This is a genomic window from Sphingomonas panacisoli (assembly GCF_007859635.1).
GTDB classification, from domain to species: domain Bacteria; phylum Pseudomonadota; class Alphaproteobacteria; order Sphingomonadales; family Sphingomonadaceae; genus Sphingomonas; species Sphingomonas panacisoli.
Genome location: NZ_CP042306.1, coordinates 3,297,813 through 3,353,062, shown reverse-complemented (window position 1 = coordinate 3,353,062; position 55,250 = coordinate 3,297,813). Strand labels below are relative to the sequence as shown.

The following is a 55,250-nucleotide window of genomic DNA, read 5'->3' as shown; positions in this document are numbered from 1 at the left end:
GCAGCGCGCCCGACTTGGGCGACCATGCCGCAGTCGCGCTGGCGGCGTGGCGCGGGCTTTGCGCCGGGGCGAGGCCGTCGAGCGCGGTGCCGGGTGCGCGGACCTGACTATGGCTATAGGCGTAGGAGGCGGTCAGCGAAAACGGCCCGCGCCGCCACGCGAGACTCGCCTCGATCCCCGTCGCGACGATCGCCCGGACGTTGGCGCGACGGCGGAGCGTCGGGGTGAGCGTGACGTTGGCGATCGCATCGTCGAGCCGGTTGTAGAAGCCGGTCAGGCTCAACTGGACGCCCGTCGCGGGCCGCAGGTCGACCCCGCCCTCGATCCCACGCAGCCGTTCGGGCGACAAAGCGGCGTTGGCCTGAGTCGTGATCGGAAAGACGACGAACGGGCGGTACAGTTCGTTGAGCGTCGGCAGGCGGAAGCCCGTATAGGCCGCCGCGCGCAGATCGGCCCAGCGCGTGGCGTGAAGCAACAATCCGCCCCGCCCGGTCGCTTCGGTGCCGCTGCGGTCGGCGAAGGCGTTGGCCACGGTCGGCGCGCCGTTGGCGTCGCGCTCGCGGAAAAACCCGTCGGTGATCGACCAACGATCGATCCGCGCCCCGCCGGTCAGCACCAGCCGCCCGATCGTCCAGTCATCCTCGACGAACAGACCCGCCACGGTCGAGCGTCCCCCGGCATTGCGCCGCGCGGTGACGAGACCGGCAGCGCTATAGGCATCCTCGAACAATTCGCCGTCCGCCAGCCGCGCGTCGCCACCGACGCGCAGCACATGCCCGCCGCCGATTGGCGGGCGGAGTTCGATCTTGCCGCCGATCCCGGTCGAGGGCGTGTTGCGCTGGTCGAGCGTCACGCGAAACGTCGTCGCGCTGATCACCTTGTTGGTGAAGTTGCGCGCCTGGAGATAGACGAGCGCATCGACCTGCCACCCCCCGCGCGACACTAGGCGGATGCTGGCATCCTCCCCCTCCGAACTCGAATCGGCGCCGCGAAACCGGAGCGTGCGATTGTCGCCGAACGCCAGCCCGCGGACCTGCAGTTCGGCCTCGCCGCCGATCGGGATCGCCGCGCGCGCATTCGCCGACCAATCGCGATACCGCGCCGGCACGCTCGCCGCGACACGCTGGTCGGCCGGCGTTGTCATGAATCCGTCGCCGCGCTCGAACCGGCCCGACAGACTGGCGAACCCGCGGCCGAGCGTCGGTGAGACGCTGGCCGATACGGTTTGCGCATCGCGGCTGCCGTAGAACGCTTCGCCGGCGATCGGCGGCAAGTCGCTGCGGTCGGCGCTCACCAGCTCGATCGTCCCGGCCACCGCGCCAGCGCCGAACGGCCCCGATCCGCCGCCACGCGTCACGCGGATCGCCGCCAGCCGGTCAGGGACGATCGCATTGAAGGGGATATAGCCGAAGAACGGATCGGCGATCGGCACGCCGTCCAGCAAGACCAATGTCCGGCTCGACGCATTGCCGCCGAGTGCGCGTAACGTCGCCCCCTGCGCCGAAGGATTGGCGGATCGGCTGTCGGCGCGGCGAAATTGCTGGAACCCGGCGACGTCGCTCAACACATCCTCGACTCGCCCCGACGCATCGTTGGTCAACCGATCGCGATCGATCACGGTGGTGCCGTAGGCCGGGGTGCCGGGCGGCAGATCGAGTCCGCGGCCGAGGATCACGATGTCGTCCGCCGGCGCGGTTTGCGCGTACGCCGCGCCGCTCCCCATCATCCCGACCAGAAACAAGGCACGCCGCATCGTCACCGCCTTACCACCGCTCGACAGCAAGACCACGGACTCTATAGCGGGCGCGATGAAGGCAATGGCCGATCCCGACAATGCGCTGGGCCGCGGGCTGGCGGCGATCCGTGTGCAGTTCAAAGTGCCCGACGCGTTTCCGGCCGCCGTGCTCGCCGCGGCGAACGCGGCCGCGGGGCGTGCGCCGACCGCGCATGCCGATCGCACCGCGATGCGCTTCGTCACCCTCGACCCGGCAGGCGCGACCGACCTCGACCAGGCGTTCGCGATCGAGGCGGCGGGCGGCGACCTTTTGCTCCACTACGCCATCGCCGATGTCGTCTGGTTCGTCGATGATGGCGGGCCGCTCGACACCGAAGCCTGGACGCGCGGCGAAACGCTGTACCTGCCGGACGGCAAGGCGCCACTCTATCCACCGGTGCTGAGCCAAGGCGCGGCAAGCCTGTTGCCGGATGGGCCGCGCCCGGCGGTGATCTTCACCGTCCGCATCGCCCCCGACGGCGCGGTCAAGCTGGACGGCACCGAGCGCGCGGTGATCCGCAGCCAGGCCAAGCTCGCCTACGAGACCGCGACGGCAGACCAATTGCCCGACGGGTTCGACGAACTGTCACGGCGCATCGCCGCCGCCGAGGACGCGCGCGGCGCGGCGCGGGTCGATCCGCCGCAGCAGGAAGTCGATCCGGTCGATGGTGGCGGGTACAGCCTGGCGTTCCGGCCCTATTCGCCCGCCGAGCAAGCCAACGCCGCGCTGTCGCTCGCCGCGAACATGGCGATCGCCGACGCGCTGCTGGCGCACCATACCGGCCTGTTCAGGGTCATGGCGGAACCCGACGCCGGCGCGATCCGGCGGCTGCGGCACACGGCGGCGGCGTTCGGGCTGAACTGGGCGTCGTCGGTGGCGCTCGAACAGTTCGAACGGACGCTCGACCCCGCCGATCCCAAGCAAGCCGCCTTCATGCTCGCGATCCGCCGCGCCGGGCGGGGCGCGTCGTACGTTCCTTACCAAGAGGGCGTCGTGCCGTGGCATTCAGCGATGGCGGCGACCTACGCGCACGCCACCGCGCCGCTCCGGCGGCTGGCCGACCGCTATGTCGTGATGGCGACGCTGGCGATCGCCAACGGCCAGCCGGTACCGCCCGCCGTCACCGACGCCTTCGTCAAATTGCCCCAGGTCATGGCCAAGGCCGACGCGCTGGCCGGGCGCGTCGAACGCGCGGTGGTCGATCTGGCGGAGACGGTGCTGCTCCGCGAACAGGTCGGCGACATCTTCCCCGCGGTCGTTACGGACCTCGACGAGCGCGGCGCGCGGATGCAGCTCACCGATCTGCCGGTGGTGGCGCGAGTCGATGCCAAGAACGTCACGCCTGGCGACAAACTGCGCGTGCGATTGACCTCGGTCGATCCGGTGCAATGGATGCTGCACTTCGACCGCGTGAACTAGATCGGAACGCGAGCGGCACAATTCTGCGACAAATTGGTTCTAGGGCATCGTGTCCCCGGACCAGTTTGCGGAAAATAGTACAGAAATGCGCCGATCGTTCAGCCTTGCCTTGTTGCTCAGCGGCGTCGCGCCGACCGCCCTGCACGCGCAGACCACCCCGCCCGCAGCGGCGCCCGCCGCGCCGGCGCCGGTCGCCGCGCCTGCTGCCAAACCACAGGCCGCACCAACCCCGACACCCACCCCGCCGCCCGCCGACGACGGCGCGATCAGCGACGAGCCGGACATCATCGTCACCGGATCGCGCAACCTGCCCGGGTCGGTGATCGGCGACATTCCGCCCGAACAACAGCTCGGCCCCGCCGATATCCGGTCGTACGGGGTCAGCAGCGTGTCCGACCTGCTGACCGAACTCGCACCACAGACCACCAGCGGGCGCGGCGGCATGCCGGTCGTGCTGCTCAACGGCCGCCGCATATCGAGCTTCGCCGAAATCCGCGACTTGCCGACCGAGGCGATCGCGCGAGTCGATATCCTGCCCGAGGAAGTCGCGCTCAAATACGGCTATCGCGCCGACCAGAAGGTCGTGAATTTCGTGCTGCGCCGCCGCTTCCGTGCGCTGACGCTCGAAGCGGGCGACCGGATCGCGACCGAGGGCGGGCGCAACACCCCCAACGGCACGCTCGACATCCTGAACATCAACCGCGACACGCGGCTGAGCATCCATACCGGCTATACGCAGTCGTCGGCCCTGCTCGAAAGCGAGCGCGACATCGCGCCGATCGCGGGCAATACGCTCGATCCGCGGCCGTTCCGCACGCTGCTGCCGTTCACGCGCGCGCTCGATTTCGGGACGGTCTATGCACGGCCGATCGGCAAGGTCTCGACGACGCTCAACGGCACCGTCGCCTATAGCGAATCGAACGGGCTGCAGGGCTTTGCGCCCAACTCGGACTTCGTGATCGGCCAGCGCAACACGTCGATGACCTATCACTTGGGCGGCACCGCCAACGGCGATTTCGGCAGCGCGTGGCGCTGGTCGCTGACGAGCAATTACGACCGCGTCGACAGCCAGACCTTCACCGATGCCGGGACCGTGGGCGTCCCCGCCGCCAATCGCGGTTTTTCGACCTCGAATACGGGCGAAGTGAACGCGCTGGTCAACGGTACCTTGTTCAAGCTGCCCGCGGGCAATGTCTCGACCGCGATTCGCGTCGGCGGGTCGTTGTCGCGGCTCGACAGCCGCTCGTCGCGCTTCGGTATCAATCAAAGCGGCAGCATCACCCGCAACGTCGCCAACGGCCAGATCAATCTCGACGTGCCGATCGCGAGCAAATCCAAGGACGTGCTGGCGTTCATCGGCGACCTGTCGATCAATGGCAATTTCGCGCTCGACAGCGTGTCGGACTTCAGCACGCTCAAGACGATCGGCTATGGCGTCAATTGGTCGCCGATCAATGCGGTGCGCGTGATCGCGTCGATGATCGACCAGGACGAAGCGCCGTCGGCGACACAACTCGGCGCGCCGGTGATCGTCACGCCGAACGTGCGCATCTTCGACTATGTGACCGGCCAGACCGTCACCGTGTCGAGCACATCGGGCGGCAACCCGTTTCTGCTGGCCGATACCAAGCACAGCTTCAGGCTGGGCCTGACGATCAAGCCGCTCGAGAAGACCGACCTGACGCTGACCGCGAGTTATGTGAACACGTCGGTGCGCAACGCCACCGCCAGCTTCCCGGCGGCGACCGCCGCGATCGAGGCGGCCTTCCCCAGCCGTTTCACGCGAGTCAACGGCACGTTGACCGCGATCGACGCGCGGCCGGTCAACTTCGCGCGGACCGAGAGTTCGGAACTGCGCTGGGGCATCAACTTCTCGAAGCCGCTCAAGTCGAAACTGCAGAAGCAGATCGAGGCGTTCCGTGCCGGCACCGGCCCGGATCCGCGGCCGGCGCTGGCGGGACTGCGCAACCTGGGCAACTCGCAGAGCGTGTTCGGCGGGACGCTGAGCCAGGGGTTCCGCGGGCGCGACGGGCAAGGCGGGCAGAACAATCCGCCACCGCCGCCGGCCAACGGACAGCCGCCCGCAGACGGCGCACCGCCGCCCGCCAACGCGACGGGCGGCGGTCAGCGCGGGGGCGGCGGCTTCGGCGGGCGGGGCGGCGGCGGCGGCGGACGCTTTGGCGGCGGCGGCCCTGGCGGGGGCGGCGGGCGGCTGAACTTCGCGCTCTATCACACGTGGCACTTCACCGACCGCGTCGAGATCGCGCCGGGCGTGCCGGTCATCGACCTGCTCAACGGCGGCGCGATCGGATCGGGCGGCCAGCCGCGACACGAACTCGAGGCGCAGGCAGGCTACAGCAACAACGGGCTGGGTCTGCGACTGTCGGTCAACTGGCAGAGCGGCACGCGCGTCGACGGCGGGACGATCGCGGCGCCGACGACGCTCAATTTCTCCAGCCTCGCCACCGCCAATCTGCGGCTGTTCTTCGATCCGACGACGCGGCTCGACCTGATCGCCAAGCACAAATGGCTGATCGGCACGCGCTTCGTCGTCAGCGTCGATAACCTCTTCGACTCGCGACAGCGCGTGCGCGACGCCGCAGGCAATACGCCGATCAGCTACCAGCCCGATTATCTCGACCCGCTGGGACGCACGATCCGGATCGGGATCCGCAAGCTGTTGTTCTAGGGCTTGGCGACGGCGCGATTGGCGTGGGTGAAGATCACGCGCCACTTGCCGTCGCGCTTTGCCCAGACGTCGGTGAAGCGCAGGCGGATCGAATAGGGCTTGCCGTCGGACATGCCCGTCGCGGTCACCGCGCCGCCCAGGATCGCGCCGCCGGCCCAGACCTTGATCACCTGATCGTCGATCGCGAACGGGTTCATCGTGAAGCCGGTGGCGGTGTAGTCGGCGATGAACTGCGCCTTGGTCTCGCGCTGATCCTGGCTGTTGATCAGCAGATAATCGTCGGCGAGCAGGTCCTTGAGCGCCGCGGCGTCGGCCTTAACCTGCGCGCGGTCGAATGCGATCGCGGCCTTCGCCAGGTCGGCCGGGACGCCGGGATAAGTGGGCATGGGCGCATCCGCCGCGAACGCCGGTACCGCCGTCAAAGCCATTGCCGCCGCGATCATCGCCCTCATGCCCGTCTCCCGTTGTAATTCGGGGCGAAACTAGCCGCGCGACCGGTTGCTGCCAATGCACCGAAACGCGCCCATTTCGCTTCCGTTTCACGCCCTCCATCCCTATATGCTGGGCATGAGCGAAGACCCCAACAAGAACGACTACGGCGCCGATTCGATCAAGGTGCTGAAAGGCCTTGACGCCGTCCGCAAACGTCCCGGCATGTATATCGGCGATACCGACGACGGATCTGGCCTGCACCACATGGTGTTCGAAGTATCCGACAACGCGATCGACGAGGCGCTGGCGGGGCATTGCGACCGCATCGACATCGCGCTCAACCCCGACGGTTCGGTCAGCGTGACCGACAACGGCCGCGGCATTCCGACCGGCATTCATGCCGAGGAAGGCGTGTCGGCGGCCGAGGTCATCATGACCCAGCTCCACGCCGGCGGTAAGTTCGAGAACACCAGCGACGACAATGCGTACAAGGTGTCCGGCGGCCTGCACGGCGTCGGCGTGTCGGTGGTCAACGCGCTCAGCGAATGGCTCGACCTCAACATCTGGCGCGACGGCGAGGAGCATTACATGCGCTTCGCCCATGGCGACGCGGTCGCGCCCCTGAAGGTGATCGGCAAGGCCGCGGAGGGCCAGAAGGGAACGCGCGTCACCTTCCTGCCGAGCCCCGCGACCTTCAAGATTACCGAATTCGACTTCGAAAAGCTCGAGCACCGCTACCGCGAGCTCGCCTTCCTTAACTCCGGCGTGCGGCTGTTCCTGACCGACGCGCGGCACGAGGAGCCGAAGACCGTCGAACTGTTCTACGAAGGCGGGATCGCCGCGTTCGTGAAGTGGCTCGACCGCACCAAGACGCCGCTGTTTCCGGAGCCGATCTCGGTCAACGGCCAGCGCGACGATATCGGCATCGACGTCGCGCTCGAATGGAATGATTCCTACTACGAAAACGTGCTGTGCTTCACCAACAACATCCCGCAGCGGGATGGTGGCACGCACTTGGCGGCGTTCCGCTCGGCGCTGACGCGTACGCTCAACAATTACGCCGAGAAATCGGGGCTTTTGAAGAAGGAGAAGGTGTCGCTGACCGGCGACGACATGCGCGAGGGACTGACCGCGATCGTTTCGGTCAAATTGCCCGACCCCAAGTTCAGTTCGCAGACCAAGGACAAGCTCGTCTCGTCCGAGGTGCGCCAGCCGCTCGAAAGCCTGCTCGCCGATAAGATCGCCGAATGGCTGGAAGAGAACCCGCAGAACGCGCGTGCGATCGTCCAAAAGATCATCGACGCCGCCGCCGCCCGCGAAGCCGCGCGCAAGGCTCGCGATGCGTCGCGCAAGTCGGTGATGGGCGTCAGCGGCCTGCCCGGCAAACTCCACGATTGCCGCGAACGCGATCCGGCCAAGTCCGAACTGTTCATCGTCGAGGGCGATTCCGCCGGTGGCTCCGCCAAATCCGGCCGCGACAGTGAGTTCCAGGCGATCCTGCCGATCCGCGGCAAGATCCTGAACGTCGAACGCGCCCGCACCGACCGCATGCTGTCGTCGAAGGAGATCATTTCGCTGATCCAGGCGATGGGTACCGGGATCGGCCGCGACGAGTTCAACCTGGAAAAGCTGCGCTACCACAAGGTCGTCATCATGACGGACGCCGATGTCGACGGCGCGCATATCCGCACCTTGCTGCTGACGTTCTTCTATCGCCAGATGCCCGAATTGATCGAGGCCGGGCACCTGCTGATCGCGCAGCCGCCGCTGTACAAGGCGACGCGCGGCAAGGCGGTCGAGTATCTGAAGGACGAAAGCGCGCTCGACGACTATCTGGTGCGCAACGGCACGCAGGCGACCTCGCTCGACGGCATCGGTTCGGGCGAGCCGTTGTTCAAGCTGGTCGAACATGCGCGGCGGATGCGCACGCTGATGCGCTATGTTCCACGTCGTTACGATCCCGTAATAATCGAGACGCTCGCGCTGGGCGGCGCGCTCGATCCGGCGATCGCAAGCGGCGAACGTGCCTCGCGGCTGGCCGAAGTCACGCGCCGGCTCGACCAGGGCGATCCCGAGGCGCGCTGGACCGCACGGATGACCGACGATGGCGGGTTCCATTTCGAGCGGCTGTGGCGCGGCGTGACCGACCATCACATCGTCGAAGCGGCGTTCATCGTCTCGACCGAAGCGCGCAAGCTCCACGGCCTCGCCGGTGAGGAAGCCGAGCTCTATGTGGGCGCGCGCAAGCTCGTGTCGATCAAGCGAACCGAAAGCGTCGAAGATACCACGGCCGACACGGACGCCGCCGAGGGTGAGGAGCCCGAGGAAGAAGCGCTGATTATCGGCAAGGGCGAAATGCTCGTCGCGCGACCGTCGCAGCTGCTCGACGCGGTGCTCGCGGCGGGACGCAAGGGGCTGTCGATCCAGCGATACAAGGGGCTGGGCGAAATGAATGCCGAGCAGCTCTGGGAAACCACGCTCGACCCGACCAACCGGTCGATGCTGCGCGTGGCGATCGACCAGGCCGACATGGCCGACGATATCTTCACGCGATTGATGGGCGACGTGGTCGAGCCGCGCCGCGAATTCATCCAGGAGAATGCGCTGAGCGTGGCCAATCTGGACGTGTAGAACTCGAACAATCAAAGGGAGACGGACGATGCGGTGGAGCATGGTGTTGGCGGCGAGTGCCGCGCTGGCGGTTCCGGCCGCGATCGTTGCCAAGGAGTCGGTGTCCCCCGCCATCACGAAGGCGCTCGCCGATCCCGCGCGCGCCGACCAGGCCGGCGACGACGCCCGCCGCCACGCTGCAGAGGTCGTCGCCTTTTCGGGCGCCAAGGCCGGCAGCACGGTCGTCGATATCATCCCCGGTGCCGCTTACTGGACGCGGATCTTCACCGGCGTCGTCGGCCCGACCGGTCACGTCTGGGCGGTGTGGCCGGCCGCCGCAGCAGGTTATGCCGAGAAGGGCAAGCCGGCGCTCGACGCGCGCGGCCTGACCAACGTATCGGCGGTGCTCGACCCCGCGATCCTGACCGTCGACAAGCCCGTCGATCTGGTCTGGACCGTGCAGAACTATCACGACGTACCCAACAAGGGAGGCGGCGAAGCGGCACTCGCCGCGTTCAATGCCGCGATATTCAAGGCGCTCAAGCCGGGCGGCACCTATATCGTGATCGATCACGCGGCGGCGGCGGGGTCGGGGCTTCGCGATACCGAAACGCTGCACCGGATCGACCCGGCAATCGTCAAGAAGCAGGTGATGGCGGCCGGGTTCGAATGGGTCGGCGCATCGACCGTGCTGGCCAACCCCAAGGACGACCACACGCTCAAGGTGTTCGACCCGACGATCCGCGGTACGACCGACCAGTTCGTCTACAAGTTCCGGAAACCGCTGAAGTGAGGCTGGCGATCGCGCTGCTCGCCGCGGCGTCGCTCGCCGGCTGTACCAAGGGCTGGGATACGAGCAATACCGCGACGGCGGACACCAAGCTGGCGCGCGACACGGCGACCGACGCGCGGCGACATGGACCGGAAATCGCCGCGTTCGCGGGACTGAAGGCCGGCGACAAGGTGATCGATTGGATCCCGGGCGGCGGATACTGGACGCGGACCTTCTCGCGGATCGTCGGGCCGAGCGGCCACGTCTACGGCATCTGGGCCAAGCCCTATGCCCAGGAAGCGGGGACTGACGTGCGCAACTATACCGCGCTCGCCGCGGATCCGGCGTTCGGCAACATCAGCGCGAGCATCCAGCCCGCGACCGAACTCAAGGCCGCCGAACCGGTCGATCTCGTGTTCACCTCGCAAAACTATCACGATTACGCCGACAAGTTCATGGGTTCGCTCGACCCGGCGATCCTCAACAAGGCGGCGTTCGCGGCGCTCAAGCCCGGCGGCATCTTCCTGATCATCGATCATGCCGCGGCGGCGGGATCGGGGATGCGCGATACCGACACGCTGCATCGGATCGACCCGGACATCGTCAAGAAGCAAGTGACCGCCGCCGGCTTCACGTTCGTCGGCGAATCGCGGCTGCTCGCCAACCCGGCGGACGATAAGACCAAGGCGGTGTTCGACAAATCGGTTCGCGGAAAAACCGATCAGTTCATCTACAAGTTCAAGAAGCCCTAGCCGCGTTCCTCGCGCAGCGGGCGGCTGAGCAGCGCACCGATCACGTCGCCGACCGGCGCGCCGTCGAGTAGCGCGCAGACCGCTTCGCAAACGGGCATGTCGATGCCCGCTTCGGCCGCGGCGTCGCGCAGCACGGGCGCGGTGAACGCGCCCTCCGCCACGGTGCGGCGATCGCTGAGCAATTCGCGTGCTGATCGCCCCTCGCCGAGTCCGACGCCGAGCGAGAAGTTGCGGCTGCTGGTCGATGAACAGGTCAGGACAAGGTCGCCGAGCCCCGACAATCCCGCCATCGTCTCCGCCCGTGCGCCCCGCGCTAGCCCGAACCGAGTCATTTCGGCGAAGCCGCGTGCGATCAGGGCTGAGCGCGCATTCTGGCCCAACCGTGCGCCCTCGACCACGCCGCAGCCGATCGCGAGCACGTTCTTGACCGCCCCGCCGATCTCCGCGCCGATCACGTCGTCTGACGCATAGGTGCGGAAGGTCGGCGCCGCGAGCCGCTCGGCCAGCGCCACCCCCAACGCCGCGTCCTCGCACGCCAACGTCACCGCGGTCGGCAATCCCGCCGCCACTTCGTGCGCGAAGGTCGGGCCAGACAAGACGGCGATCGGCGCGTTGGGCTGGGCCTCGCGCGCGACCTCCCCGACCAGCATCCGCGTGCCGGCTTCGATACCTTTTGCGCACAAGACGAGCGGCGTGGATCCGAAATCGGTCGCGCTCAGCACCGCGCGGACATGTTGCGCGGGCGCGACGACCAGCACCGCATCCACCGCGCGCAAGGCATCGAGATCGTCGGTCGCCGTGATCGTCGGCGACAATGGCACGCTCGACAGGAACAGCTCGTTGACGTGGTGGTGGTTGATCGAGTGAACCACCTCCGGCTCGCGCGCCCACAGGATGACGGGTGCCGCCCCTTGCGCTGCGACTTGCGCCAGTGCCGTCCCCCATGCGCCCCCGCCAATGACGCCGATCTTCATGCCTTCACTCCTGCGCCGCGCACCTTCTCCGCGTCGGGATCGAGCGGCCAGCGCGGCCGCGCGGCAACGTCGAGCGGGTCGGTCAGCCCGGCGGCGAAGCGCTCGGCCCCGGCCCAGGCAATCATCGCGGCATTGTCGGTGCACAGCCATTGCGGCGGGACGCTGAACGGCAGGCGATAGTCGCCCGCCAGCGCTTCGAGCGCCGATCGCACCGCCGTATTGGCCGCGACGCCGCCAGCGACGACCAGCGCGGTCGCGTCGATATCGCCGAGCTGGCGCCGGGTGCGATCGACCAGGCAATCGACCGCCGCCTGCTGGAAACTCGCGGCGATGTCCTCTTTCGACCACGTCCCCGCGTCATGCGCGCGCAACACGGCGCTCTTGAGGCCGGCGAACGAGAAATGCGGCTCGGGCGATCCGAGCAGCGGGCGCGGCAGCGGGACGATCGGCCGGCCCTGCGCCGCCGCGCGCTCGACCGCCGGGCCACCGGGAAAGCCGAGACCGAGGATCTTGGCGGTCTTGTCGAACGCCTCGCCCGCCGCATCGTCGATCGTCGTCGCGAGCCGACGATAGCGCCCGATGCCCTCCACCAGCAGCAGCTGGCAATGCCCGCCCGACACGAGCAGCAGCAGATAGGGGAAGTCGAGATCGGGGTCGGCCAGCCGCGGGCTCAGCGCATGACCTTCGAGGTGATTGACCGCGACCAAGGGCTTGCCCGCCGCGTGCGCGAGCGCTTTGCCGGTCACCAGCCCGACCATGACCCCGCCGATCAACCCCGGCCCGGCGGTCGCGGCGATCGCGTCGACCTCCGCCAGCGTCACGCCCGCTTCGTCGAGCGCCGCCGCCACCAAAGGCTCCAGCACCTCCACATGCGCGCGCGCGGCGATCTCCGGCACCACGCCGCCATAAGGCGCGTGCGCCGCTTCCTGCCCCGCGAGCTTGTGCGCCAGGATGCGGCGGTCGCCGGTGACGAGCGCCGCCGCGGTCTCGTCGCACGAGGATTCGAGGCCCAAGATCAACATTTCGCTTCCCTATACCGATCGCCCTGAGCTTGTCGAAGGGCGTGACCGGAACACGTGCTTCGACAAGCTCAGCACGAACGGTGTAGGGGGCGGGAATGGCTGTCCTCAAACTCGGCACGCGCGGATCGCCGCTCGCCCTCACGCAAGCCAATATGGTCGCGGACGCGCTGTTCGCGGCGCACGGCGTTGCGTGCGAGATCCATGTCATCAAGACCACCGGCGACCGCGTGCAGGATCGCGCACTGGCCGAGATCGGCGGCAAGGCGTTGTGGACCAAGGAACTCGACCGCGCCCTGCTCGGCGGCGAAATCGATATCGCGGTGCATTCGATGAAGGACGTCGAGACGATCCGGCCCGAGACGATCGTCATCGCCGCGATGCTGGAGCGCGCGGACGTCCGCGACCGGCTGGTGGGCGCCGATAGCCTGGCCGCGATCCGCGAAGGGGGCGTGGTCGGCAGCAGCAGCCCGCGCCGCCGTGCGCAGGTGCTGCGCGCGCGGCCCGATCTGTCGGTCGTGCTGTTCCGCGGCAATGTCGATACGCGATTGGCGAAGCTGGCGGCGGGCGAAGCGGACGCGACGTTGCTGGCGGCGGCGGGACTTATCCGGTTGGGCCGCGACGATGTCGGCACGCCGGTCGCGCTCGACGAGATGCTCCCCGCCCCGGCACAAGGCGCGGTCGGCGTGGAGTGCCGCGCCGATGACGCCATGACGTGCGGGCTGCTCGGCGCGATCGACCATACCGCCACCAGCCGCGCAGTGCGATGCGAGCGGGCGTTGCTGGCGGCGCTCGAGGCGACGTGCCATTCGCCGGTCGCCGCGCTGGCGACGATCGATGACGACACCGTCACGCTGCGTGCCGAACTGTTTTCCGAAGATGGCGCCGAGCATGTCGCGGCCGACGCGAGCGGCCCGGATGGAGAGGCACTCGCGCGCGATCTCGCCCGCGCCTTGCTCGACCGCGCCCCGCCGGCGGTCCGCGCCGGGTTCGGCGGATGAGCCGTGCGGTCGCGGTGCTGCGACCCGAACCGGGCAACGCCGCGACCGCCGCCCGGATCGAAGCCGCCGGGCTGACCGCGATCCGCATGCCGTTGTTCGCGGTACGCGCAGTCGATTGGGCGCTACCCGATCCCGCACGATTCGACGCGCTGATCCTGACCAGCGCCAACGCACCACGGTTCGCCGGACCGGGGCTCGATGCGCTGGCCAACTTGCCCGTATTCGCTGTCGGCCCCGCCACCGCAGCCGCAGCCCGGGCGCGGGGACTGACGATTGCCGAAACGGGCGATGGCGACGGTGCCGAGCTCGTCGCGACGCTCACCGAACGCGGTTTCACCCGCGCCTTGCTGCTGGGCGGGCGCGAGCGGCGCGTCCATGCAGGCGGCGTCGTTGCCGAGACCATAACCGTCTATGCGAGCGATCCGCTGCCGATCACGCCGCAAGTCGCCGACGCTCTGGCCGGTACCGTTGCCCTGCTTCACTCCGCCCGCGCGGCACAGCGCCTCGCCGAAATCGCCGGTTCTACCCGGGCGTCGATCCGCCTCGCCGCGATCAGCGACCCCGTCGCGGCGGCCGCCGGACCGGGCTGGGCCGACATCGCCGCCGCTCCGGTACCCGACGACGCGGCCCTGATCGCGCTGGCCCGGCGCCTCGCCGATTGACCCCGCCGCCGCCCGCGCGGATAAGGATGCGATGAGCGACGACACGCCGCCCCCCGCGCCGGTTCTGCCCGCGCCTGCTCCCCGCCGCCTGACGTTGGCGACCGTCGGCGGGATCGCTCTCGCAACGTTCCTGGTCGGCGCGATGATCGCGGTCTGGGCGGTCAATCGCCTCCGCGCGCCCGACGCCACCACGCAGCCGCAAACCGCCGCCGCAGCGCCGCAGCCGACCAAGGTCATCGTCACGCCGCCGGTCAGCACCGATCCCGCCTCGCTGTCGGCACGCCAGGAACTGCTCGCGGCCCAGCTCGCCGCGCTCGAACAGCGCGGGGCGGCGATCACCGCGGCCTCGGCCAATGCCTATGGCAATGCGACGCGTGCCGAGGGGTTGATGATTGCGCTCGCGGCGCGGCGGCAGATCACGCGCGGTCTTCCGTTGGGATATCTGGAGCAACAATTGCGCGACCGCTTCGGCGTCACCCAACCCAATGAGGTCGCGGCCGTCGTCGCCATGGCACGTGACCCGGTGACGACCGAAGATCTGCGGCTTGGACTGGACCAGATCGGACCGCAATTGGCGCTGGGTCCGTCGGGCAATGCGGGGTGGGGTGGCGCGGTATGGCGGCTGCTCGGCAGCTTGATCGTCGTCCATCCGAAAAACACGCCCTCACCCGTGCCGAGCGAACGGCTCGCGCGGATACGGCGAATGCTCGCCCAGGATCAGGTCGAAGCGGCAGCTGAAGAGGTCGGCAAGCTGCCCGGCGCGTCTCAAGCGACCGGGTGGATGACCGGCGCGAAACGCTATGTCGAAACGCGCAAGGCACTCAACGTGCTCGAAGCCGCCGCTTTGTCGGGGCGCGTCGTCAGCGCAGCGACAATCAACGCGGTGCCGGCGCGCTAGACGCGCTCGATCAGTGCCTGCGCCGCCGCCGGATTGCGGACCTTCGCGCCGGAGATGAAGAACACGAACACGTCGCGCGGCTGCTTGAGCGCCGGCGTGGCGAAATAGGGTAGGCCGTCGGGCGAGCCGCCTGCCGCCCAATCCTTGGCAATGCTCGCCCAGCGATCGAGCGCCTTGGGCGAGTAACCCGCCGGCTCCTCATCGACCGAGCTTTCCAGTCGCGCATAGACGAACTCGGCGGTGACATCGGCGATCGCCGGGTAATCGGGCGATTCGCCATAGACGATCGCGACGTTCGCCGCGCGGCACAGCGCGACGAACTCGGGGACGTGGAAGCTGTCGTGCCGGACCTGCACCGCGTGACGCAGCGCAACCCCATCCTGCTTGGCGGGCAACAGCTTCAAGAAAGCGGCGAAATCGTCCGCGTCGAATTTCTTGGTCGCCATGAACTGCCACAGGATCGGGCCGAGTTTCGGTCCCAGCTCGACGATTCCCTGGCCGGTGAACCGCTGGATCGATTCGCCCGCCTCGGCCAGCACCTTGCGGTTGGTGCAAAAGCGCGATGCCTTGAGCGTAAAGACGAAGTCGTCTGGCACGACTTCCGCCCAGCCCGCGAACGTGGCGGGCTTGAACCCCGAATAATAGGTGCCGTTGACCTCAATCGCGGTCAGCTTGGACGCCGCATATTCCAGTTCGCGCTTGTGCGGCCATTTGTCGGGGAAGAACACGCCCCGCCACGGCTCGTAGGTCCAGCCGCCGATCCCGATTCGAATGTCTGCCATGCCCGCACGATAGGCGTCAGCGGCGCGCGAAGCGATAGCGGTCGCGGATGCGACGGTTGAAGAACCCGCCCTTGGATGCGGCGCGGTGGAGCGCGGCCGCAACGCGGGCGGGGACGTCCAGATAGGCGTAGCGGCGGCCGGAGACGAACTGAACGTCGAGGACTTGGGCCGCGGGGTCGTAGGCGAAGGAGCGGATAACGCTGGAGGGCATGCGGGGAAAACGTCTGTGAGACTCTCAAGCTCCGCCGCGGCAAAGCCGCGTCGTCGGTCAGCGCTTCGCGCTGCCGGCCGTGCTTCTTGCGATTCGCGAAATAGCGCCGCTATTTCGCGGCAAGAAGCTGGAGCGGGCGAAGGGATTCGAACCCTCGACCCCAACCTTGGCAAGGTTGTGCTCTACCCCTGAGCTACGCCCGCTCTGGCGTCGCGCCGTGAGACCACGGTCGCGTTGGGAGCGGGGCCACTAGCACCGGCCCCCGCCCTTCGCAAGCCCCGTCGATCACGGCGCGAAAACCCTTGGCTTGCGAGGGCGAGCGCCCACATAAGGGCCTCAACTTCACCGGAGACGATACGTGGCCACGCTTGGAATGACCGCCGCCGAAAAGGAAGCCGTGGAGGCGTTCCGCCGCGATGTCGTCGAGCCGTCGATGACCAAGCTGGTGATGATCGATTTCTGGGCCGAATGGTGCGGCCCATGCAAGGCGCTGTCGCCGGTGATCGAAAAGGTCGCGGCCGATTATGCCGACAAGGGCGTGCTGCTGGCGAAGATCGACACCGACGCCAACCAGTTCATCGCCGCGCAATTCCAGATCAAGTCGATCCCGACCGTCTATGCGATGTTCCAGGGCCAGCTCGTCGCCGACCTGACCAGCGCGCGGACAGAATCGCAGCTGAAGGGGATGCTCGACCAGATCCTGAAGCAATTGCCGGTCGACAGCGCGGAAGCGAAGACCGAGGCAGAAATCGAACCGCTGATCGCAATGGGCGAACAGGTCCTGGCCGAGGGCGATGCCGAGCGTGCACTGTCGGTGTTCGAGCAGATCGCCGAGATCGCACCCGATCATCCCGAGGTGGTGTCGGGGCGAGTCCGTGCCCTCGTAGCCGCCGGCCGGTTGGCCGATGCCGATGCGATGCTGGCGGCAGTGCCGGAGGAAGCGGCGAAGGCGCCGGAGATCGATCGCGCCCGTGCCGCGCTCGACCTCGCGCGGTCGGCGCCGCCCGCCGCCGATCTCCAGCCGCTGATCGCCGCGGCGGACGCCGATCCGGAGAACATGCAGGCCCGCTTCGACCTCGCCAACGCGCAGATGGCGGCGGGCGAGCGCGACGCCGCCGCCGATTCGCTGTTGGCGATCGTCGCGAAGGACCGCGACTGGAACGACGGGGCGGCGCGCACGCAATTCCTCAAGCTGCTCGAAGTCGTCGGGCTCGAAGACCCTTGGGTATCGGGCCAGCGCCGCAGGCTGTCGGCGATATTGTTCACGTGACGACGCGGCTTTCCATCTTTCCCTTGAGCGGCGCGCTGCTGTTTCCGCGCATGCATTTGCCGCTACACATCTTCGAGCCGCGCTATCGGGCGATGATCAGCGACGCGATGGCGCGCGACCGGCGGATCGGGATGATCCAGCCGCGCGGCGGCGACCGCGCCAAGCCCGATCTGTTCGATCTGGGCTGTGTCGGGCGGATCGCCGAAGTCGAGGCGCTAGACGACGGTCGCTACGACATCGTGCTCGAAGGATTGTCGTTGTTCCGCATCGTCCGCGAGCTGGAGGTGACGACGCCGTTCCGCCAGGTCGAGGCTGACCTGTTGCCGACGCCCGACGAGCCCGAAGCGCTGTCGATCGCGCATCGCGCGAGCCTGGAAACCGAATCGCGCCGCTTTGCCGATGCGCAGGGTTATGCGGTCGACTGGGATTCGGTCGCGCGGCTCGACGACGAGGCGTTGGTCAACGGCATTGCCCAGATCGCGCCGTTCGATGCGGCGGCGAAGCAGGCGCTGCTCGAAGCGCCCGATCTGCCCGCGCGCGCCGAACTGACGGTCCAGCTGATGCAATTCTTCGGCCGCCACGACGGCGAGGATCGGGTGACGCTGCAATAGCCGTCATCCGACGGTTAAATGATCGGAATCTGCTGCGAGATGCAGTGGAAGCTGCCGCCGCCGGTTAGGATGTGATCGGCGCGCAGACCGATCGTCTGCCGCCCCGGAAACAGCGCACCGATCGCGGCAACTGCGGCCTGATCGTTGTCGGCACCGTAGAGCGGCACCACCACACTCGCATTGCCGATATAGAAGTTCATGTAGCTCGCCGGCACGATCTCCTCGTCGCGCAATACGCGGCCTGGTGACGGCACGGGGACCACCGTCACGCCCTCATGCTGCGCCGCCTTCTGCGCCGCGCGCTGATAGACTTGCCAGTTGGGGTCGTTGTCCGAAGCCTCGGGCACCGCGAGCGTGCGCGGCGCGACGAACCTGGCGAGGTTGTCGACATGCCCGTCGGTATGATCGTGGAGCAGCCCGTCGCCGAGCCATAGCACCTCGTCATAGCCGAGATCGCGGTAGAGCAACTCCTCGATCTCGTCGCGCGTCATCGCGCCGTTGCGGTTGCGGTTGAGCAGGCATTGCTCGGTCGTCACGACGAGGCCGGTACCGTCGCCGTCGATCGCGCCGCCCTCGAGCACCCAAGGAAAGCTCTCGACCTTCTTGTTGCGCGCTTCCGCCAATCGCAGGCCGACATCGTCGTCGCCGGGCAGATCGTATTTGCCGCCCCAACCGTTGAACTGAAAATCCGCCGCGACGCCGTCGCCCCGGATGATCGCGGCCGTATCGCGCAGCCAGATGTCGCCGAACGGCTGGACCACGACGCGCGCGATATCCCCCGCGCGGCGCCGTGCCGCCGCCGCCGCTTCCTCGTCGGCGGCGACCAGCAGCACCTGCTCGCCCTTGCCGCCGGCATGGACGGCCTCGGCGAACGCGATGACCTCGTCGCGCGCCGGCTCGAGATCGAGTTCCCACAGTTCGGGATGGCTCGGAAAACCGATCCACACGGCCTTATGCGGCGCCCATTCGGGTTTAGGGGGCGGAAGTTTGGTCACTTGGGCGAGCGGTCCTTGTCGCGGATCTTGCGGAATTCGGCGGTCGTGTACCAGTTCGGCCAAGCATCGCTCATCGCGAGCTGGCGTCCGAGTTGAAAGTACAAGCTCAAATCCTGCACCGCGCCCGCCCAGTTCCAGGCCGGATCATATTCATCCTGCGGCTTGTGATAGCGGTTGGCGATGTAATCGAGCACTGCGGCATGCCCCTTGGCCGTCCCGCCATCGACCAAATCTTCGCCCGATCCGCCGTCGAACATCGGCACGCCCAGTTTCGCGAAACTGAAATGGTCGGACCGGAAATAGCCGCCGCGTTCGGGATTGGGCTCGGGCTTCATCACCCGCCCCTGGGCCTCGATCAGCGGCTTCATCAGATCCTCGAGCTCGGACTTGCCGAAGCCGGTGACGACGACGTCCTTCGACGGGCCGACGACGTTGAGCCCGTCCATGTTGACCCCGCCCACCGTATCCTTGAGCGGATAGACCGGATTGCGCGCATAATATTCGGAGCCGAGCAGCCCCGATTCCTCCGCGGTCACCGCCATGAACACCATCGAGCGCTTGGCCGACCCAGCCTTGGTCTGCGCTTCGGCCAGCGCGATCAGCCCGGCGACGCCCGAGGCGTTGTCGAGCGCACCGTTGCAGATGTCGTCGCCCTTGACCGCATCGCAGCGGCCGAGGTGATCCCAATGCGCGGTGAACAGCACGGTCTCGTTCGGCCGCTCGGTACCCGGCAGGATGCCGATCACGTTCTTCGACGCCTGGCGCTTGATCGTGTTGGTGAAGCTGACCGACGCCTTGACGCCAAGCGGTACGGCCTTGAATCCCTTGACCTTCGCGGCAGCGGACAGCGCCGCGAAGTCCTTGCCCGCGCTAGCGAACAACTCCTTGGCCTTGGCAAGCTGCATCCAGCCGACCGCCGCCGACTGATCCATATGATCGCCCTTCTCGTCGAGTTCGAGCTGCGGCCCGGTCCAGCTCGACTGGACGACGCCCCAGCCGTACGCGGCGGGTTCGGTATCGTGGACGATCAGCACCGCGGCGGCGCCCTGACGCGCCGCTTCCTCGAACTTGTAGGTCCAGCGGCCGTAATAGGTCATCGCCTTGCCCTCGAACAAACCGTCCTTCCCGACCGTCTGCCAGTCGGGATCGTTGACCAGCACGACGACGGTCTTCCCCTTCACGTCGATGCCGGCATAGTCGTTCCAGCCCTTTTCGGGCGCGTTGACCCCGTAGCCGACGAACACGACGTCCGAATTCCGGAGGTCAATCTTGGGCGTCACGCGATACGTCGCGAGCACCATGTCGGTGCGGTAGGTCAGGCTGACCGGTGCCTTGCCCCCGGTGAAGGTCAGCGGCGTCATATTCTGCGCGGTCAGCTCGACCAGCGGCACGTCCTGGAACCACGATCCGTTGTTGCCCGGCTTCAGCCCCGCCGCCTTCATCCGCTCGACGATATAGTCGGTCGTCTTGGCCTCGGCGGGGGTGGTGGGCGCGCGGCCTTCGAACGCGTCCGACGACAGCGTCTTGGTAACGTCCTTCAGCGTATCGACCGAGATGGCGGGGACGCTGGACTGGGCAAGTGCCGGCGCACAGGCGAGGGTCAAAGCAGCGAGAGCGAGACGGCGCATAGATAACCCCTGTTCGACGTGACCGCTGTTTGGCAGTGCGGCACCGCACGCACAAGCCGTCCGCAGTTGCCAACGGAAACGGCGCGCTTATTCTCCAGGCAATCAGGCGTTTGGGGGTAGGATGCGTAATTTCGGAATGGCGATCCTCGGGATCGCGGCGACGGCGTCGCTCTCGGTCGGTCTGGCGGCGCAGACAAAGTCGTTAGACGCGACGGAGGCGGCCAAGGCGTTCGGCGCACGGGACAGCGTGCTCGACGTCAGCATTTCACCCGACGGCAAGACGCTGGCGGTGATCCAGCCGACCGAAGGGCGCGGGTCGGTCGTCATGATTGCTAAGGTCGACGGTTCGGGAGATTTCAAACCGGTCCTATCCTCAAGCGGCTCGCCGGATCGACTGACTGACTGCGGGTGGGCGAGCGATACGCGACTGATCTGCAACATCTACATGATCGGCACGGTATACGGCGACAAGATGGGCATATCGCGGATGATGGCGATCAATGCCGACGGCACCGGCCTCAAGGAGCTGACCGCGCGCCAGACCGGCGAAGCGATGGGGTTCGCGCTGAACGGCGGCGACCTCGTCGATTGGACGGGCGGCAAGGGTGACGGCAGCGTTTTGATGACGCGCGTCTACATCCCCGAAGGATCGACCGGCACGATCACGTCGAATACCCGGGAGGGCCTGGGCGTCGATCGCGTCGATACGCGCACCCTGTCGCGGCAGACGGTGGAACCGCCCAGCCCCGGCGCGACCGATTACATCAGCGATGGGCGCGGCCATGTGCGGATCATGGCGATCGCCAAGAGCAATTCGCTCGACCAATCGACCGGTACCTACATCTACCGCTATCGAAAGAAGGATGACCGCAACTGGCAACCGCTGACGACCGTTACCTGGAGTAACTATCAGGCGGACGGCTTCGTGCCCGAGGCGGTCGATCCGGACCTCGACGTGGTCTACGGGCTGGAGAAGGTGAACGGGCGCACCGGGCTCTATAAGATCGCGCTCGACGGCAGCTTGAAGAAGGAATTGGTCTTCGACCGCCCCGATGCCCCGATCGACAGTCTGACGAGAGTGGGGCGCCAGCACCGCGTCGTCGGCGCGAGCTGGGTCACCGAAAAGCGAACGAACACGATGTTCGATCCGGCGCTCAAGAGCCTCGCCGCCGCGCTATCGAGAGCGCTACCGAAAACGCCGCGCATCAGCATCGTCGATGCCAGCGCCGACGAGCAACAACTCGTCATCTTCGCGGCCAGCGATTCGGATCCCGGCCATTTCTATTTCTTCGATCGATCGACCAAGCGCTTGAGCGAGATCATGATGGCCCGTCCGCAGCTGGCCGATGTCCAGTTGGCCCAGGTCAAGGCGATCCAATATCCGGCGGCCGACGGCACGATGGTGCCCGCGTACCTCACCTTGCCGCCGGGCAGCGACGGCAAGAATCTGCCCGTGATCGTCTATCCGCATGGCGGCCCGACCGCGCGGGACGAATGGAATTTCGATTGGGTGCCGCAATTCTTCGCCAATCGCGGTTTCGCGGTCATCCAGCCCAATTTTCGCGGGTCGAGTGGCTATGGTGACGCTTGGTTCAACAAGAACGGCATTCGATCGTGGCGAACCGCGATCGGCGATATCAACGATGCCGGACGCTGGATGATCAAGCAGGGCATCGCCGATCCGTCGAAACTGGCGATCGTCGGCTGGTCCTATGGCGGCTACGCGGCGCTGCAGTCGCAAGTCGTCGATCCTACCCTGTTCAAGGCGGTGGTCGCCATCGCGCCCGTCACCGATTGGGGCAAGATGAAGGACGATGCCCAGGGCAGTTCGAGCAAGGCGCAACTCGATGCGGTCTTCGGCGATGCTATCGTCGCCGAGCAAGGCTCGCCGGCGCGCAACGTCGCCAAGTTCATGGCGCCCGTGCTGATGTTCCAGGGCGATGTCGACCAGAACGTGCCGATCGGCCAGTCGCGCCTGATGGCGGCGCGGCTGAAAGGCGCGGGCAAGAAGGTCGAATTCTACGAATATAAAGGGCTCGACCACCAGCTCGAGGACAATGTCGCGCGGACGGATATGCTGACCAAGGCCGACGCTTTTCTGCGCAGCGTGTTAAAGATGTAGGACAAAGAAAAAGGGCGGCCCCGACGGGACCGCCCTTTTCCTGAATTGCTAGGATCCGATCAGCGCGAGTAAAACTCGACGACCAAATTCGGTTCCATTTTCACCGGATACGGCACTTCGTCGAGCGTCGGCACGCGGGTGAAGGTCACCTTGGCGTTGCCGTCGGGCGCGACATAGTCGGGGATTTCGCGCTCGGCGAGGCCCTGCGCTTCCATCACCAGCGCCATTTCCTTGGCCTTCGAGCCCAGGGTGATCTCGTCGCCGACGAAGCAACGACGCGACGCGATGTTGCACTTCACGCCGTTGACGCGAATGTGGCCGTGCGACACGAGCTGGCGCGCGGCGAAGATCGTCGGCGCGAACTTGGCGCGGTACACGATCATGTCGAGACGCTGTTCGAGCAGACCGATCAGGTTCTGACCGGTGTCGCCCTTCATGCGGGCGGCTTCCTGGTAGCAGCCCTTGAACTGCTTTTCGGTCACGTCGCCGTAATAGCCCTTGAGCTTCTGCTTGGCGCGCAGCTGGATGCCGAAGTCCGACATCTTGCCCTTGCGGCGCTGGCCGTGCTGACCCGGCCCGTATTCGCGCTTGTTCACCGGGGACTTGGGACGGCCCCAGATGTTCTCGCCCATGCGGCGGTCGAGCTTGTGCTTGGCGCTGGTGCGCTTCGACATAATATTTCCTTCAATCGCAGTTACGTTGTTTCCGGTATCGCTCTGCTGGGATCACGAGATCGGCAGGGCCGCCGCTTCACCGGAATGCGGGGCCGATTGCGAAGGGCGCGCCTCTATGGAAGAAGCGCGCTCAGGTCAAGGCTGGTTCGGCTGTCCGCCGTTACTTGGCCAACGGATTGGAATTGCGCAGTCGGGAGTCGTCCAGCGTGTCCTGGGCGTTGCGCGAGTTGGCACCATCGATCGCGGCCCATTCACTCACGGTGTGGCACACTGCGCGCGTGCCGACGATCGAGCCGGTCACGGTATAGCGACGGCAGGATTTCTTTTCCTTCTTGGGCTCGGCAACGCTCGGCGCGCCGGTTTGCGCGACCGCCGGCAGCGTGACCGAAACTGCAACCGCGGCGAGCATCATCATCTTGAAACGCATGTCTTACTCCGAAAACGAGATTGCTGCGATCTTAACAATTCTGCGGCCGCAGCGAAAGCAAAAAACGTCAGTTACGCTGTCGTGGATTGGCGAGCGCCGACAGCACCCCGCGCATCGTGCGCACCTCTTGGCTGGACCAGCCGGGCTTCGTCAGGAGCGTTCGCAACGTGCGCTTCGTCGTCGGCGCCTTGTCGGGCGGGAAGAAGAAACCGGCCGCATCGAGCATCGTGTCGAGCTGATCGATCATGCCGTCGAGCTCGCCTTGCGGTGCCGGGGGCGGCAAGTCGGTTTCGGGCGGCTGCGCGAGCGCGACATGCTTCGACCATTCGTAGGCAACCAGGATCACCGCCTGTGCCAGATTGAGACTTCCGAAGTCGGGATTGATCGGCACGGTGACGATCGCACGCGCCACGGCGACATCCTCAGTCTCGAGTCCAGAGCGTTCCGGGCCGAACAGGATCGCCGAACGGCCGGTGTCGGCGTGGATCGACCGCGCCCCTTCCTCCGGCGTCACCACCGGCTTGGTCACGCCGCGCTTGCGGACCGTGGTGGCATAGACATGCGCGCAATCGGCCACGGCGTCGGTCACGCTGTCGAACACGCGCGCTTGTTGAAGCACGATGTCGGCGCCCGACGCGGCGGGGCCGGCGGCGGGGTTGGGCCAGCCGTCGCGGGGTGACACCAGCCGCATCTCGGTCAGCCCGAAATTGAGCATGGCGCGTGCCGCCTTGCCGATATTTTCGCCGAGCTGCGGGCGGACGAGGACGATTGCGGGTTGGTCAGTCACGGAAGAGGCGCGCGCTCCAGGCATAGCCACGATAGAGCGGCGTGTGCTGGGCGCGCGGCGCGATTTCGTCAATCGCCGTGAACAGATCGGGGCGTGGGCATACGTCGAACCTGGCGAGCCAAGCGAAGAGCGCGCGCCGAAACCAGCCCGGCAAATGCTCCTGCTGGCCGAAATCGACCACGTCGAGCCGACCCCCAGACGCAAGCTTGCCGATGCCTTCGCGCAGCGCCCCACGCCAGTCGGGGATCATTGACAGCGTGTAGCTCTGGAACACACGATCGAAGCCCGCGACCCCGAACAACGCCATGGCGTCAAACGCGGTCGCGTCGCCTTGTGCAAAGGAGATTCGCTCGGACAACCCGGCCTTGGCGACGTTCGCGCGTGCGGTTTCCAGCATCGCCTCGGAAATATCGATTCCGTAGAAACGCGCATCGGGCCAGCGCCGCGCCGCGCAGATCAGGTTGCGTCCGGTGCCGCAGCCGATTTCCAGTACGCTGCCGCCGGTCGGCGGCGCCAACCCGTCAATCAACGCGTCCCGACCCAGCAGGTAATATTTGCGGGTCAGATCATAGAAATGGCGCTGGGTGCGATAGATCGCGTCCATGTGCGCCGCGTGGGATCCGGTCAGGCGACGTCCCCCAGCAGATAGAGGTGCACCCCGCCATAGATCGAGGATCGGTCGCGGCGGGTGTAATCGAGCGACTCTTCCGCAGCGTAACGCCATTTGCCGAGCACATCGTCAGGCACTCGGCTGGGCAGGATCGTCTCCACCCCCGCCGTGCGGAACAGCACGCGCGACCCAGGCCGGGCCGTCCGCGTGATCTCGCGCCACAAGTCGGTCAGCTGCTCGTCGGTCATCCAGTCCTGCGCGTCGAGCAGGATGTAGCGATCGAGCGACGCGTCGCCCTGCGTGCGCAGATACTCGACATAGTTCGCGTGGAGGATTTCCATGCGGTCGATCCGCTCGACCACGTCGGAATAGTTCTCCGCCTGGAGATACGGCGGCACCGGCGCCTCGGGACCCTCGCCATAGCCGCGCCCGAACGCCTGCCAGGCGAAGTAATTGTCCTTGAGGTCGAAGTCGCACGCCAGCTTTTCGAGCCGCTCGCGCAGCACCGTCGCCATCTTCTCGTCGCCGGCCAGCGCCTCATATTGCGCGGGCGGGATGCCGAGCCCGAACAGCGACGCCGGCTGGTCGGTCAGCCAGCGCACGAACGCCTTGTCGAACAACGGCGCGAACTCGCGATCGAAAATGGCGCGCTGTTCCTCGATCGATGCGGCCTTGAGCAATCGCCGCGGATCGATGCCGTGCAACCGCGCGAGCAGATGCGCCGCGCCGATGAACCCACCGAGCAGGCCGCGCTTGTAGACGCCATGCGCGAACCCGCCGATCCGCCGCCGCCCGATCGGGTCGCGGCCTTCCCAGTAGCGCCGCGTCACCTCGTCGAGATGCGGGGCGATATGGGTCTTGTACGCGGTAATGTTCGCCTTCGAACTGGCCTCGCCGAAGAAACGGCGGAAGCTGTCGTGATCGGGCAAGTGCCGGGCCGCTGCCAGCTTCAATTTGTTGAGCGCGATATGCGCGGTGTTGAGATCGACCGCGGTGATCGCGCGCGGATTGGCAGTCAGGTAGCTCAGCGCGTTGCACCCGCCCGATGCGATCGTCACGACATGGCTGTCGGGCCGGATCGCCAGCGCTTCCATGTCGATCGCCGGATCCTCCCAGATCTGCGCATAGACCAGCCCGCGAAACGCGAAGGTGAAGGCGCGTTCGAGGAAACCCTGCTTGCTCAGATGATCGTGGCGGTGGACCGCATCGCGGACGGCGTGATTCTTGGTGGGCGCGAGGCTGGCCATGCGAAGTCCTTTCGCGTGGCGGCGCATCGGGGGATGGCGCCGCCGCGTGACCGCGCTAGGACTCCTGCGTGACGGGTTGATGAGCGCGCGGTGACAGGTTGATGACGCTCTGGCCAATCCTCCCCCGCGAGGGGGAGGTGTCAGCGCAGCTGACGGAGGGGGAGGGCGGCGACTAACTATGCGCCCGTATCCGCCCCCTCCGTCGCCTTCGGCGCCACCTCCCCCTCGCGGGGGAGGATTGTTAGTTTGGCGTCATGGCGCCACCGTTCGGCCAGGCGGTGTCGCCGACGCGCTTCAGGTGCATCTCGAAGAACGGCACCGCCGGCTGGCCCGGCGCGATCCTCTCGCCGATCTCGGTCCACGTTTCGTCCTTCAGCGTCGCGGTATAGCGGATGATCATCGGCCCGGCCGGAATCTCCCAGACATAGCCGTCCGCGGTCGGGCGGATCATGAAGTCGCCGGCGCGGCCCTGCGCGTAGGAGCGGAAGTCGTACGCTTGTTTCTGCGCGTCCCATGAGATCACCGCGAAGGCATTGAAGCCGACGCTGCCGTCCGGGTTGAACCCCTTGCCCTCGATCACGCGTAGCGTGCCGCCCAGCATCGGTCCGATCCGCTCGGTCTGGGTCACGCGATGCTCGCCACCCGGCCCCTTTTTCACGGCCGGGCCGCGCCATGTCCCGTCCATCCAGGCGAATTTGTCGAGCGCGACCTTTTGCGCCGACAACGCCGCGGTGTCCGCGACCTGCGCCGATCCCGGCACGCTGGCGATCAATGCGAGACTCAATCCGGCGATCAACACTTTGCGCATCTGGCACTCCCTCAACGAACGTGGCAGCGTGACGCCCGATGGCGACGCTTTCCCCCGATCAGCCCGGCCAACGCCGTCGCCGCAACCGCGGCTTCGCCAAGTCGGTCCGAAAGTTCGTGGATCGTGCGCTCGCGCTGCCCGGCTTCGCGATGCTGATGATCGGCGGCGGCGCGGCGATCGTGCTCGCGACGATCATGGGCGCGTTCGGGACGATCGAGATGCCGCTCGGCCAACGGCTCGGCTTCTGGGGCGTGCTGATCGGGTGGAACGTCGCCAAATGGCTGGTGTGGTTCGCCTGGACGATCCGCACGCCGCAAGACTGGCCCCGCGCCAGCGCGATCGGCGCGGTGGTCATCAACCTGCCGCTGCCGCTCGAAATTCCCGCCGCCTTGTGGCTGTTCGGGATCGCGAGCGACATCGATCCAACGCGGACCTGGATCGAGGCGGCGGCGATCAGCGCGACCCTGTTCGCCGTCTTGTGGTTCGCTCGGCCGCCCCGCGTCGTCGCCGCCAGTCTGCCTAATGACGGTATCCTGTTCCGCGCCGGGGTCCGCGACCTGGCCGATGTCCAGGCCGTGACCGCCGAAGATCACTATTGCCGCGTCCATCTGGCGAGCGGTGCCAAGCCCCTCGTGCTCGCGCGGTTCGCCGACACCTTGGCGGAGCTCGGCGGGATCGATGGCGAGCAAGTCCATCGTGGCGCCTGGATCGCCGCCGCTTCGGTCGACGGTGCGCTGCGCGAAGGCCGCGCATGGCGGCTGGTGACCGCAGACGGCACGCGATTGCCGGTCAGCGCCAGCTACGTCGCGGCGGTCCGCCGACGCGGATGGTTGCGAATAAAGCCGGGTTTCGGGGTGGCGTAACCGCCCCGTCATCGGTAAGGGGCGCTCACACCACAGCCAAAGGGACCCGCGCCCCGTTCATGCGCATCGCCATCGCGTCCGATCACGCCGCCGTCGCCCTGAAGGCGACGCTTGTCGACTGGTTGCGCGAGGCGGGGCATGACGTCGACGATCTCGGCCCGTTCGACACCGCATCCGTCGATTATCCCGATTACGGCTACAAGCTCGCCGAGGCGGTCGCCAGCGGCTCGGCGGAACGCGGCGTGGCGCTGTGCGGGTCGGGGATCGGCATCGCCATCGCCGCCAACCGCAACCCCGGCTGCCGCTGCGCGCTCGTCAGCGAACCGCTGTCCGCGACGCTCGCGCGCACGCACAACGACGCCAATGCGATCGCGATGGGCGCGCGGCTGATCGGCCCCGAAATGGCGATCGCCTGCCTCTCCGCTTTCCTCTCCGCCGATTTCGCCGGCGGCCGCCACCAGCACCGGGTCGACAAGCTCGGCTCCCTACCGAAAGTCACGTCATGAGCAGCAACCCGACCACCCTGTCCGACGTCCAGCCCGACGGTTTCTTTACGCGTGGCCTGGCCGACGCCGACCCCGCCGTCTTCGCGGGCGTACGCCACGAACTGGCGCGCGAGCAGAACCAGATCGAGCTGATCGCGTCGGAGAATATCGTCTCCAAGGCGGTGCTCGAGGCGCAGGGGTCGGTGTTCACCAACAAGTACGCCGAAGGCTATCCGGGGAAGCGCTACTATCAGGGCTGCCACCCGTCGGACGAGGTCGAGCAGCTCGCGATCGACCGCGCCAAGCAGCTGTTCGACTGCGGCTATGCCAACGTCCAGCCGCACTCTGGCGCGCAGGCGAACGGCGCGGTGATGCTCGCGCTGACCAAGCCGGGCGACACGATCATGGGGCTGAGCCTCGACGCGGGCGGTCACCTGACTCACGGCGCCAAGGCCGCGATGTCGGGCAAATGGTTCAACGCGGTGCAGTACGGCGTGACCCCCGACACCCACCTGATCGACTTCGACGAAGTCGAGCGGTTGGCCAAGGAGCATCGCCCGAAGCTGATCATCACCGGCGGCAGCGCCTATCCGCGCCAGATCGACTTCGCGAAGTTCCGCGCGATCGCGGACGAGGTGGGCGCGCTGTTCATGGTCGACATGGCGCACTTCGCCGGTCTCGTCGCGGGCGGCGTTCACCCAACCCCCTTCGGCCACGCCCATGTCGTGACCACCACGACGCACAAGACACTGCGCGGTCCGCGCGGCGGCATGGTGATGACCGACGACGAGGCGATCGCGAAGAAGATCAACTCCGCCGTGTTTCCGGGCCTGCAGGGCGGCCCGCTGATGCACGTCATCGCCGCCAAGGCGGTCGCGTTCGGCGAGGCGCTGGAGCCGGGCTTCAAATCCTACGCGGCGGCGATCATCGAGAATGCCAAGGTGCTGGCCGCGACGCTAAAGGAGCGCGGCTGCGAAGTCGTATCGGGCGGCACCGACACGCACCTCGCCCTGATCGATCTCACGCCGCTCGGCGTGACCGGCAAAGACGCCGACGAAGCGCTCGAACGCGCCGGGATCACCTGCAATAAGAACGGCATCCCCAACGACCCGCTGCCCCCGGTCAAGACCAGCGGCATCCGCGTCGGATCGCCCGCCGGCACCACCCGCGGATTCGGTCCCGCCGAGTTCCGCGAGATCGGCAATATGGTCGCCGACGTGCTCGACGGACTCGCCAAAAATGGTGAACAGGGCGACGCGCAGGTAGAAAATGCTGTGCAGCAGCGTGTTAATGCACTATGTCACCGCTTTCCCATCTACCAAGGACTGTGAGATGACCGAGAATCTGACCCGCATGTGCCCGCATTGCGACGCGGCGCTCCCCGACGGCGCCAAATATTGCGCGAATTGCGGTGCGTTCGTCGCCGGCGACGGCGAGAATACGTTCGAATCGGCCAAGACCTTCGTCATGAACAGCGCCGCCGAGGCCGAAGCCGCCGCGCGCGGGCTGATGAAGGACGAGAATGCGCAGAAGATCGCCGGCGCCGCCGCGGTCGGTGCGGTCGCGGCGATCCTGCTCCCGATTTCGATGGCGACCGGCGCGCTGATCGGCGGCGGGATCATGGCGTATAACCGCTTCGCCAAGAAGGCGTGATCCGATAGGGGTCCGTCTCGACCACCACGAACGACGGACCCCCAACCATGCGTTGCCCGTTCTGCGGACATGAAGACAGCCAGGTAAAGGATTCGCGGCCGACCGAGGACGGCGCCGCGATCCGCCGCCGCCGCCAGTGCGAAGGCTGCGCCGCGCGCTTCACCACGTTCGAGCGCATCCAGTTGCGCGAACTCGTCGTGCTCAAGAGCGAAGACAAGAAAGAGCCGTTCGAGCGCGAGAAACTGCTCCGCTCGATCGAGATCGCCGCGCGCAAACGGCCGATCGAACCGGTCCAGATCGAGCGCCTGGTGTCGGGCATCCAGCGCCAGCTCGAGACTTTGGGCGATGCCGAAGTCTCGTCGAAGAAAATCGGCGAACTGGTGATGGACGGCCTGAAGGGCCTCGATTCGGTCGCCTATATCCGCTTCGCCAGCGTCTATCGCGACTTCAGCGAGGCGAAGGATTTCGAGGAATTCGCCGGCAACGTCAGCGAGATGGGGAAGCCGTAAACGTCGCCCCGGCGAAGGTCGGGGCCGCAAGCAACGGCGCGAAAAATTCAGCGGCCCCGGCCTTCGCCGGGGCGACGCGGTTACGCCGCCTTGCGCAGTTCCAGCCGGCCCCAGATCTCGACCAGCGCGTCGGTCAGGTCGCGCATCATGCCCTCGTCATGCGTCGGGCCGGGGGTGAAGCGCAGGCGCTCGGTGCCGCGCGGCACTGTGGGGTAATTGATCGGCTGGACGTACACGCCATACTCAGCGAGCAATATGTCGCTGATCTTCTTGGCTTTTACCGGATCGCCGACCATCAGAGGGACGATATGCGTGTCGCCAACCATCACCGGCAATCCGGCGTCGGTCATCATCCCCTTCAGCATCGCCGCCGACGCCTGTTGCGCCTCGCGCTCGGCGGTCGACGACTTCAGGTGCCGCACGCTCGCCAGCACGCCGGCGACCAGCACCGGCGACAGGCTGGTGGTGAAGATGAACCCCGGCGCGTAGCTGCGGATCACATCGATGATCGTCTGGTCGGCCGCGACATAGCCGCCCATCACCCCGAACGCCTTGCCCAGCGTGCCTTCGATAATCGTGATGCGATGCGCGACCGCATCCCTCTCCGAAATCCCGCCGCCGCGCGGGCCGTACATGCCGACCGCGTGCACTTCGTCGAGATAGGTCAGCGCGTTATACTTGTCGGCTAGGTCGCAGATCGCGCCGATCGGGGCGATGTCGCCCTCCATCGAATAGACGCTCTCGAACGCGATCAGCTTCGGTGCGTTCGGATCCTCGGCGGCCAGCAATTCCTCGAGATGGGCCAAGTCGTTGTGGCGGAAGATGCGCTTCTCGCAGCCCGAATTGCGGATTCCCGCGATCATCGACGCGTGGTTGAGTTCGTCGGAGAAGATCACGCAGCCGGGCAACAGCTTGCCGAGCGTCGCCAAGGTCGCCTCGTTCGACACGTATCCGCTGGTGAACAGCAGCGCGCCTTCCTTGCCGTGCAGATCGGCGAGTTCACCCTCGAGATCGATATGGTAATGCGTGTTGCCGCCGATATTGCGCGTGCCGCCGGAGCCGGCGCCGACATCGTGGAGCGCCTCCTCCATCGCCGCGATCACCTTGGGGTGCTGGCCCATCGACAGATAGTCGTTCGAACACCACACCGTGATCGGCTTCGGCCCGTTATGCCCGGCGAAGCAGCGCGCGTTGGGGAACATCCCCTTGTTGCGCAGAATGTCGATGAATACGCGGTAGCGGCCTTCCTCGTGCAACCGGTCGATCGCCTGGGTAAACACCCGCGAATAATCGACGGGCCGCGTGCTGGTGTCGCTCATGAATCGCCCGTTAGCGCGGGTTTGTGCGATTTTCCATCGCTTATGCGTGCAAAACGTGCAGCTGCGATGCTGCTTTACGTCAATGACAGGTGTCGAACGGAGGCGTACGTTCCTTCGCATCGTCGGCAAGGAATCCTAGCGAGCGCGCCGATGACTGAGAGTGATGGAAAGCTCCCGCTTGCCTGGCTGGAGTAGGACCATGCCCCAAGACACCGCCGCAAAGGCGCCCGATTCCGATTATCTGACGCGTCGCGAAGCGCAGTCGCGCGCTGCCGCCGCGTCCTCCACCGATCCCGCCGCACGCGTCGCGCACGAAACCATGGCGAACCGCTACGCCGAACAATTGAAGCTCGCCTAGAGCGACTCGGACCGGGGAATGCCGAAACGCGCCAAAGCGGGGGCGAGCCGACGCTCGGCATCGCCGAATCGCGTGAACACCGCGCGATGGTCCGGCGAACCGGACCATTCCTGGCCCCGCGTGAGATAGGCGACGCGGCGCGCGATGCCGGATGCGCCGTCGGTGAACCGGACCGGGTGGGGCGCGGCCGCGGCCAATTCCTCGACGACCAACGGAAAATGCGTGCAGGCGTTGACGACGACGTCGATGCGATCGCCATCGGGCTGGGCGAACAATCCGGCGATCGCGTCCCGATACGCGGGCAGGTCTATCGACTCGCCGTGCAATTTCGCCTCTGCCAGTTCGACCAAAGCCGCCGATCCGTGGCGTAGCACGACGCAATCGCTCGCGAACCGCGCCGCGAGATCGTCGACATAAGGCTGACGCACCGTCGCGTCGGTGCCGAGCACGCCGATCACGCGCGTCTTGCTCATCTCGGCCGCCGGCTTGATCGCCGGCACCGTCCCGACGATCGGCAGGTCGAGCGCCGCGCGGACATGCTGGAGCGCGATGGTCGACGCGGTGTTGCACGCGATCACGATCAGCCGGGGATCGTATCGCTCGGCCAGCCGCCCGAGCAGGGCCGGTACTCGCGCCGCGATCTCCGCCTCGCTTTTCGTCCCGTACGGAAATCCCGCCGAATCGGCGACATAGGTCAGGCCGGCCTGGGGCAGCAGATCGCGCACCGCACCCAGCACCGACAGCCCGCCGACGCCTGAATCGAACAGCAAGATCGGTCGCGCATCCATCCGCCGATCCGTTGGACCGGGCGGCGTTTGTGATCAAGATTATTGGCGGCGTGGCGTCGCTGTTCTATATCCGCAACGACTGGGGGTGAGGCTTTGCCGACCGAATATCTGTGGGCGGCGCCGGCGGGCGCGATATTGCTGGGCTATCTGCTCGGATCGATCCCGTTCGGGGTGATCCTGACGCGCGCGTTCGGCGCGGGCGACCTGCGCACGATCGGCTCGGGCAATATCGGCGCGACCAACGTGCTGCGGACGGGCCGCAAAGGCTTGGCGGCGGCGACGTTGGTGCTCGACGGCGCGAAGGGCGCGCTGGCCGTGATCATCGCCGCTTATGCCTTTCCGGGTCACGAAATCCCCGCCGCGGCCGCGGCGTTCATCGGCCACCTCTATCCGGTCTGGCTGAAGTTCAAGGGTGGCAAGGGCGTCGCGACGTTGCTCGGCATCTGCCTCGCCTTGTGCTGGCCGGTCGGGTTGATCTTCGCCGCGGTGTGGCTGGCGATGCTCGCTCTGCTGCGGATTTCCTCGGTGGCGGGAATGACCGCCGCCATCTCCAGCCCGATCGCCGCCGCGTTGGTCGGATGTTTCGATCAGGTGCTGCTGCTGATCGCGCTCGCGTTGCTGGTGCTGTGGAAGCACCGCGCCAATATCGACCGGCTGTTCGCCGGCACCGAGCCGCGCGTCGGCGGGAGCAAGGATGCCTGATCCGCGGATCGCGCGATTACGGCTGATCCGCACGCCGAGCATCGGGCCGGTCACCTATCGCCAGCTGATCGCCCGGTTCGGCAGCGCGGAAACGGCGATCGAGGCGTTGCCCGACCTCGCCGCGCGCGGTGGCGGGAGACCGCCAAAGGTAGTCGATGCCGGCGTGGCCGAACGCGAGATCGCGACGACGGAGAAGCTCGGCGCACGCTACCTGTTCCTCGACGACGCCGATTATCCGCCGCTCCTCGCCGAACTCGACAATGCGCCTGCGGCAATGACGATACGCGGCGACCTGTCGCTAACGAAACGCACCGTCGTGGCGATAGTCGGCGCGCGGAATTCGTCCGCCGCCGCGTGTCGGTTCGCGCGCGGGCTGGCGGTCGAACTGGGGCGCGAAGGCGTGGTGATCGTCTCCGGCTTGGCGCGCGGGCTCGACACCGCCGCGCATAGCGGATCGCTCGCCACCGGCACGATCGGTGTCATCGCGAGCGGCATCGACATCGCCTTTCCACCTGAGAATCGCGAGCTACAGGAGTCGGTCGCGCAGCAAGGCCTGCTGATCGCCGAGCAACCGCCGGGCATCGAACCGCTCGCGCGCAACTTCCCACACCGCAACCGCATCATCGCCGGGCTGGCGGTCGGCACCGTCGTGGTCGAGGCCGCGCCCAAGTCGGGCTCGCTGATCACCGCGCGGCTGGCGAACGAGGCGGGGCGTGACGTCATGGCGGTCCCCGGCAGCCCGCTCGACCCGCGCGCCCAGGGCTGCAACCTGCTGATCCGCGAGGGCGCGACGTTGGTCCAGTCGGCGGCCGACATTCTCGAAACGATCCGTCCGATCGATCCGCGCATGGTGCGCAGCCCCGCGATCCCGTTTGACGCCATGCCGCCGACCGACCCCGGCGACGCGGAACGTCGCGCCGTCGCCGACCTGCTCGGCCCCGTCCCGGTCGCGATCGACGAGCTGGTCCGCCAATCCGGCCAGCCGCCCGCGATCGTCGCGACGGTGTTGCTCGAAATCGAACTGGCGGGCAGGCTGGAACGACACGCCGGGGGAAGGGTGAGCCTGACATGACCGCACGACACGCGACCTGGCTGTTCCGCGGCGCCGCGATCTACGGCCTGATCCTGCTGCTGCCGATGTATTTCCTGGAAAAGACCGTCGCGGCGCCCGATCCCGCCTTCGCGCATCCCGAATATTATTACGGCTTCGTCGGCGCGGCGGTGGCGTGGCAGTTGGTCTATTGGGTGATCGGCGGCGATCCGTTGCGCTATCGCGCGTTCATGCCGCTCGGCGTCGTCGCCAAGCTGGGTTTCTGGATCCCGACCGCCTTCCTGTGGTTGAACGGGCGCACGCCGACCTCCACCTTCATGCTGACCAACGGCGACCTGATCCTCGGGATCGCCTTCTTCCTCGCCTGGCGGAGCCTCAAGACCCCCGCTTGACCCGATACTTGACGGGCACGATTCCCGCTCTCCATCCTCGCGCGTACACGTAAGGACGCTTTTCAGACCCATGCAGCTCGTCATCGTCGAATCGCCGGCCAAGGCCAAAACCATCGAGAAATATCTCGGCGCGGACTATCGCGTGCTCGCGAGCTACGGCCATGTCCGCGACTTGCCCCCCAAGGACGGGTCGGTGAAGCCCGAGGACGGCTTCGCGATGGATTGGGAGAATTATCCCGACAAGGCCAAGCAGCTGAAGGCGATCACCGACGAGGCCAAGAAGGCCGACCGCCTGATCCTCGCCACCGACCCCGATCGCGAAGGCGAGGCGATTTCGTGGCACGTGCAGGAAGTGCTGCGCGGCCGCCGCGCGCTGCCCAAGGACGTCCAGCGCGTGACGTTCAACGCCATCACCAAGGCGACCGTGACCGAGGCGATGCGGCATCCGCGCGAGCTCGACGAGGATCTGATCGACGCCTACCGCGCCCGCCGCGCGCTCGACTATCTGGTCGGCTTCACGCTCAGCCCCGTATTGTGGCGCAAGCTGCCCGGCGCCAAGTCCGCCGGCCGCGTCCAGTCGGTCGCTTTGCGCCTGATCGTCGATCGCGAGCGCGAGATCGAAGCGTTCGTCGCGCAGGAATATTGGTCGGTCGCAGCATTGATGGAGCAGGACGGCACCAGCTTCACCGCGCGCCTGGTCAAATGGAACGGCGAGAAGATCGACCGCCTCACCATCGGCGCCGAGGGTGACGCCATGAAGGCGAAGGCCGACGTCGAGAACGGTCGCTTCACCGTCCAGTCGGTCGAAACCAAGCCCGCGACGCGCAATCCGCCGCCGCCCTTCACCACCTCGACGCTGCAGCAGGAAGCGGCGCGCAAGCTCGGCTTCTCCGCCAGCCACACGATGCGGATCGCGCAGGGGCTCTACGAGGACGGCGCGATCACCTATATGCGGACCGACGGCGTGCAGATGGACGGTAGCGCGATTTCCGCCGCGCGCAACGCCATCACCAACCGCTACGACGCGAGCTACGTCCCGGACAAGCCGCGCATGTACCAGACCAAGGCCAAGAACGCGCAGGAAGCGCACGAAGCGATCCGACCGACCGACTTCGCCAAGGATCGCGCCGGATCGGGCGACCATGCCCGGTTGTACGATTTGATCTGGAAGCGCGCGATGGCGAGCCAGATGGCGTCGGCGCGCATGGAGCGCACGACGATCGATCTCGCCGACGGCACCGGGCGTCACGGCCTGCGCGCGACTGGCCAAGTGGTGATCTTCCCCGGCTATCTCGCATTGTACGAGGAAGGTCAGGACGACGAGGCGGACGAGGAATCGCGCCGTCTGCCGCGACTGCGCGACGGCGACGTGCCGGCGAAGCGCGAGGTGACCGCCGAGCAGCATTTCACCCAGCCACCGCCGCGCTTTTCCGAAGCGTCGCTGGTCAAGCGGCTCGAAGAGCTCGGCATCGGGCGCCCGTCGACCTACGCTTCGACGATTCAGGTGCTCAAGGACCGCGATTACGTCCGCGTCGAGAAGAACCGCTTCTTCGCCGAGGAATCGGGCCGGCTGGTGACCGCGTTCCTCGAACGCTTTTTCGAACGCTATGTCAGCTTCGACTACACGGCCGGGCTGGAAGACGAACTCGACGAGATTTCGGGCGGCCGCGCGCAGTGGCAGGCCGTGCTCGAAGCCTTCTGGCGCGACTTCAAGCCGCGCACCGCCGAGGTGATGGAGTTCAAGCCGTCCGAAGTGACGCAGCAGCTCGACCAGTTTCTTGCGCCCTATCTGTTCCCCGACAAGGCCGATGGTGGCGATCCGCGTCTCTGCCCGAATTGCGGCCAGGGCCAACTCGCGCTGCGCGGCGGCAAGTTCGGCGCCTTCATCGCTTGCTCGAACTATCCCGAGTGCAAATACACCCGCCGTTTCGCGCAACCCGGCGGCGCCGAGGGCGAGGATAGTGGGCCGGAAGGACTGGGCAAGGATCCGGTCACCGGGCTGGAAGTCGAACGCAAGTCGGGTCGGTTCGGGCCGTACATCCAGCTCGGCGAGGGCAAGGACGCCAAGCGCGCGTCGATCCCGAAGGACATTCCCGAACTCGACCTCGAATGGGCGCTCAAGCTCCTGAGCCTGCCGCGCGAAATCGGTGCGCATCCAGAGAGCGGCAAGCCGATCACCGCATCGATCGGCCGCTACGGTCCCTATCTCGCGCACGACGGCAAGTACGCCCGGCTGCAATCGACGATGGAGGTGTTCGAGACCGGCATGAACGCCGCCGTGGTCAAGCTGGCCGAGGCGGCGGCGAACGGCGGACGGCCGGCACGGGGAGCGCAGGCGCCGCTCAAGGTGCTGGGCGCGCATCCGCGCACCGAGGCCGAGATCAAGCTGATGGAGGGCCGTTACGGCGCGTACGTCACCGACGGCACGACCAACGCGACCCTGCCCAAGTCGATCGACAAGGATGCGCTGACGCTGGAAGAAGCCGCGCAACTGATCGATACGCGCGCTGCGGCAGCGCCCGCGAAGGGCAAGCGCAAAGCGGCGAAGAAGGCGCCGGCGAAGAAGAAAGCCGCGCCGAAAAAGGCTGCTGCTACAAAGAAGTAGCTCGTCACCCCAGCGAAAGCTGGGGTCTCGCGAGAGGAAATACTGCCCGAGATGCCAGCGTTCGCTGGCATGACGATAATGCTGGCAATGTAGGATTTCGCCTGACAGCGTCGCTATCGGCTCTTTCTCATCGTCGGCAGGATCATAAACCGGACGGTGACGCCGACACCTGGGCGCGCACCCATCGCGATGCGCCGCGGAACGGCGTCGTTAGTGTCAACCTGGTGTCAACTTAGGCGGCGCGTCGGCTCGTCTCGCTCAGCCAAGCCCGGGCACGCGTCTGCGCCTCGGCGATTTCGCGCGCGGTCATCTCGTCGGCGACCTCGGCGCGGCAATAGCGCGCGCTTTCGTGTCCCCCGCGCGACGCGGCGATGTTGAACCACTTATGTGCTTCGACCAGGTCGATCTCGACGCCGTTGACGCCCGCCGAATAGTCGACCCCCAGATCGTAACATGCGTCCCAATTGCCGCGCGCGGCATCGCGCAAACGGCTCTCGATCAGAAACTGCGCACTCTTCAGGCTGCTGCCCATTACGCCAACCCCTTTTTATCCCTTTGGCAGGGTCAGATTGGCCGGGGATCGGTCAACAAATGGTTAACGCGATTTAACGCTGTTTTCCCGAAGGTTAGACGTTGGTCGAAGCGGCGACGGGCAGGTTGTCGATCAACCGCGTCGTGCCGATCCGCGCCGCCGCGAGCAGGCGACGAGGCCGGCCGGGCACCGGTTCGCCCAGCGTCGCGGCATCGACCAGTTCGACGTAATCGATGGCAAAGCCGGCCGCGGCGAGTGACGCCATGGCGGCGGGGATCGCGCCACGCTCGCCCGCTTCGGTCGCGCGCTTGGCCGCGGTCAGCGCCAGCGGGAGAGCCACCGCTCGCGCCCGCTCGTCGGCCGACAGGTAGGCGTTGCGCGACGACAGCGCCAAACCATCGGACTCGCGTACCGTCGGCACGCCGACGATCTCCAGTCCGAAATCGAGATCCGCCACCATCCGCCGGATCACCGCGAGCTGCTGGAAATCCTTCTCGCCGAAATAGGCCGCGTCGGGCCGCACCTGGTTGAACAGCTTCGCCACCACCGTCGCCACCCCGTCGAAATGTCCCGGCCGCGCGGCGCCGTCGAGCCCGTCGCTCACGCCCGACACCGACACGTTGGTCGCGAACCCGGCCGGGTACATCTCGTCGACCCCCGGCATCCACAACAGGTCGCAGCCATGCTCGGTCAGCAGCTTGGTGTCCGCCTCGGCCGGCCGCGGGTAGCGCGCGAGATCCTCGGTCGGCCCGAACTGCTTGGGATTGACGAAGATCGACGCGACGACCTTCGCCCCGCTCGCCTGGGCCGCTTCCACCAATGCCATGTGTCCGGCGTGCAGCGCGCCCATCGTCGGCACCAGCGCCACCGCCGCGCCGTCGCCGCGCAATCCCGCGACGGCACGTCTCAAATCGGACAGTTTGTGGACGATCCGCACTTTATTTGACCCTTCGACAGTTGGCGTTTCGCCTGTAATGGGCAGACGAGAGTTCACGCAACAAGGTCAACATGGCGGACGCCCGCAAACCCCATACGATCGTCTTCGCCAACGAAAAGGGCGGCACCGGCAAGTCGACCACCGCGGTCCATGTCGCGATCGCGCTGCAATCGCGCGGCGCGCGCGTCGCCGCGCTCGACCTCGACCATCGCCAGCAGACGATGGCGCGCTATTTCCAGAACCGCGAGGCAACGGAAAAGCGTACCGGCCGCGAACTCCCCACGCCCAAGTTCGCCGCGCACGACGGCGAGAGCCTGGCGCGCTTCACCGAACTCCTCGAACAACTCGATCAAAACGCCGACTTCCTGGTGATCGACACCCCCGGCCGCGACGATCGCTTCGGGCGGATGGCGGCGGCACGGGCGGATACGCTGGTCACGCCGATGAACGACAGCTTCGTCGATTTCGACCTGATCGGCCAGGTCGATCCCGACAGCTTCAAGGTGACGCGGCCGAGCTTCTATTCCGAACTGATCTGGGACGCGCGCAAGGCGCGCGCGAAGTCGGACGGCGCGACGATCGACTGGGTGGTCCTGCGCAACCGCCTCCAGCATATCGAGGCGCGCAACATGCGCCGCGTGTCCGAAGCGCTCGATCAGTTGGCCAAGCGCGTGGGCTTCCGCATCATCCCGGGCCTGGGCGAGCGCGTCATCTATCGCGAGCTGTTCCCCAAGGGGCTGACGATGATCGACAGCCGCGAGTTCGGCGAAATGGGCCTAAGCCACGTCGCCGCGCGCCAGGAACTGCGCGAGATGATGGCGGCGCTGGCGCTGCCCGAGCCGGTCATGCCGCTCTTCGCCTGATGCCCAAGCTGCTCCTCGCCATCGCGGTCGCCTGGTTCGGCTGGTGGCTGTGGCAGGGGCCGAAGCGCGTTCACACCACCGGCCGTCGCCGTGACGTACCGGCGCCACCGCCGCCCGACCGCGCCGACGCGCTCGGCATCCTCGGCCTCGGCGCGAGCGCGAGCGACGCCGATATCCGCGCCGCGCACCGCCGCCTGCTGCTCGCGGTCCATCCCGACCATGGTGGATCGGCCGAACTCGCCCAGCGCGTCAACGCCGCGCGCGATACGCTGTTGAAGCGATCGGATTGAACTTTTCGTACGGCTCGCCGATTGGGCGGGCAGCATGTCCAGACAGGAATCCAGATGACCCACCGCTTCGACCCTTCGTCCCTTCGTGAATACGATATCCGGGGGATCGTCGGCAAAACGCTGTCGACCGACGACGCGCGCGCCATCGGGCGCAGCTTCGCGACCGTGGTGCGCCGCGCCGGCGGAACGCGTGTCGCGGTCGGGCGCGACGGCCGCACCTCGTCGCCGGCGATGGAAACCGCGCTGGTCGAGGGATTGCTCGCGTCGGGCGTCGATGTCGTGCGGACCGGCATGGGCCCGACTCCGCAGCTATATTATGCCGAGGCGGAGCTGGAGGTGGACGGCGGCATCCAGATAACCGGCAGCCATAACCCCGCCGAGTATAACGGCTTCAAGATGGTGCTGCAGCACCGCCCGTTCTTCGGCCAGGACATCCAGAAGCTGGGCCAGATGGCGGCGGACGGCGATTGGGAGGAAGGCGAGGGTACGGTATCGGACGCCGATATCGTCGACGATTACGTCAATCGCCTGATGGCGGGTTATGCGGGCGGCGCGTACCGGATCGGCTGGGACGCGGGCAACGGCGCCGCCGGCCCGGTGATCGAGAAGCTCACCAAGCTCCTGCCGGGTGAGCATCACCTGCTGTTTACCGATGTGGACGGCAATTTTCCCAACCATCATCCCGATCCGACCGAGGAAAAGAACCTTGCGCATCTGAAAACGCTCGTCGCCGAGAAAAGCCTCGATTTCGGAGTCGCCTTCGACGGCGACGGCGACCGGATCGGCGCGATCGACGGGCAAGGGCGGGTCATCTGGGGCGACCAGATCCTGTCCATTCTGGCCGAACCCGTGCTGAAGGAACTGCCCGGCGCGACGATCATCGCCGACGTGAAGGCCAGCCAGGCGCTGTACGACCGTATCGCCGAACTCGGCGGTCAGCCGCTGATGTGGAAGACCGGGCATTCGCTGATCAAGACCAAGATGAAGGAAACCGACAGTCCGCTGGCGGGCGAAATGTCGGGCCACATCTTCTTCGCGCATGAATTTTACGGCTTCGACGACGCGCAATATGCCGCCGTCCGCCTGATCCGCGCGGTGCACATGATCGGCAAGTCGATGACCGCGATCAAGGATGCCATGCCGGTGATGGTCAACACGCCCGAGATGCGCTTCCAGGTCGATGAGAGCCGCAAGTTCGCGGTGATCGACGAAGTGCTCGACCGGCTCGAGACCGAAGGCGCCGATGTCGATCGTACCGACGGCGCGCGGGTCAACACGCCCGACGGTTGGTGGCTGCTCCGCGCGTCGAACACGCAGGACGTGCTGGTCGCGCGCGCCGAGGCGAAGGATCAGGCCGCACTCGACCGCCTGCTCGGCCAGATCGACGCGCAACTTGCCGCGAGCGGGCTGGAGCGCGGGCCGCAGGCAGGGCACTGATCCGACGTCGTCCCGGCGCAGGCCGGGACCGCTGGCGGCTTGGTTTCCGCGCCGCCACGTGGCGGCCCCGGCCTTCGCCGGGGCGACGACATTGGGCTGGCAATCGATCGTTGCGAGGCCCATCTGAAGACGATGGCCACCGCTCCTTCCATCATCCGTGTCGTCGATCTCGAAACCACCGGTGAGACGCCGTCGACCCATGGCGTGTGCGAAGTCGGCTGGCAGGACGTCGCGCTCGGACAGGACGGGCGCTGGGAACTCCATGGCGACGGCGGCAGCCGGCTGATCAACCCCGGCCGGCCGATTCCGCCGATCACCCAGGCGATCCATCATATCCTCGACGAACAAGTCGCCGACGCCCCGCTCTGGTTCGATGCCGCCCGCCCGGTGCTCGACCCGTATCCGCGCCGGCTCGCGCTCGCCGCTCACCGCGCCGATTTCGAGATGAAGTTCTGCACCCCCAACATGACGCACGGTGCGGATTGGATCTGCACATGGAAGTGCGCGATGCGGCTGTGGCCCGACAGCCCGAGCTTCTCGAATCAAGTGCTGCGCTATTGGCGCAAGCCCGATGGGATCGATCACGAGCGCGGCCTGCCCGCGCACCGGGCCTTCCCCGATGCCTATGTGACAGCATTCCACCTGCGCGACATGCTCAACGAGGCATCGGTCGCGCAATTGCTCGAATGGTCGAACATGCCGGGCTTGCTGCCGCGCGTGCGCTGGGGTCCCGACCGCGGCAAGGATTGGAAGGAGATTTCGCAGGAAAGCCTCAACGGGTTCCTGACCGATCGCGACCCCGATGTTCGCTTCACGGCCGAGACCGAGATCGCACGACGGCGGGGCGGCGGGGCGGTCGGGCGGGCGAATCTGCAGGGCATTCTTCTCTAAAAACGCTAATCTCGATCAAGTCAGCTTTTCTGGCGTTTCGTTTCGCCCCCGGCTAGGCCCGCCTGATGTCCGGCGTGGTGCTGAAGAAATTGGGAGCGCCCGAGGGCCTGGCACGCCGCTTCCTCGTCACGTGCATGATCGTCGGGTTCGCCGCGCTGGCGCTGGCGGGGATCGCTGCGGCGTGGGTGACGACCCGTACCGCCGAGCATACGCGCTGGGTCAACCACACCTACGAAGTCGAAGTCGCGATCGGACAGTTGCAGGCGCTGGTCGAACAGACCGAAGCGGCGCGGCGAGGCTATGTCCTGACGGGAATTCCCGCCTATCTCGACAACCAACGATCGATCGCGACTAAGATCGACCCCGCGCTCGATCGGCTCACCGTCCTGACCGAGGACAATCCCCGACAGCGCGGGCGCATCGCCGAGTTGCGGCAGCGCATCGTCGATATCCGCAACCGGCAAGAGGCAACGATCGATCTGGTCCAAGCCGGGAAGCGTGCGGATGCGGTGACGTCCTTCACCGCCGAGACCAGCGCTCGCCGGCTGCGCACGATCAGGGCTCTGTTCGCGACGATGAATGCCGACGAGCATCAATTGCTCGTTGCGCGCGACGCCGCGCAGCAAAGCAGCCTCAACGCTTTTTACCTGATCGTGATCGCCGCCGGCGTGCTGATCCTGCTGGTGGCGACGATCTCGGTCGCCACGGTTATGCGCTATACCAAGGATCTGGGCGCGGCGCGTGATCGGCTGCAATTGCTCAACACCGACCTCGAGGGTGCGGTCGCCGAGCGCACCGCCGACCTCACGCGCGCGAACGAGGAAATCCAGCGCTTCGCCTATATCGTCAGCCACGATCTGCGTTCGCCTTTGGTCAACGTGATGGGCTTCACCGCAGAACTCGACGCCGCGCGCGGCACGCTTGCCGAGCTGGTCGAGCGCGCCACGGAGACCGCACCCGACATCGTCACCGAGGACGCACGGATCGCCGCGACCGAGGATCTGCCCGAGGCGATCGGCTTCATCCGCAGTTCGACGCAGAAGATGGATCGGCTCATCAATGCGATCCTCAGATTGTCGCGCGAAGGCCGGCGGACGCTCACGCCCGAGCGGCTCGACCTCGCCGCGATGTCTCAGGGGATTGCCGACTCGCTGCGCCACATCGCCGAAGACCGCGGCGCCCAGATCGTCGTCGAACAGCCGATGCCGACGTTGGTCAGCGATCGCGTCGCGGTCGAACAGATCCTGTCCAACCTGGTCGAGAATGCGGTCAAATACCTGTCGCCCGATCGCGCCGGCCGGATCATCGTCCGCGCGCGCACCGATGGGCCGCGCCGCGTCATCGAGGTGACCGACAATGGCCGCGGCATCGCCGCCAACGATCATGACCGCGTGTTCGACCTGTTCCGCCGCTCCGGCACGCAGGATCAGCAGGGCGAGGGCATCGGGCTCGCGCATGTCCGCGCGCTCGCCTATCGTCTGGGCGGCACGATCGACCTTCAATCGACTTTGGGGCAGGGTAGCACTTTCCGCGTCACACTCCCCGCGACGCTTTCTGACACGGGACCAAGCACATGAACGACCACCACAGCGTTTCGATCGTGATGATTGAGGATGACGAAGGCCATGCCCGGCTGATCGAGAAGAATATCCGTCGCGCAGGCATTCTGAACGACATCAGCCACTTCACCGACGGCACGACCGCGCTCGATTATCTGTTCAAGGACAAGAACGGCCCGGCGCTCAACGGCCCGGCACTGGTGTTGCTCGACCTCAACCTGCCCGACATGTCGGGGACCGACATCCTGACCAAGATCAAGGCGGAAGGCTCGCCGCTCAAGCGAACTCCCGTGGTCGTGCTGACAACCACCGACGACAAGGTCGAAATCCAGCGTTGTTACGACCTCGGGTGCAACGTCTACATTACAAAGCCGGTAAACTATGAAAGCTTCGCCCAGGCAATCCGCCAGCTCGGCCTGTTCCTGTCGGTAATCCAGGTTCCCGAGGTCGAGGGCTGAGTTCATGCCCCAGTCGTTGCGTCGCTTACTCTATATCGATGACGATCCCGGTCTGCGCCGGCTGGCGACGCGTGCGCTGACGCGGCGCGGGTTCGACGTGGTGTGTGCGGAGAGCGGCGCGGAGGGCGTCGCGATGGCGGCGGTCGAGCATTACGACCTGATCGCGGTCGACCATTACATGCCGGGCATGGACGGGCTGGAGACGCTCGCGAAACTGCGTGCGACCGCCGGCTGTCCGCCGATCGTCTATGTCACGGGGTCCGAGGAGGGCCGCGTCGCGATCGCGGCGTTGAAGGCCGGGGCTGCCGATTATGTCGTGAAGACCGTCGGCGAGGATTTCTTCGACCTGCTCGCCGCCGCGCTCGATCACGTCCGTGTCCGCGCCGCGCTCGAACGCGACAAGGCGCTGGTCGAGGAGCAATTGCGCGCGTCCAACGTGCGGCTCGAAGCGCTGTTGCGCGAGGTCAATCACCGCGTCGCCAATTCGCTGCAACTGGTGATGGCGATGGTGCGGCTGCAGTCCAATTCGCTGGCCGACGCCGCAGCGCGCGAAGCGCTGGCGGATACCGAACGGCGGATCGACGCGATCGCGCAAGTCCATCGCAGCCTCTATACGACCGACGATGCCGAGGGCGTCGATATGAAGGATTACCTCCAGGCACTGGTCGACGAACTCGGCGGGGCGTGGGCGAGCGAGAAGCCGAAGCGCGCGCTGACCCTCGATGCCGAATCGATCCGCCTGCCCGCCGATCGCGCGGTATCGTTGGGGGTGATCGTCAACGAGCTGGTCTCGAACGCGTTCAAATATGCCTATGGCCCGACCAGTCCGGGCGAAGTGCGCGTATCGCTGACCCGCGACGACAATGCGTTCCTGCTGGCGGTCGAGGATGACGGCGTTGGCTTGGGGCCGGTCCCGCGCACCCAGGGGTCGGGACTGGGCAGCCGCCTGATCGGCGCGATGGCCAAGAGCCTGCAAGGCGCCGTCGAATATGATTCGAAGGCGAAGGGCCTGCGGGCGACGCTGCGCGCGGCGATCGCCTAAGAGTCAAAAATCGACCGCGATCCCCTTCAACGTCCAGTCGCCGTAGCGCGTCGGATCGTCGCCGAGCGGATCGCCCTTCGGCTCCTCGACCTTCTCCGGCTCGGGCACCGGCGGGCTCGGCGTCAGATGGGCAGGCGGTTTGACGTGCGGCGGGCGGGTCATGTCGATCTCATTGCGGAGCGCGGCGGCATTCGCCACATGGGCCGGTGATGACCGGTCTTCAAGCATGAACCAGCCGCTTCCTCCCGGCGTACCCGCGCGTCAGGCCGCATTACGCCTGCTCGACGCCGTGCTGCGGCGGGGCGAGACGATCGAGCAAGCCTCCGGCCGCACGCTCGCCAGCATTCGCGCCGACAACGATCGCGCACTGGCTCGCGCGATCGCGGCCGAAGTGCTGCGCCATTTGCCCGATCTCGACGCGCTGATCAATTCGGCGACGCAGCGCGCCTTGCCCGACGACGCCAAGGCGCGGTTCGCTTTGCGCATCGCGCTCGCGCAGATGCTCGCGCTCGGCACGCCCGGCCATGCCGCGATCGCCACCGTGCTGCCGCTCGTCGATGGCGGCCCACGCAAGCTGGTCCATGGCGTATTCGGCACGCTCAGCCGGCGTGGCGTGACCTTGCCCGACCCGCCTGCGCTTCCCGCCGCGACTGCCGAACGTTGGGCCGCGCAATGGGGCGACGATGTGGTCGCGGCCGCCGCGCGCGCAATGGCGACGCCGCCGCCGCTCGATTTGACGCTGAAGGGCGAAGACGGGCCGGAAGGACTCGAATTGCTCGCCGGTCACCGCCGCCTGCCGCGCGGGACCGCGATCCCCGATCTGCCCGGCTACGACGAAGGCGCGTGGTGGGTACAGGATATCGCCGCGTCGATCCCGGCGCGGTTGCTCGGCCCGGGCGAGGGCAACGCGGTCGATGCCTGCGCCGCGCCCGGCGGCAAGACGATGCAGCTCGCCGCGGCGGGCTGGGCCGTCACCGCGATCGACCTGGTCGAAAGTCGTCTTGCGCGACTTCATGCCAATCTGGAGCGCACCGGCCTGTCGGCCGACACCGTCGTGGGCGACGCGACCAGCTGGCGCCCGGCCGCGCCGGTGGATGCCGTCCTGATCGACGCGCCGTGCAGTGCGACCGGCATCTTCCGCCGCCACCCCGACGTAATCCACCGTGTCCATCCCGCGCTGATCGAGCAGATGGCGGACCTCCAGCGTCACTTGCTCGCGCATGCGGCGGGCTGGCTGAAGAAGGGCGGGCGGATGGTCTATGCGACGTGCTCGCTCGAGCGCGCCGAGGGCGAGGAACAGGTCGCCGCCTTCCTGTCGGCCAACCGCGATTTCGCGATCGATCCGGTGCGGCAGGACGAGCTCCCCCCCGGCATCGCCCCCGCTTCCGAAGGATGGGTCCGCATCCTGCCCGGCGCGCTGGAAGAACAGGGCGGCTGCGACGGCTTCTTCATTGCCCGATTCGTGCGCGCCGGATAGAGCGCCTCCCATGCAGCAACCCGTCCGCATCGCGCCGTCGATCCTCAGCGCCGATTTCGCCAAATTGGGCGAGGAAGTCCGCGCGATCGACCTGGCCGGGGCCGACTGGATTCACGTCGATGTGATGGACGGCCATTTCGTCCCCAACATCACCATCGGGCCGCAAGTGGTGAAGGCAATTCGCCCGCACACCGCCAAGCCGCTCGACGTCCATCTGATGATCGCGCCGGTCGATCCGTATCTCGATCAGTTCGCCGAAGCGGGCGCCGACACGATCTCGATCCATGTCGAGGCCGGGCCGCATACGCACCGCAGTCTTCGCCACATCCGATCGCTCGGCAAGCGCGCCGGTGTCGTGCTGACCCCGCAAACCCCCGCCAAGGCACTCGATTACCTGCTCGAGGAAGTCGATCTCGTCCTGATCATGAGCGTCAATCCAGGGTTCGGCGGGCAAAGCTTCATCGAATCGGCGCTGCGCAAGATCGAGAGCGTCCGGACGATGATCGACAAACAGGGCCTGACCGTCGATCTCGAGGTCGATGGCGGGATCGACCGCGTCACCGCGCCGCGTGCGATCGCCGCCGGCGCCGACGCGCTCGTCGCCGGTACCGCGACGTTCAAGGGCGGACCCGACGCCTACGCCGCCAACATCGCTGCATTGAGGGGCGGGTGAGCGACGAGGACACGCCCCAGGACGGTATCGACGAAGGCAAAAGGCTGATCCGCCACGGCGGCAGCGGCGGCCTGTCGCTGGCCGAGCGCGTGTCCGAACGGTTCCGTCGCCTGGCCTGGCGTACCCCGCTTCACGCGTTTCGCCTGCGCGGCCGTCACCCGCTCAAGCTGATCGCAGTGCCGGACGACCCGTTTGTTGGCGATCCCCGGCGCGGCAATGCGCTGCTCGAAGCCCGGATGACGTTCCGCGGCGAGAGCGTCGCGTTCGACGATCTCGACTTCGCCAAGCCGAGCTGGTCGCCGGCGTTCGGGGACTATGTCCACAGCTTCGCCTGGCTGCGCGATCTCGCCACCGCCGCGCCGCGCGCGGTCGGCGTGCCGCCCGCCGAAGCATTGATGCGCGCCTGGCTCAGCATCCACAGCGAAAAGGTGAGCGAGCCGGCATGGAACGCGGAGATGTGGGGCCGCCGCATCCTGCATTGGACCGCGCATGCACCGCTGATCCTGTCCTCCGCCGACCTGATCTATCGCAGCCTGGTGCTCAATACGCTCGCGCGCGCGCGCGGCATCTCGATCGCGTCGCAGACAAGGCGCCGGCCGGGCTACCGCGCATCGCCGCATGGTGTGGGGTGATCACCGCGGGGCTGCTGATCCCCGGCGGCGACACGCGGCGTCAGATCGGCGAGGAAGGACTGGCGCGCGCGATCGAGCAAGCAGTGCACGAAGATGGCGGGGTCACGGCGCGCGCGCCGCTGATTCAGCTCGATATCATCATGCTGCTGACAATGCTGCGCGAGGTCTATGTGACGCGGCGGCTGGCCCCGCCCGCGGCGGTATCGGCGGCGCTCGGGCGCATGGTCCCGGCGCTGCAGGGCGTCTGTCACGCCGACCATGGCCTGTCGAGCTGGCAGGGCGGGGGGACCGGTGCGCGCGGAGCGGATCGACGAGGTGATCGCTGCCACCGGCGTGCGCGCGCGGCCGCTGCGCCAGGCGCGCGATTGGGGCTATCAGCGTTTGTCGCAGGGCGAGGCCGTGGTAATCATGGACGCCGCCCCGCCGCCGATCGCGCGGCTGACCGCGGGCGGTTGCGCGTCGACGCTAGCGTTCGAGATGTCCGACGGTGCCGAGCGGCTCGTCGTCAATTGCGGCGGGGCTCGCGCGGCGATCGCGCAGATCCCGCAGACGCTCGCCGATGGCCTGCGCACGACCGCGGCGCATTCGACGCTGGTGGTCGGCGACAGCAACTCGACCGCGATCCATCCCGACGGCACGCTGGGCCGCGGCGTCGCCGAGGTCGAACAGGCGCGCCAGGAATCGGCCGGGGGCAGCCGGATCGAGGCCAGTCACGACGGTTATGCCCGCCGCTTTGGGTTCCTCCACCGTCGCCAGTTGCTGCTCGCCGCCGATGGGCGCGAACTGCGCGGCGACGACATGCTGTTGCCGGCCGGGCGACGGCGCAAGAACGCCGCGAGCAACTACGCGATCCGCTTCCATCTCGGCCCGGGTGTCGAGGCCGCGCCGACGACTGACGGCATGGCGGCACTTCTCCGGTTGCCCTCGGGAAGGCTGTGGCAATTCCGCTGCCGCGGCGGTCGGCTGACGATCGAGGAGAGTCTGTGGATCGATCCCGACGGGCGCCCGGTCTCGACCCAGCAACTTGTCATCCTGGGCGATGCGACGGCGGGCGGCGAAAGCATCGGCTGGGCCTTGAAGCGCGCGACGTGAACCGCCATGGGGGCGCGATTCACCGCCCCCGCAGGAGCCGCAGCATGCCGACCGATATCGTCCCGATCAGGCGCGCCTTGTTGTCTGTGTCCGACAAGACCGGGATCGTCGATCTGGCGAAAGCGCTGGCGGCGCAGGGCGTCGAGCTGGTCTCGACCGGCGGCTCCGCGACCGCGTTGCGCGATGCGGGCCTCGCGGTGCGCGACGTGTCCGATCTGACGGGCTTTCCGGAGATGATGGACGGGCGAGTCAAGACGCTCCACCCGATGGTGCATGGCGGCCTGCTCGCGGTGCGCGACGATCCCGAGCATGTCGCCGCGATGGACGAACACGGCATTGGCGCGATCGATCTGGTCGTCGTGAACCTCTATCCCTTCGCCCAGACCGTCGCGAAGGGCGCCGAACGCGACGAGATCATCGAGAATATCGATATCGGCGGCCCATCGATGGTCCGATCCGCGGCGAAGAACCACGCCTTCGTCGCGATCGTCACCGATCCCGCCGACTATGCGATGATCGCGCGCGGCGAGACGACACTCGACGAGCGCAGGAAGCTCGCGGCCAAAGCGTTCGCGGCGACCGCAACCTACGATTCGATGATCGCCAGCTGGTTCGCCTTCGCCGACCAAGGCGAGCGCTTTCCGCAGACGCTGCCGCTGGTGCTCACGCGCTCGGGCGAGGAACTGCGCTACGGCGAGAACCCGCACCAGGCGGCGGCTTTCTACGCCGCCACTGGCCCGGCAGCACGCGGTATCGGCCAGGCGCGGCAGGTGCAGGGCAAGGCGCTGAGCTACAACAACCTCAACGACGCCGATGCTGCGCTCGAGCTGATCGCCGAATTCCGCGACGCCGACCCGACCTGCGTCATCGTCAAGCACGCCAATCCGTGCGGCGTCGCCACCGCCGCCACGTTGGCAGAAGCGTATGAAGCGGCGTTCGCGTGCGACACCGTGTCGGCGTTCGGCGGGATCATCGCAGTCAATCGCCCGCTCGATGCGGCAACGGCGCAGGCAATCACTGGCATCTTCACCGAAGTCGTCGTCGCGCCGGATGCCAATGCCGATGCGGTCGCGTTGTTTGCGGCCAAGAAGAACCTTCGGCTGCTGCTGACCGGCGACCTACCGGATCCGCGTCGCCCTGGGCTCGCGGCGAAGTCGATCACCGGCGGGTGGCTGGTCCAGAGTCGCGACAATGGCGCGATCGACGAGGACGCGTTGCGCGTCGTCACCAAGCGCCAACCGACTCCACAGGAATTCGCCGATTGCCGCTTCGCCTGGACCGTCGCCAAGCACGTCAAATCGAACGCGATCGTCTACGCCAAGCACGGCACCACCGCCGGCGTCGGTGCGGGCCAGATGAACCGGCTGGAAAGCGCACGGATCGCGGCATGGAAAGCGAAGGACGCCGCCGACAAAGCCGGCTGGGCCGAACCGCATACGATCGGCTCGGCGGTAGCATCGGACGCGTTCTTTCCGTTCGCCGATGGCCTGCTTGCGGCGGTCGAGGCGGGCGCGACGGCAGTGATTCAGCCAGGTGGCTCGATCCGTGATGACGAGGTGATCGCCGCGGCCGATGAGGCCGGTTTGGCGATGATCTTCACCGGCATACGGCATTTCAGGCACTAGGAGGCCTGCAACAGGAACCCCAATTCCGGATCGGCGAGCCCGCTCGCGCGCCGCGCAGCCCGACGCGCAAACGCCAGCGTGCACTTCTTGCGCCCCGCCGCGCTCAACGGATGCGTCGCAGCCTCCCGCAGGATCGCCGCGTCGTAGCGATCGGCCACGATCACCCCGGATCGCTCGGGCAGGAACGCCTCACCGTGCAACGGCCCATGATCGAACCCCGCAGGCACCGCCCAGAAGAAGCGGTCGCAATGGTCGAGATAGTCGAACCACTTGCCGTCGCCGAGCAGATCGGCGCGCGACACCTTGATTTCGACGATGACGATCTGGCCGCGCGCGTCGATCGCCATGATGTCCGCACGGCGCCCGCCGTCGAGCGCCACTTCGGTCATCGCCGCTAGGTCGTGCCGCGCGAGCATGCGAATCACCCCGCGCGCGACATCCGCCGCGCACAGCGCCTCGTCGCCGATCGGCGGACAACGGGGGGACGCATCGAGCATCTCCCCGTTCTAGAACATTAGGCGAACACTGCAACCCCGCGATCAGCGGAAGAAGATGTGATTCCCGATCGACGCGACGCGTGCGCGGTTCCAGCCGGGCGAAACGCGCCGCGCGTGGAAGTAGAGCGCCTTGGGCGCCGGGCTGTCCCAGGCATCGGCCAGCGCGATCTTCGCGATGGCGGTCGCCGTGCGATATTGCTGGCCCGACGGCGCGTCGGGAATCCGGCCGCCGCGGACGAACGAGAATTGCCCCGGCTGCTTCACCACCGAGCAGATCGAGCTCGGGAACCGGCCCGACGTGGTGCGGTTGATGATGACTTCGGCGACCGCGAGCTGGCCGTTCAGCGGCTCGCCCTTCGATTCGAAATAGACGGCGTCGGCCAGGCATTCGAGCTCGTCGTTCATCGCACCACCCATATCCTGCGCCGCGACGGCGGCAGCGAGGCTGGCGAAGGCGAGACCCGGTGCAGGCGCAGGTGCCGTCGCGATCGAAACTTCGTCCGGGGTCGTATCGGTCGCCGACTTCAATGTCGGTGTGGGAACCGGAACGGTATCCGAAAGGTTTTCCAGGGCGGGAATGACGGTGACCGCGGCCGCGACGGGCATGCGGGTCAAGTCCCAGGCTTTACTGGGGCTGCTCATTCCGAGCAGCGCGAACAGGGTAATGGCAATCGCCACGGGACCCGTGGCGCGAGAGACGAAACGCATTCAAACTGACTTAAGTGCGGTTGGTGCGCGGACACGGTCTTATTGTTTTTTCAAGGACCGAGCCGGACTACCCCCCGACTGCGTAATCGTTCGGGATCGCACCCCATCACGACACAACGCGAATTACAGTGATCCTGCTGTGGATTGTGCAGTGCAGCAAGTCAATCCGTTAAGATCGTTTCAGCGACGAATCGTTCTGCCGCTGCGATATCTACCTCTACTACCCATAGATCGGGATCGCTGCGGCGACGCCGTATCCAGTAGTCGGTGACCGCCTGCGACTCGCCCGCCGGGCCAGCGGAGATGAGCGCGGTGCGCCCGTCGGGGCCGATTCCGCGCTCCAAAAGCCGCGGATCTTTACCACGTTCCTGCGCGACGATCAGGATGGCCCCGGCGGTCGCGTCGCCCTTCGCGAGCACCGTCGCGAACCCGCCCTCAGCATTGGCGCGCCGCACCAGCGCATTCACCAGCGCGCCGCTGGCGAGCCGCGCGCTCAGTCCGAATATCCCGGCAACCCGGCGAGCGCGATCGACGATCGCATGAACGTGCCCGTCCCGCGCGCCGCCTCATCACCATCGGCATCGATCAACCGCGCCTCACCGACGAACACGCGTCTCTGGCCGCTGATCCAGCGGCCTTCCGCTACCACCGGGCCGGCCTTGAGCGGACGCGTGAACAGCAGGTTGAATGCCGTGGTCAGCAGGAAGCGATCGGTGACCAGGCTGTTGCATGCATAGAAAGCGGCATCGTCGAGCATCTTGAAATAGCTCGTACCGTGCGCCGCGCCGCCGGCGTGATAGTGGCCGGGTTCGATCGCGAAGCTGATCCGCGCGAGGCCCGCCTCCACGATCTCGAGCCGCGAATCGAACATATTGTTGATCGGTGCTGCCGCATACAGCGATTCGAGCGCGCGGAAATGGGCGCTCGCGCCCGCCTCAGGCGGCATCGCGGGCCTCGTCGCGCGCGAGCAGGACGTACATCGCATCCGCCGACCCCGCACCACGCAGTTTGGCGACGAATTGCGTGTCGCGCAGCGCCCGCGATACGCGCGCCAGCGCCTTCAGATGATCGGCCCCGGCATCGAGCGGCGAGAACAGCGCGACCACCAGGTCGACCGGCAATTCGTCGACCGCACCGACATCGATCGGCTTGGCGAGTGTCGCCACCACCCCGCACATCGCATCGATCCCGGCGAGCCGAGCGTGCGGGATCGCGACACCGCCGCCAAATCCGGTCGAGCCGAGCTTCTCGCGCTCGGCCAGGCCATCGGTCGCGGCCTTGGCATCAATACCATAGGCAGCGGCGGCAAGCTGGCCGAGCTGCTGGAACAGCGCCTTCTTGCTCACCACCGCCAGCCCCTCGGCCACCGCTTCGGGACGGATCAGATCCGACAGATCGTTCATCGTTTCCCGCTTCGTCAGCCCGCGCGCTGCGGCTCGACCCAACCGATCGTGCCGTCGCCGCGGCGATAGACCATGTTGTACGCGCCCGTCCCCGAATTGCGGAACATCAAAGCCTGGGTGTTCCGCAGATCGAGCATCATGACCGCGTCGCCCACGCTGGCATCGGGCACATCGACGCGTGTTTCGGCGATGATCAGCGGCGCATCGGCCGGCTCGTCGTCGGTCGATTCCTGGAACAGCGTGTAGCCGGCATTGTCGTACCCGTTCGCCTCGCCGCCATCGGCGCCGTCCGCGCCCTTGCGGTCGTTGAGTCGCCGCATGTAGCGTCGCAGCTGCTTTTCGATCTTGTCGGCCGCGCCGACGAACGATCCCGGCGCGTCATATCCGTCGTTGCGGGCCTTCAGCACTAATCCGCGCATGACGTGCGCCACGATATCGCAGGTAAAGCCGACATCGTGCGCGCCCTTGCCGAAGGTCACCTGCGCCGAAATCGCCCGCGAGAAATACTTGTCCGCAATCCCTTGGAGACGATCCTGAACTTGCCCCTGCAGGGCGTCACCGGTTTCGACCTGATGTCCCGAGACACGGATATCCATTTATCATTCTCCATTCTTGGCCGGGCCGGCGCTGCTACGCTCGGCCGTGCATTGGCGTCAACCGGACGCGTCGGCCCCCCAAAGCGGGTTCTTCAACTTGGCGACGAACGCCGCGTGGCGTTCAATCTCGTCTTCGTTCGGCGCGAAGATGCGCATCGGCCGCGGCTGTGCGGCGCGCGGATCGGCGTCGAGCACCGGGATGACGACATCCTCGTCACTGACGAGCGTGAGGCCGATCTGGCGGCCCCCGGTCAGCTCGACATAGACCTGGCACAGCAATTGCGCGTCGAGCAGCGCGCCGTGGAGCACGCGATGGCTGCGATCGATGCCGTAGCGGGTGCACAATGCGTCGAGTGAATGCTTGGCACCGGGATGCCGCTGACGCGCCATCGCGACGGTGTCGATCATGCGATCGAGCGAGATGATCTCGCGGCCCATTTTCTTGAGCTCGCCGTTCAGGAATCCGAAGTCGAACGTCGCATTGTGCGCGACCAGGATCGAATCGCCGAGGAACTCGAGCAAATCCTCGACCTTCTCATGGAATTTGGGCTTGTCCGACAGGAACGCGTCCGACAGGCCGTGGATGCGCTGCGCCTCGGCGGGCATCGAGCGTTCGGGATGGAAATATGCGTGGAACG

Annotated in this window: 57 protein-coding genes, 1 tRNA gene and 1 pseudogene (2 of these 59 cut by a window edge); 32 read left to right on the top strand and 27 right to left on the bottom strand. The window is 66.9% G+C overall.

The window, feature by feature from the left end; translation table 11 throughout:
• Positions 1-1,753: the 5' portion of a TonB-dependent receptor plug domain-containing protein gene (locus FPZ24_RS16700; RefSeq protein ID WP_186728931.1), read on the bottom strand. 236 nt of this gene lie to the left of the window's left edge; only the first 1,753 of its 1,989 coding nucleotides appear in the window; it begins with the start codon at positions 1,751-1,753; its stop codon lies off the left edge, out of view.
• Positions 1,754-1,808: 55 nt separating this feature from the next.
• Between FPZ24_RS16700 and FPZ24_RS16695 the strand changes: the two genes are divergently transcribed.
• On the top strand, positions 1,809-3,194 hold the full coding sequence (locus FPZ24_RS16695; RefSeq protein WP_146573918.1) for an RNB domain-containing ribonuclease: 1,386 nt from the start codon (positions 1,809-1,811) through the stop codon (positions 3,192-3,194).
• 85 nt (positions 3,195-3,279) lie between these two features.
• The gene (locus FPZ24_RS16690) at positions 3,280-5,883 is read left to right on the top strand and encodes a TonB-dependent receptor (RefSeq protein WP_146573916.1); all 2,604 of its coding nucleotides are present in this window, start codon (positions 3,280-3,282) and stop codon (positions 5,881-5,883) included.
• On the opposite strand, the gene FPZ24_RS16685 is transcribed toward FPZ24_RS16690, so the two are convergent.
• Complete coding sequence (locus FPZ24_RS16685) at positions 5,880-6,335, bottom strand: nuclear transport factor 2 family protein (RefSeq protein WP_146573914.1); 456 nt, start codon at positions 6,333-6,335, stop codon at positions 5,880-5,882. The two genes, FPZ24_RS16690 and FPZ24_RS16685, sit on opposite strands and share 4 nt — an antisense overlap.
• Before the next feature lie 115 nt (positions 6,336-6,450).
• Here FPZ24_RS16685 and gyrB point away from each other — a divergent pair, with 115 nt between their 5' ends.
• From gyrB to FPZ24_RS16670, 3 genes are read left to right on the top strand one after another with little or no spacing between them, the layout of a single operon-like run.
• Positions 6,451-8,946 carry a DNA topoisomerase (ATP-hydrolyzing) subunit B gene (gyrB, locus tag FPZ24_RS16680; RefSeq protein WP_146573912.1) on the top strand — a complete coding sequence of 832 codons (2,496 nt, stop codon included), beginning with the start codon at positions 6,451-6,453 and terminating at the stop codon, positions 8,944-8,946.
• Between the two features lie 28 nt (positions 8,947-8,974).
• Complete coding sequence (locus tag FPZ24_RS16675) at positions 8,975-9,718, top strand: class I SAM-dependent methyltransferase (protein WP_146573909.1); 744 nt, start codon at positions 8,975-8,977, stop codon at positions 9,716-9,718.
• Entirely contained in the window at positions 9,715-10,449 is a 735-nt protein-coding gene (locus tag FPZ24_RS16670) for a class I SAM-dependent methyltransferase (RefSeq protein ID WP_146573907.1), read from the top strand. The genes FPZ24_RS16675 and FPZ24_RS16670 overlap by 4 nt, the downstream gene beginning before the upstream one ends.
• On the opposite strand, the gene FPZ24_RS16665 is transcribed toward FPZ24_RS16670, so the two are convergent.
• On the bottom strand, positions 10,446-11,423 hold the full coding sequence (locus FPZ24_RS16665) for an NAD(P)H-dependent glycerol-3-phosphate dehydrogenase (protein WP_146573905.1): 978 nt from the start codon (positions 11,421-11,423) through the stop codon (positions 10,446-10,448). The two genes, FPZ24_RS16670 and FPZ24_RS16665, sit on opposite strands and share 4 nt — an antisense overlap.
• Complete coding sequence (gene tsaD, locus FPZ24_RS16660) at positions 11,420-12,445, bottom strand: tRNA (adenosine(37)-N6)-threonylcarbamoyltransferase complex transferase subunit TsaD (RefSeq protein ID WP_146573903.1); 1,026 nt, start codon at positions 12,443-12,445, stop codon at positions 11,420-11,422. The genes FPZ24_RS16665 and tsaD overlap by 4 nt, the downstream gene beginning before the upstream one ends.
• Positions 12,446-12,540: 95 nt before the next feature.
• Between tsaD and hemC the strand changes: the two genes are divergently transcribed.
• The 3 genes from hemC to FPZ24_RS16645 are packed head-to-tail and all read left to right on the top strand — an operon-like array spanning position 12,541 to position 15,003.
• Complete coding sequence (hemC, locus tag FPZ24_RS16655; RefSeq protein ID WP_146573901.1) at positions 12,541-13,443, top strand: hydroxymethylbilane synthase; 903 nt, start codon at positions 12,541-12,543, stop codon at positions 13,441-13,443.
• On the top strand, positions 13,440-14,105 hold the full coding sequence (locus FPZ24_RS16650; protein ID WP_146573899.1) for a uroporphyrinogen-III synthase: 666 nt from the start codon (positions 13,440-13,442) through the stop codon (positions 14,103-14,105). Before hemC ends, FPZ24_RS16650 begins: the two co-directional genes overlap by 4 nt.
• 31 nt (positions 14,106-14,136) lie before the next feature.
• The gene (locus tag FPZ24_RS16645; RefSeq protein WP_146573897.1) at positions 14,137-15,003 is read left to right on the top strand and encodes a hypothetical protein; all 867 of its coding nucleotides are present in this window, start codon (positions 14,137-14,139) and stop codon (positions 15,001-15,003) included.
• On the opposite strand, the gene FPZ24_RS16640 is transcribed toward FPZ24_RS16645, so the two are convergent.
• The 3 genes from FPZ24_RS16640 to FPZ24_RS16630 form a co-directional block, all read right to left on the bottom strand.
• Positions 15,000-15,785: a DUF72 domain-containing protein gene (locus FPZ24_RS16640; protein WP_146573895.1), complete on the bottom strand. Its 786-nt coding sequence runs from the start codon at positions 15,783-15,785 to the stop codon at positions 15,000-15,002. The genes FPZ24_RS16645 and FPZ24_RS16640 overlap by 4 nt on opposite strands.
• A 16-nt stretch (positions 15,786-15,801) precedes the next feature.
• Positions 15,802-15,996, bottom strand: coding sequence for a KTSC domain-containing protein (locus FPZ24_RS16635; RefSeq protein ID WP_146573893.1), 195 nt, complete (start codon positions 15,994-15,996; stop codon positions 15,802-15,804).
• Between the two features lie 128 nt (positions 15,997-16,124).
• Positions 16,125-16,199 (bottom strand) — tRNA-Gly (locus tag FPZ24_RS16630).
• A 170-nt stretch (positions 16,200-16,369) separates the two neighbouring features.
• Here FPZ24_RS16630 and FPZ24_RS16625 point away from each other — a divergent pair.
• Positions 16,370-17,266, top strand: coding sequence for a tetratricopeptide repeat protein (locus FPZ24_RS16625; RefSeq protein WP_146574657.1), 897 nt, complete (start codon positions 16,370-16,372; stop codon positions 17,264-17,266).
• A 50-nt stretch (positions 17,267-17,316) separates the two neighbouring features.
• On the top strand, positions 17,317-17,877 hold the full coding sequence (locus FPZ24_RS16620; protein WP_146574660.1) for an LON peptidase substrate-binding domain-containing protein: 561 nt from the start codon (positions 17,317-17,319) through the stop codon (positions 17,875-17,877).
• 14 nt (positions 17,878-17,891) lie between these two features.
• On the opposite strand, the gene FPZ24_RS16615 is transcribed toward FPZ24_RS16620, so the two are convergent.
• Together FPZ24_RS16615 and FPZ24_RS16610 are read right to left on the bottom strand one after the other, a co-directional pair.
• Positions 17,892-18,872: an agmatine deiminase family protein gene (locus FPZ24_RS16615; protein WP_146573891.1), complete on the bottom strand. Its 981-nt coding sequence runs from the start codon at positions 18,870-18,872 to the stop codon at positions 17,892-17,894.
• Entirely contained in the window at positions 18,869-20,500 is a 1,632-nt protein-coding gene (locus FPZ24_RS16610; protein WP_146573889.1) for a M28 family metallopeptidase, read from the bottom strand. The genes FPZ24_RS16615 and FPZ24_RS16610 overlap by 4 nt, the downstream gene beginning before the upstream one ends.
• 121 nt (positions 20,501-20,621) lie before the next feature.
• Between FPZ24_RS16610 and FPZ24_RS16605 the strand changes: the two genes are divergently transcribed.
• Entirely contained in the window at positions 20,622-22,622 is a 2,001-nt protein-coding gene (locus FPZ24_RS16605) for an alpha/beta hydrolase family protein (RefSeq protein ID WP_240047532.1), read from the top strand.
• Between the two features lie 59 nt (positions 22,623-22,681).
• Here FPZ24_RS16605 and rpsD read toward each other — a convergent pair whose 3' ends face one another.
• From rpsD to FPZ24_RS16575, 6 genes are all read right to left on the bottom strand, one after another.
• Positions 22,682-23,296 carry a 30S ribosomal protein S4 gene (gene rpsD / locus FPZ24_RS16600; RefSeq protein WP_146573887.1) on the bottom strand — a complete coding sequence of 205 codons (615 nt, stop codon included), beginning with the start codon at positions 23,294-23,296 and terminating at the stop codon, positions 22,682-22,684.
• Positions 23,297-23,456: 160 nt separating this feature from the next.
• On the bottom strand, positions 23,457-23,711 hold the full coding sequence (locus FPZ24_RS16595; protein WP_146573885.1) for a hypothetical protein: 255 nt from the start codon (positions 23,709-23,711) through the stop codon (positions 23,457-23,459).
• 79 nt (positions 23,712-23,790) lie between these two features.
• Positions 23,791-24,534, bottom strand: coding sequence for an RNA methyltransferase (locus FPZ24_RS16590; RefSeq protein ID WP_146574653.1), 744 nt, complete (start codon positions 24,532-24,534; stop codon positions 23,791-23,793).
• On the bottom strand, positions 24,503-25,114 hold the full coding sequence (locus FPZ24_RS16585) for a class I SAM-dependent methyltransferase (protein WP_146573883.1): 612 nt from the start codon (positions 25,112-25,114) through the stop codon (positions 24,503-24,505). The genes FPZ24_RS16590 and FPZ24_RS16585 overlap by 32 nt, the downstream gene beginning before the upstream one ends.
• 20 nt (positions 25,115-25,134) lie before the next feature.
• Positions 25,135-26,367 carry a BtaA family protein gene (locus tag FPZ24_RS16580; RefSeq protein WP_146573881.1) on the bottom strand — a complete coding sequence of 411 codons (1,233 nt, stop codon included), beginning with the start codon at positions 26,365-26,367 and terminating at the stop codon, positions 25,135-25,137.
• Positions 26,368-26,608: 241 nt separating this feature from the next.
• Positions 26,609-27,175 carry a DUF1579 domain-containing protein gene (locus tag FPZ24_RS16575; protein ID WP_146573879.1) on the bottom strand — a complete coding sequence of 189 codons (567 nt, stop codon included), beginning with the start codon at positions 27,173-27,175 and terminating at the stop codon, positions 26,609-26,611.
• A gap of 38 nt (positions 27,176-27,213) precedes the next feature.
• Between FPZ24_RS16575 and FPZ24_RS16570 the strand changes: the two genes are divergently transcribed.
• The 5 genes from FPZ24_RS16570 to nrdR are packed head-to-tail and all read left to right on the top strand — an operon-like array spanning position 27,214 to position 30,685.
• Entirely contained in the window at positions 27,214-28,038 is an 825-nt protein-coding gene (locus FPZ24_RS16570; protein ID WP_146573877.1) for a LytTR family DNA-binding domain-containing protein, read from the top strand.
• 59 nt (positions 28,039-28,097) lie between these two features.
• The gene (gene rpiB / locus FPZ24_RS16565) at positions 28,098-28,544 is read left to right on the top strand and encodes a ribose 5-phosphate isomerase B (RefSeq protein WP_146573875.1); all 447 of its coding nucleotides are present in this window, start codon (positions 28,098-28,100) and stop codon (positions 28,542-28,544) included.
• Positions 28,541-29,854: a serine hydroxymethyltransferase gene (gene glyA, locus FPZ24_RS16560; protein WP_146573873.1), complete on the top strand. Its 1,314-nt coding sequence runs from the start codon at positions 28,541-28,543 to the stop codon at positions 29,852-29,854. Before rpiB ends, glyA begins: the two co-directional genes overlap by 4 nt.
• Position 29,855: 1 nt before the next feature.
• A complete protein-coding gene (locus FPZ24_RS16555) occupies positions 29,856-30,176 on the top strand; it encodes a zinc ribbon domain-containing protein (RefSeq protein ID WP_186728930.1) in 321 nt (106 codons plus the stop codon).
• 47 nt (positions 30,177-30,223) lie between these two features.
• Entirely contained in the window at positions 30,224-30,685 is a 462-nt protein-coding gene (gene nrdR / locus FPZ24_RS16550) for a transcriptional regulator NrdR (protein WP_146573869.1), read from the top strand.
• An 80-nt stretch (positions 30,686-30,765) separates the two neighbouring features.
• Here nrdR and hemA read toward each other — a convergent pair whose 3' ends face one another.
• The gene (gene hemA / locus FPZ24_RS16545; RefSeq protein WP_146573867.1) at positions 30,766-32,004 is read right to left on the bottom strand and encodes a 5-aminolevulinate synthase; all 1,239 of its coding nucleotides are present in this window, start codon (positions 32,002-32,004) and stop codon (positions 30,766-30,768) included.
• A gap of 199 nt (positions 32,005-32,203) precedes the next feature.
• Between hemA and FPZ24_RS17295 the strand changes: the two genes are divergently transcribed.
• Entirely contained in the window at positions 32,204-32,362 is a 159-nt protein-coding gene (locus tag FPZ24_RS17295) for a hypothetical protein (protein WP_186728929.1), read from the top strand.
• Here FPZ24_RS17295 and murI read toward each other — a convergent pair.
• A complete protein-coding gene (gene murI / locus FPZ24_RS16540; protein WP_146573865.1) occupies positions 32,359-33,150 on the bottom strand; it encodes a glutamate racemase in 792 nt (263 codons plus the stop codon). The genes FPZ24_RS17295 and murI overlap by 4 nt on opposite strands.
• 93 nt (positions 33,151-33,243) lie before the next feature.
• Here murI and plsY point away from each other — a divergent pair, with 93 nt between their 5' ends.
• The 4 genes from plsY (at position 33,244) to topA (ending at position 37,900) form a co-directional block, all read left to right on the top strand.
• Complete coding sequence (plsY, locus tag FPZ24_RS16535) at positions 33,244-33,852, top strand: glycerol-3-phosphate 1-O-acyltransferase PlsY (RefSeq protein WP_146573863.1); 609 nt, start codon at positions 33,244-33,246, stop codon at positions 33,850-33,852.
• Positions 33,845-34,924 (top strand): DNA-processing protein DprA, encoded by a 1,080-nt coding sequence (dprA, locus tag FPZ24_RS16530; RefSeq protein ID WP_146573861.1) that lies wholly within the window; start codon positions 33,845-33,847, stop codon positions 34,922-34,924. The genes plsY and dprA overlap by 8 nt, the downstream gene beginning before the upstream one ends.
• The gene (locus FPZ24_RS16525) at positions 34,921-35,295 is read left to right on the top strand and encodes a hypothetical protein (RefSeq protein WP_146573859.1); all 375 of its coding nucleotides are present in this window, start codon (positions 34,921-34,923) and stop codon (positions 35,293-35,295) included. The genes dprA and FPZ24_RS16525 overlap by 4 nt, the downstream gene beginning before the upstream one ends.
• A gap of 70 nt (positions 35,296-35,365) precedes the next feature.
• Positions 35,366-37,900 (top strand): type I DNA topoisomerase, encoded by a 2,535-nt coding sequence (topA, locus tag FPZ24_RS16520; protein WP_146573857.1) that lies wholly within the window; start codon positions 35,366-35,368, stop codon positions 37,898-37,900.
• Between the two features lie 232 nt (positions 37,901-38,132).
• On the opposite strand, the gene FPZ24_RS16515 is transcribed toward topA, so the two are convergent.
• Positions 38,133-38,432, bottom strand: a complete 300-nt coding sequence (locus tag FPZ24_RS16515; protein WP_146573856.1) for an SEL1-like repeat protein — start codon at positions 38,430-38,432, stop codon at positions 38,133-38,135.
• Between the two features lie 94 nt (positions 38,433-38,526).
• Positions 38,527-39,369: a pantoate--beta-alanine ligase gene (gene panC, locus FPZ24_RS16510; protein WP_146573854.1), complete on the bottom strand. Its 843-nt coding sequence runs from the start codon at positions 39,367-39,369 to the stop codon at positions 38,527-38,529.
• 71 nt (positions 39,370-39,440) lie between these two features.
• On the opposite strand from panC, the gene FPZ24_RS16505 reads away from it, so the two are divergent.
• From FPZ24_RS16505 to FPZ24_RS16475, 7 genes are all read left to right on the top strand, one after another.
• Positions 39,441-40,232: a division plane positioning ATPase MipZ gene (locus tag FPZ24_RS16505; RefSeq protein WP_146573853.1), complete on the top strand. Its 792-nt coding sequence runs from the start codon at positions 39,441-39,443 to the stop codon at positions 40,230-40,232.
• A complete protein-coding gene (locus tag FPZ24_RS16500) occupies positions 40,232-40,522 on the top strand; it encodes a DnaJ domain-containing protein (RefSeq protein ID WP_146573850.1) in 291 nt (96 codons plus the stop codon). Before FPZ24_RS16505 ends, FPZ24_RS16500 begins: the two co-directional genes overlap by 1 nt.
• A 54-nt stretch (positions 40,523-40,576) precedes the next feature.
• The gene (pgmG, locus tag FPZ24_RS16495) at positions 40,577-41,959 is read left to right on the top strand and encodes a phosphoglucomutase/phosphomannomutase PgmG (protein ID WP_146573848.1); all 1,383 of its coding nucleotides are present in this window, start codon (positions 40,577-40,579) and stop codon (positions 41,957-41,959) included.
• 132 nt (positions 41,960-42,091) lie between these two features.
• On the top strand, positions 42,092-42,850 hold the full coding sequence (locus FPZ24_RS16490) for a 3'-5' exonuclease (RefSeq protein WP_146573846.1): 759 nt from the start codon (positions 42,092-42,094) through the stop codon (positions 42,848-42,850).
• A 65-nt stretch (positions 42,851-42,915) separates the two neighbouring features.
• The gene (locus FPZ24_RS16485; protein WP_146573843.1) at positions 42,916-44,427 is read left to right on the top strand and encodes a sensor histidine kinase; all 1,512 of its coding nucleotides are present in this window, start codon (positions 42,916-42,918) and stop codon (positions 44,425-44,427) included.
• Positions 44,424-44,867 carry a response regulator gene (locus FPZ24_RS16480; protein ID WP_146573841.1) on the top strand — a complete coding sequence of 148 codons (444 nt, stop codon included), beginning with the start codon at positions 44,424-44,426 and terminating at the stop codon, positions 44,865-44,867. The genes FPZ24_RS16485 and FPZ24_RS16480 overlap by 4 nt, the downstream gene beginning before the upstream one ends.
• A gap of 4 nt (positions 44,868-44,871) precedes the next feature.
• A complete protein-coding gene (locus FPZ24_RS16475; protein WP_146573839.1) occupies positions 44,872-45,909 on the top strand; it encodes a sensor histidine kinase in 1,038 nt (345 codons plus the stop codon).
• A gap of 3 nt (positions 45,910-45,912) precedes the next feature.
• Here the strand turns inward: FPZ24_RS16475 and FPZ24_RS16470 are convergent, their stop codons facing one another.
• The gene (locus FPZ24_RS16470) at positions 45,913-46,071 is read right to left on the bottom strand and encodes a DUF1674 domain-containing protein (protein WP_146573837.1); all 159 of its coding nucleotides are present in this window, start codon (positions 46,069-46,071) and stop codon (positions 45,913-45,915) included.
• A gap of 64 nt (positions 46,072-46,135) precedes the next feature.
• Between FPZ24_RS16470 and FPZ24_RS16465 the strand changes: the two genes are divergently transcribed.
• The 4 genes and pseudogenes from FPZ24_RS16465 (at position 46,136) to purH (ending at position 51,408) form a co-directional block, all read left to right on the top strand.
• Positions 46,136-47,386, top strand: a complete 1,251-nt coding sequence (locus tag FPZ24_RS16465) for an RsmB/NOP family class I SAM-dependent RNA methyltransferase (protein ID WP_146573835.1) — start codon at positions 46,136-46,138, stop codon at positions 47,384-47,386.
• A gap of 10 nt (positions 47,387-47,396) precedes the next feature.
• Positions 47,397-48,059 carry a ribulose-phosphate 3-epimerase gene (gene rpe / locus FPZ24_RS16460; RefSeq protein ID WP_146573833.1) on the top strand — a complete coding sequence of 221 codons (663 nt, stop codon included), beginning with the start codon at positions 47,397-47,399 and terminating at the stop codon, positions 48,057-48,059.
• Positions 48,044-49,783: pseudogene (locus tag FPZ24_RS16455) on the top strand (heparinase II/III family protein). Before rpe ends, FPZ24_RS16455 begins: the two are co-directional and overlap by 16 nt.
• Positions 49,784-49,827: 44 nt before the next feature.
• A complete protein-coding gene (gene purH / locus FPZ24_RS16450; protein WP_146573831.1) occupies positions 49,828-51,408 on the top strand; it encodes a bifunctional phosphoribosylaminoimidazolecarboxamide formyltransferase/IMP cyclohydrolase in 1,581 nt (526 codons plus the stop codon).
• On the opposite strand, the gene FPZ24_RS16445 is transcribed toward purH, so the two are convergent.
• The 7 genes from FPZ24_RS16445 to dnaQ form a co-directional block, all read right to left on the bottom strand.
• Positions 51,405-51,905 (bottom strand): MmcB family DNA repair protein, encoded by a 501-nt coding sequence (locus FPZ24_RS16445; RefSeq protein WP_146573829.1) that lies wholly within the window; start codon positions 51,903-51,905, stop codon positions 51,405-51,407. The two genes, purH and FPZ24_RS16445, sit on opposite strands and share 4 nt — an antisense overlap.
• A 42-nt stretch (positions 51,906-51,947) precedes the next feature.
• A complete protein-coding gene (locus tag FPZ24_RS16440) occupies positions 51,948-52,547 on the bottom strand; it encodes a cell wall hydrolase (RefSeq protein ID WP_146573827.1) in 600 nt (199 codons plus the stop codon).
• A 227-nt stretch (positions 52,548-52,774) separates the two neighbouring features.
• The gene (locus FPZ24_RS16435; RefSeq protein WP_240047530.1) at positions 52,775-53,080 is read right to left on the bottom strand and encodes a DUF1491 family protein; all 306 of its coding nucleotides are present in this window, start codon (positions 53,078-53,080) and stop codon (positions 52,775-52,777) included.
• A gap of 26 nt (positions 53,081-53,106) precedes the next feature.
• Positions 53,107-53,559, bottom strand: a complete 453-nt coding sequence (locus tag FPZ24_RS16430; protein ID WP_146573824.1) for a PaaI family thioesterase — start codon at positions 53,557-53,559, stop codon at positions 53,107-53,109.
• Positions 53,549-54,016: a PTS sugar transporter subunit IIA gene (locus FPZ24_RS16425; RefSeq protein ID WP_146573822.1), complete on the bottom strand. Its 468-nt coding sequence runs from the start codon at positions 54,014-54,016 to the stop codon at positions 53,549-53,551. The genes FPZ24_RS16430 and FPZ24_RS16425 overlap by 11 nt, the downstream gene beginning before the upstream one ends.
• Before the next feature lie 14 nt (positions 54,017-54,030).
• The gene (hpf, locus tag FPZ24_RS16420; protein WP_146573819.1) at positions 54,031-54,612 is read right to left on the bottom strand and encodes a ribosome hibernation-promoting factor, HPF/YfiA family; all 582 of its coding nucleotides are present in this window, start codon (positions 54,610-54,612) and stop codon (positions 54,031-54,033) included.
• Positions 54,613-54,669: 57 nt separating this feature from the next.
• Positions 54,670-55,250, bottom strand: the 3' portion of a protein-coding gene (dnaQ, locus tag FPZ24_RS16415) for a DNA polymerase III subunit epsilon (protein WP_146573817.1). 112 nt of this gene lie beyond the right edge of the window; 581 of the gene's 693 nt are visible here — the last part of the coding sequence; the start codon falls outside the window, past its right edge; the stop codon is at positions 54,670-54,672.

Coding starts and splice junctions, on each gene's coding strand:
- FPZ24_RS16480 (WP_146573841.1), top strand. CDS start 44,424: ATGAACGACCACCACAGCGTTTCGATCGTGATGATTGAGGATGACGAA.
- FPZ24_RS16555 (WP_186728930.1), top strand. CDS start 29,856: ATGACCGAGAATCTGACCCGCATGTGCCCGCATTGCGACGCGGCGCTC.
- FPZ24_RS17295 (WP_186728929.1), top strand. CDS start 32,204: ATGCCCCAAGACACCGCCGCAAAGGCGCCCGATTCCGATTATCTGACG.
- FPZ24_RS16585 (WP_146573883.1), bottom strand. CDS start 25,114: ATGGACGCGATCTATCGCACCCAGCGCCATTTCTATGATCTGACCCGC.
- FPZ24_RS16650 (WP_146573899.1), top strand. CDS start 13,440: ATGAGCCGTGCGGTCGCGGTGCTGCGACCCGAACCGGGCAACGCCGCG.
- FPZ24_RS16580 (WP_146573881.1), bottom strand. CDS start 26,367: ATGGCCAGCCTCGCGCCCACCAAGAATCACGCCGTCCGCGATGCGGTC.
- glyA (WP_146573873.1), top strand. CDS start 28,541: ATGAGCAGCAACCCGACCACCCTGTCCGACGTCCAGCCCGACGGTTTC.
- FPZ24_RS16570 (WP_146573877.1), top strand. CDS start 27,214: ATGGCGACGCTTTCCCCCGATCAGCCCGGCCAACGCCGTCGCCGCAAC.
- gyrB (WP_146573912.1), top strand. CDS start 6,451: ATGAGCGAAGACCCCAACAAGAACGACTACGGCGCCGATTCGATCAAG.
- rpiB (WP_146573875.1), top strand. CDS start 28,098: ATGCGCATCGCCATCGCGTCCGATCACGCCGCCGTCGCCCTGAAGGCG.
- FPZ24_RS16445 (WP_146573829.1), bottom strand. CDS start 51,905: ATGCTCGATGCGTCCCCCCGTTGTCCGCCGATCGGCGACGAGGCGCTG.
- FPZ24_RS16505 (WP_146573853.1), top strand. CDS start 39,441: ATGGCGGACGCCCGCAAACCCCATACGATCGTCTTCGCCAACGAAAAG.
- FPZ24_RS16675 (WP_146573909.1), top strand. CDS start 8,975: ATGCGGTGGAGCATGGTGTTGGCGGCGAGTGCCGCGCTGGCGGTTCCG.
- FPZ24_RS16590 (WP_146574653.1), bottom strand. CDS start 24,534: ATGCCTGGAGCGCGCGCCTCTTCCGTGACTGACCAACCCGCAATCGTC.
- tsaD (WP_146573903.1), bottom strand. CDS start 12,445: ATGTTGATCTTGGGCCTCGAATCCTCGTGCGACGAGACCGCGGCGGCG.
- FPZ24_RS16575 (WP_146573879.1), bottom strand. CDS start 27,175: ATGCGCAAAGTGTTGATCGCCGGATTGAGTCTCGCATTGATCGCCAGC.
- FPZ24_RS16665 (WP_146573905.1), bottom strand. CDS start 11,423: ATGAAGATCGGCGTCATTGGCGGGGGCGCATGGGGGACGGCACTGGCG.
- FPZ24_RS16525 (WP_146573859.1), top strand. CDS start 34,921: ATGACCGCACGACACGCGACCTGGCTGTTCCGCGGCGCCGCGATCTAC.
- FPZ24_RS16440 (WP_146573827.1), bottom strand. CDS start 52,547: ATGAGCAGCCCCAGTAAAGCCTGGGACTTGACCCGCATGCCCGTCGCG.
- hemA (WP_146573867.1), bottom strand. CDS start 32,004: ATGAGCGACACCAGCACGCGGCCCGTCGATTATTCGCGGGTGTTTACC.
- FPZ24_RS16610 (WP_146573889.1), bottom strand. CDS start 20,500: ATGCGCCGTCTCGCTCTCGCTGCTTTGACCCTCGCCTGTGCGCCGGCA.
- FPZ24_RS16465 (WP_146573835.1), top strand. CDS start 46,136: ATGAACCAGCCGCTTCCTCCCGGCGTACCCGCGCGTCAGGCCGCATTA.
- FPZ24_RS16595 (WP_146573885.1), bottom strand. CDS start 23,711: ATGATGATGCTCGCCGCGGTTGCAGTTTCGGTCACGCTGCCGGCGGTC.
- FPZ24_RS16605 (WP_240047532.1), top strand. CDS start 20,622: ATGCGTAATTTCGGAATGGCGATCCTCGGGATCGCGGCGACGGCGTCG.
- rpsD (WP_146573887.1), bottom strand. CDS start 23,296: ATGTCGAAGCGCACCAGCGCCAAGCACAAGCTCGACCGCCGCATGGGC.
- FPZ24_RS16635 (WP_146573893.1), bottom strand. CDS start 15,996: ATGCCCTCCAGCGTTATCCGCTCCTTCGCCTACGACCCCGCGGCCCAA.
- hpf (WP_146573819.1), bottom strand. CDS start 54,612: ATGGATATCCGTGTCTCGGGACATCAGGTCGAAACCGGTGACGCCCTG.
- dprA (WP_146573861.1), top strand. CDS start 33,845: ATGCCTGATCCGCGGATCGCGCGATTACGGCTGATCCGCACGCCGAGC.
- pgmG (WP_146573848.1), top strand. CDS start 40,577: ATGACCCACCGCTTCGACCCTTCGTCCCTTCGTGAATACGATATCCGG.
- FPZ24_RS16625 (WP_146574657.1), top strand. CDS start 16,370: ATGACCGCCGCCGAAAAGGAAGCCGTGGAGGCGTTCCGCCGCGATGTC.
- rpe (WP_146573833.1), top strand. CDS start 47,397: ATGCAGCAACCCGTCCGCATCGCGCCGTCGATCCTCAGCGCCGATTTC.
- FPZ24_RS16515 (WP_146573856.1), bottom strand. CDS start 38,432: ATGGGCAGCAGCCTGAAGAGTGCGCAGTTTCTGATCGAGAGCCGTTTG.
- topA (WP_146573857.1), top strand. CDS start 35,366: ATGCAGCTCGTCATCGTCGAATCGCCGGCCAAGGCCAAAACCATCGAG.
- FPZ24_RS16485 (WP_146573843.1), top strand. CDS start 42,916: ATGTCCGGCGTGGTGCTGAAGAAATTGGGAGCGCCCGAGGGCCTGGCA.
- FPZ24_RS16645 (WP_146573897.1), top strand. CDS start 14,137: ATGAGCGACGACACGCCGCCCCCCGCGCCGGTTCTGCCCGCGCCTGCT.
- FPZ24_RS16685 (WP_146573914.1), bottom strand. CDS start 6,335: ATGAGGGCGATGATCGCGGCGGCAATGGCTTTGACGGCGGTACCGGCG.
- FPZ24_RS16475 (WP_146573839.1), top strand. CDS start 44,872: ATGCCCCAGTCGTTGCGTCGCTTACTCTATATCGATGACGATCCCGGT.
- FPZ24_RS16640 (WP_146573895.1), bottom strand. CDS start 15,785: ATGGCAGACATTCGAATCGGGATCGGCGGCTGGACCTACGAGCCGTGG.
- FPZ24_RS16430 (WP_146573824.1), bottom strand. CDS start 53,559: ATGCCGCCTGAGGCGGGCGCGAGCGCCCATTTCCGCGCGCTCGAATCG.
- FPZ24_RS16470 (WP_146573837.1), bottom strand. CDS start 46,071: ATGACCCGCCCGCCGCACGTCAAACCGCCTGCCCATCTGACGCCGAGC.
- murI (WP_146573865.1), bottom strand. CDS start 33,150: ATGGATGCGCGACCGATCTTGCTGTTCGATTCAGGCGTCGGCGGGCTG.
- FPZ24_RS16690 (WP_146573916.1), top strand. CDS start 3,280: ATGCGCCGATCGTTCAGCCTTGCCTTGTTGCTCAGCGGCGTCGCGCCG.
- FPZ24_RS16500 (WP_146573850.1), top strand. CDS start 40,232: ATGCCCAAGCTGCTCCTCGCCATCGCGGTCGCCTGGTTCGGCTGGTGG.
- nrdR (WP_146573869.1), top strand. CDS start 30,224: ATGCGTTGCCCGTTCTGCGGACATGAAGACAGCCAGGTAAAGGATTCG.
- FPZ24_RS16425 (WP_146573822.1), bottom strand. CDS start 54,016: ATGAACGATCTGTCGGATCTGATCCGTCCCGAAGCGGTGGCCGAGGGG.
- FPZ24_RS16695 (WP_146573918.1), top strand. CDS start 1,809: ATGAAGGCAATGGCCGATCCCGACAATGCGCTGGGCCGCGGGCTGGCG.
- purH (WP_146573831.1), top strand. CDS start 49,828: ATGCCGACCGATATCGTCCCGATCAGGCGCGCCTTGTTGTCTGTGTCC.
- FPZ24_RS16620 (WP_146574660.1), top strand. CDS start 17,317: ATGCATTTGCCGCTACACATCTTCGAGCCGCGCTATCGGGCGATGATC.
- hemC (WP_146573901.1), top strand. CDS start 12,541: ATGGCTGTCCTCAAACTCGGCACGCGCGGATCGCCGCTCGCCCTCACG.
- FPZ24_RS16490 (WP_146573846.1), top strand. CDS start 42,092: ATGGCCACCGCTCCTTCCATCATCCGTGTCGTCGATCTCGAAACCACC.